General features: G+C 39.7%; 48 protein-coding genes and 1 tRNA gene (1 of these 49 running past the window's edge). 27 read left to right on the forward strand and 22 right to left on the reverse strand.

All coding sequences use genetic code 11. The features are described from left to right. Both pilB and yacG read left to right on the forward strand, forming a co-directional pair. Positions 1 to 882, forward strand: the 3' portion of a protein-coding gene (gene pilB, locus I6F48_RS14105; protein WP_197119689.1) for a type IV-A pilus assembly ATPase PilB. It extends 795 nt beyond the left edge of the window; 882 of the gene's 1677 nt are visible here — the last part of the coding sequence; its start codon lies off the left edge, out of view; its stop codon occupies positions 880 to 882. A 114-nt stretch (positions 883 to 996) separates the two neighbouring features. Further along, entirely contained in the window at positions 997 to 1227 is a 231-nt protein-coding gene (gene yacG, locus I6F48_RS14110; protein WP_007586146.1) for a DNA gyrase inhibitor YacG, read from the forward strand. A 234-nt stretch (positions 1228 to 1461) separates the two neighbouring features. Here yacG and I6F48_RS14115 read toward each other — a convergent pair whose 3' ends face one another. Beyond that, a complete protein-coding gene (locus I6F48_RS14115) occupies positions 1462 to 1950 on the reverse strand; it encodes a periplasmic heavy metal sensor (RefSeq protein WP_165727139.1) in 489 nt (162 codons plus the stop codon). A gap of 165 nt (positions 1951 to 2115) precedes the next feature. Here I6F48_RS14115 and I6F48_RS14120 point away from each other — a divergent pair, with 165 nt between their 5' ends. The 3 genes from I6F48_RS14120 to I6F48_RS14130 are packed head-to-tail and all read left to right on the forward strand — an operon-like array spanning position 2116 to position 5149. Further along, entirely contained in the window at positions 2116 to 2805 is a 690-nt protein-coding gene (locus tag I6F48_RS14120) for a response regulator (protein WP_007586150.1), read from the forward strand. Beyond that, complete coding sequence (locus I6F48_RS14125; protein ID WP_024590618.1) at positions 2783 to 4198, forward strand: ATP-binding protein; 1416 nt, start codon at positions 2783 to 2785, stop codon at positions 4196 to 4198. The genes I6F48_RS14120 and I6F48_RS14125 overlap by 23 nt, the downstream gene beginning before the upstream one ends. Positions 4199 to 4201: 3 nt before the next feature. After that, positions 4202 to 5149: an alpha/beta fold hydrolase gene (locus I6F48_RS14130; protein WP_007586153.1), complete on the forward strand. Its 948-nt coding sequence runs from the start codon at positions 4202 to 4204 to the stop codon at positions 5147 to 5149. Here the strand turns inward: I6F48_RS14130 and I6F48_RS14135 are convergent. Next, entirely contained in the window at positions 5109 to 5975 is an 867-nt protein-coding gene (locus I6F48_RS14135) for a cation diffusion facilitator family transporter (RefSeq protein WP_165727315.1), read from the reverse strand. The two genes, I6F48_RS14130 and I6F48_RS14135, sit on opposite strands and share 41 nt — an antisense overlap. Positions 5976 to 6136: 161 nt before the next feature. On the opposite strand from I6F48_RS14135, the gene trmL reads away from it, so the two are divergent. Beyond that, complete coding sequence (gene trmL, locus I6F48_RS14140; RefSeq protein ID WP_007582820.1) at positions 6137 to 6601, forward strand: tRNA (uridine(34)/cytosine(34)/5-carboxymethylaminomethyluridine(34)-2'-O)-methyltransferase TrmL; 465 nt, start codon at positions 6137 to 6139, stop codon at positions 6599 to 6601. Positions 6602 to 6670: 69 nt separating this feature from the next. Here trmL and gpsA read toward each other — a convergent pair whose 3' ends face one another. From gpsA to I6F48_RS14160, 4 genes are read right to left on the reverse strand one after another with little or no spacing between them, the layout of a single operon-like run. Beyond that, positions 6671 to 7678 carry an NAD(P)H-dependent glycerol-3-phosphate dehydrogenase gene (gene gpsA, locus I6F48_RS14145; RefSeq protein WP_165727138.1) on the reverse strand — a complete coding sequence of 336 codons (1008 nt, stop codon included), beginning with the start codon at positions 7676 to 7678 and terminating at the stop codon, positions 6671 to 6673. A gap of 3 nt (positions 7679 to 7681) precedes the next feature. After that, a complete protein-coding gene (gene secB / locus I6F48_RS14150) occupies positions 7682 to 8167 on the reverse strand; it encodes a protein-export chaperone SecB (protein ID WP_010553360.1) in 486 nt (161 codons plus the stop codon). Between the two features lie 34 nt (positions 8168 to 8201). After that, on the reverse strand, positions 8202 to 8459 hold the full coding sequence (gene grxC, locus I6F48_RS14155; protein WP_002957783.1) for a glutaredoxin 3: 258 nt from the start codon (positions 8457 to 8459) through the stop codon (positions 8202 to 8204). 31 nt (positions 8460 to 8490) lie between these two features. After that, on the reverse strand, positions 8491 to 8922 hold the full coding sequence (locus I6F48_RS14160) for a rhodanese-like domain-containing protein (RefSeq protein WP_002957784.1): 432 nt from the start codon (positions 8920 to 8922) through the stop codon (positions 8491 to 8493). Positions 8923 to 9260: 338 nt separating this feature from the next. Here I6F48_RS14160 and gpmM point away from each other — a divergent pair, with 338 nt between their 5' ends. From gpmM to I6F48_RS14180, 4 genes are read left to right on the forward strand one after another with little or no spacing between them, the layout of a single operon-like run. Further along, positions 9261 to 10805: a 2,3-bisphosphoglycerate-independent phosphoglycerate mutase gene (gene gpmM / locus I6F48_RS14165; protein WP_197119690.1), complete on the forward strand. Its 1545-nt coding sequence runs from the start codon at positions 9261 to 9263 to the stop codon at positions 10803 to 10805. A gap of 3 nt (positions 10806 to 10808) precedes the next feature. Then, a complete protein-coding gene (locus I6F48_RS14170; RefSeq protein WP_165727136.1) occupies positions 10809 to 11948 on the forward strand; it encodes a murein hydrolase activator EnvC family protein in 1140 nt (379 codons plus the stop codon). Between the two features lie 34 nt (positions 11949 to 11982). Further along, positions 11983 to 13248: a S41 family peptidase gene (locus I6F48_RS14175; protein ID WP_166376413.1), complete on the forward strand. Its 1266-nt coding sequence runs from the start codon at positions 11983 to 11985 to the stop codon at positions 13246 to 13248. A gap of 49 nt (positions 13249 to 13297) precedes the next feature. Next, entirely contained in the window at positions 13298 to 14059 is a 762-nt protein-coding gene (locus I6F48_RS14180; RefSeq protein WP_197119691.1) for a divergent polysaccharide deacetylase family protein, read from the forward strand. 605 nt (positions 14060 to 14664) lie between these two features. Here the strand turns inward: I6F48_RS14180 and rpoH are convergent. From rpoH to ftsY, 4 genes are all read right to left on the reverse strand, one after another. After that, positions 14665 to 15528: an RNA polymerase sigma factor RpoH gene (rpoH, locus tag I6F48_RS14185; protein WP_007582838.1), complete on the reverse strand. Its 864-nt coding sequence runs from the start codon at positions 15526 to 15528 to the stop codon at positions 14665 to 14667. 314 nt (positions 15529 to 15842) lie between these two features. Then, positions 15843 to 16829, reverse strand: coding sequence for a permease-like cell division protein FtsX (ftsX, locus tag I6F48_RS14190; protein ID WP_165727133.1), 987 nt, complete (start codon positions 16827 to 16829; stop codon positions 15843 to 15845). After that, the gene (ftsE, locus tag I6F48_RS14195) at positions 16826 to 17503 is read right to left on the reverse strand and encodes a cell division ATP-binding protein FtsE (protein WP_007582842.1); all 678 of its coding nucleotides are present in this window, start codon (positions 17501 to 17503) and stop codon (positions 16826 to 16828) included. Before ftsE ends, ftsX begins: the two co-directional genes overlap by 4 nt. An 87-nt stretch (positions 17504 to 17590) precedes the next feature. Continuing rightward, positions 17591 to 19747 carry a signal recognition particle-docking protein FtsY gene (gene ftsY, locus I6F48_RS14200; RefSeq protein WP_442960990.1) on the reverse strand — a complete coding sequence of 719 codons (2157 nt, stop codon included), beginning with the start codon at positions 19745 to 19747 and terminating at the stop codon, positions 17591 to 17593. Positions 19748 to 19975: 228 nt separating this feature from the next. Here ftsY and rsmD point away from each other — a divergent pair, with 228 nt between their 5' ends. The 14 genes from rsmD (at position 19976) to I6F48_RS14270 (ending at position 35944) form a co-directional block, all read left to right on the forward strand. Further along, positions 19976 to 20581, forward strand: coding sequence for a 16S rRNA (guanine(966)-N(2))-methyltransferase RsmD (rsmD, locus tag I6F48_RS14205; RefSeq protein ID WP_166376409.1), 606 nt, complete (start codon positions 19976 to 19978; stop codon positions 20579 to 20581). A gap of 145 nt (positions 20582 to 20726) precedes the next feature. Further along, positions 20727 to 20942, forward strand: a complete 216-nt coding sequence (gene rpsU / locus I6F48_RS14210; protein WP_002957797.1) for a 30S ribosomal protein S21 — start codon at positions 20727 to 20729, stop codon at positions 20940 to 20942. A 19-nt stretch (positions 20943 to 20961) separates the two neighbouring features. Then, entirely contained in the window at positions 20962 to 21408 is a 447-nt protein-coding gene (locus tag I6F48_RS14215; RefSeq protein WP_024590610.1) for a GatB/YqeY domain-containing protein, read from the forward strand. 244 nt (positions 21409 to 21652) lie between these two features. Next, positions 21653 to 23404 (forward strand): DNA primase, encoded by a 1752-nt coding sequence (dnaG, locus tag I6F48_RS14220; RefSeq protein ID WP_197119693.1) that lies wholly within the window; start codon positions 21653 to 21655, stop codon positions 23402 to 23404. A gap of 390 nt (positions 23405 to 23794) precedes the next feature. Next, entirely contained in the window at positions 23795 to 25642 is a 1848-nt protein-coding gene (gene rpoD, locus I6F48_RS14225) for an RNA polymerase sigma factor RpoD (RefSeq protein ID WP_007586533.1), read from the forward strand. A gap of 67 nt (positions 25643 to 25709) precedes the next feature. Next, on the forward strand, positions 25710 to 26591 hold the full coding sequence (gene prmA, locus I6F48_RS14230) for a 50S ribosomal protein L11 methyltransferase (RefSeq protein ID WP_024590609.1): 882 nt from the start codon (positions 25710 to 25712) through the stop codon (positions 26589 to 26591). Positions 26592 to 26872: 281 nt separating this feature from the next. Next, on the forward strand, positions 26873 to 27844 hold the full coding sequence (gene dusB, locus I6F48_RS14235; RefSeq protein WP_010553368.1) for a tRNA dihydrouridine synthase DusB: 972 nt from the start codon (positions 26873 to 26875) through the stop codon (positions 27842 to 27844). A 19-nt stretch (positions 27845 to 27863) separates the two neighbouring features. After that, the gene (fis, locus tag I6F48_RS14240; protein ID WP_002957804.1) at positions 27864 to 28154 is read left to right on the forward strand and encodes a DNA-binding transcriptional regulator Fis; all 291 of its coding nucleotides are present in this window, start codon (positions 27864 to 27866) and stop codon (positions 28152 to 28154) included. Positions 28155 to 28345: 191 nt separating this feature from the next. Next, on the forward strand, positions 28346 to 29932 hold the full coding sequence (gene purH / locus I6F48_RS14245) for a bifunctional phosphoribosylaminoimidazolecarboxamide formyltransferase/IMP cyclohydrolase (protein ID WP_197119694.1): 1587 nt from the start codon (positions 28346 to 28348) through the stop codon (positions 29930 to 29932). Between the two features lie 106 nt (positions 29933 to 30038). Continuing rightward, the gene (locus I6F48_RS14250) at positions 30039 to 30860 is read left to right on the forward strand and encodes a class I SAM-dependent methyltransferase (RefSeq protein WP_165727128.1); all 822 of its coding nucleotides are present in this window, start codon (positions 30039 to 30041) and stop codon (positions 30858 to 30860) included. Positions 30861 to 30875: 15 nt separating this feature from the next. After that, positions 30876 to 32159 carry a phosphoribosylamine--glycine ligase gene (purD, locus tag I6F48_RS14255; protein ID WP_197119695.1) on the forward strand — a complete coding sequence of 428 codons (1284 nt, stop codon included), beginning with the start codon at positions 30876 to 30878 and terminating at the stop codon, positions 32157 to 32159. 112 nt (positions 32160 to 32271) lie between these two features. Then, positions 32272 to 34812, forward strand: coding sequence for an EAL domain-containing protein (locus I6F48_RS14260; protein WP_010553371.1), 2541 nt, complete (start codon positions 32272 to 32274; stop codon positions 34810 to 34812). Between the two features lie 22 nt (positions 34813 to 34834). Continuing rightward, on the forward strand, positions 34835 to 35644 hold the full coding sequence (locus I6F48_RS14265) for a DUF2797 domain-containing protein (protein WP_197119696.1): 810 nt from the start codon (positions 34835 to 34837) through the stop codon (positions 35642 to 35644). 6 nt (positions 35645 to 35650) lie between these two features. Then, complete coding sequence (locus tag I6F48_RS14270) at positions 35651 to 35944, forward strand: hypothetical protein (RefSeq protein ID WP_197119697.1); 294 nt, start codon at positions 35651 to 35653, stop codon at positions 35942 to 35944. Positions 35945 to 35952: 8 nt separating this feature from the next. Here I6F48_RS14270 and I6F48_RS14275 read toward each other — a convergent pair whose 3' ends face one another. The 6 genes from I6F48_RS14275 to I6F48_RS14300 form a co-directional block, all read right to left on the reverse strand. Beyond that, the gene (locus I6F48_RS14275) at positions 35953 to 36870 is read right to left on the reverse strand and encodes a histone deacetylase family protein (RefSeq protein WP_197119698.1); all 918 of its coding nucleotides are present in this window, start codon (positions 36868 to 36870) and stop codon (positions 35953 to 35955) included. 122 nt (positions 36871 to 36992) lie between these two features. Beyond that, positions 36993 to 38534: a serine hydrolase gene (locus tag I6F48_RS14280; protein WP_197119699.1), complete on the reverse strand. Its 1542-nt coding sequence runs from the start codon at positions 38532 to 38534 to the stop codon at positions 36993 to 36995. Between the two features lie 15 nt (positions 38535 to 38549). Next, positions 38550 to 39044 carry a gamma-glutamylcyclotransferase family protein gene (locus tag I6F48_RS14285; protein WP_007586500.1) on the reverse strand — a complete coding sequence of 165 codons (495 nt, stop codon included), beginning with the start codon at positions 39042 to 39044 and terminating at the stop codon, positions 38550 to 38552. A 26-nt stretch (positions 39045 to 39070) separates the two neighbouring features. After that, on the reverse strand, positions 39071 to 39709 hold the full coding sequence (locus I6F48_RS14290; protein WP_197119700.1) for a LysE family translocator: 639 nt from the start codon (positions 39707 to 39709) through the stop codon (positions 39071 to 39073). A gap of 11 nt (positions 39710 to 39720) precedes the next feature. Then, positions 39721 to 40494 carry a hypothetical protein gene (locus I6F48_RS14295; RefSeq protein WP_007586497.1) on the reverse strand — a complete coding sequence of 258 codons (774 nt, stop codon included), beginning with the start codon at positions 40492 to 40494 and terminating at the stop codon, positions 39721 to 39723. 29 nt (positions 40495 to 40523) lie between these two features. Then, the gene (locus tag I6F48_RS14300) at positions 40524 to 41009 is read right to left on the reverse strand and encodes a CreA family protein (RefSeq protein WP_165740633.1); all 486 of its coding nucleotides are present in this window, start codon (positions 41007 to 41009) and stop codon (positions 40524 to 40526) included. 207 nt (positions 41010 to 41216) lie between these two features. Here I6F48_RS14300 and I6F48_RS14305 point away from each other — a divergent pair, with 207 nt between their 5' ends. Then, positions 41217 to 41546, forward strand: a complete 330-nt coding sequence (locus tag I6F48_RS14305) for a 5-carboxymethyl-2-hydroxymuconate Delta-isomerase (RefSeq protein ID WP_002957818.1) — start codon at positions 41217 to 41219, stop codon at positions 41544 to 41546. A 309-nt stretch (positions 41547 to 41855) separates the two neighbouring features. On the opposite strand, the gene I6F48_RS14310 is transcribed toward I6F48_RS14305, so the two are convergent. The 4 genes from I6F48_RS14310 to I6F48_RS14325 all read right to left on the reverse strand — a co-directional run bounded on the left by I6F48_RS14310 (position 41856) and on the right by I6F48_RS14325 (position 43860). Further along, positions 41856 to 41932 (reverse strand) — tRNA-Ile (locus I6F48_RS14310). 254 nt (positions 41933 to 42186) lie between these two features. Beyond that, positions 42187 to 42684, reverse strand: a complete 498-nt coding sequence (locus tag I6F48_RS14315; RefSeq protein ID WP_197119701.1) for a hypothetical protein — start codon at positions 42682 to 42684, stop codon at positions 42187 to 42189. Between the two features lie 378 nt (positions 42685 to 43062). Next, on the reverse strand, positions 43063 to 43221 hold the full coding sequence (locus I6F48_RS14320) for a YqaE/Pmp3 family membrane protein (protein WP_002957822.1): 159 nt from the start codon (positions 43219 to 43221) through the stop codon (positions 43063 to 43065). Between the two features lie 72 nt (positions 43222 to 43293). Then, positions 43294 to 43860 carry a BON domain-containing protein gene (locus I6F48_RS14325; protein ID WP_007586486.1) on the reverse strand — a complete coding sequence of 189 codons (567 nt, stop codon included), beginning with the start codon at positions 43858 to 43860 and terminating at the stop codon, positions 43294 to 43296. A 328-nt stretch (positions 43861 to 44188) separates the two neighbouring features. Between I6F48_RS14325 and I6F48_RS14330 the strand changes: the two genes are divergently transcribed. Beyond that, entirely contained in the window at positions 44189 to 44857 is a 669-nt protein-coding gene (locus I6F48_RS14330) for a LiaF domain-containing protein (RefSeq protein ID WP_007586484.1), read from the forward strand. A gap of 38 nt (positions 44858 to 44895) precedes the next feature. Here the strand turns inward: I6F48_RS14330 and I6F48_RS14335 are convergent, their stop codons facing one another. Continuing rightward, on the reverse strand, positions 44896 to 45312 hold the full coding sequence (locus I6F48_RS14335) for a VOC family protein (protein ID WP_197119702.1): 417 nt from the start codon (positions 45310 to 45312) through the stop codon (positions 44896 to 44898). A 276-nt stretch (positions 45313 to 45588) separates the two neighbouring features. Here I6F48_RS14335 and suhB point away from each other — a divergent pair, with 276 nt between their 5' ends. After that, positions 45589 to 46392, forward strand: a complete 804-nt coding sequence (gene suhB / locus I6F48_RS14340; RefSeq protein WP_002957826.1) for an inositol-1-monophosphatase — start codon at positions 45589 to 45591, stop codon at positions 46390 to 46392. 52 nt (positions 46393 to 46444) lie between these two features. Here suhB and I6F48_RS14345 read toward each other — a convergent pair whose 3' ends face one another. Next, positions 46445 to 47254 carry a substrate-binding periplasmic protein gene (locus I6F48_RS14345; RefSeq protein ID WP_166376400.1) on the reverse strand — a complete coding sequence of 270 codons (810 nt, stop codon included), beginning with the start codon at positions 47252 to 47254 and terminating at the stop codon, positions 46445 to 46447. Between the last annotated feature and the right edge of the window lie 420 nt (positions 47255 to 47674).

Consider the following 47674-nt stretch of genomic DNA (forward strand, 5'->3'; position numbering starts at 1 on the left):
AGTACCATGCCTACCTTGTGGGGCGAAAAAATAGTAATGCGTATCCTTGATTCATCAAGCGCTATGTTAGGCATTGATGTATTAGGCTATGAGCCTGAGCAGAAAAAGCTCTATATGGATGCACTTGCCCAGCCTCAAGGGATGATACTAGTAACAGGGCCAACGGGTTCTGGTAAAACAGTATCGCTATACACAGGTTTAAATATATTAAACCAGCCAGAGCGCAATATTAGTACTGCGGAAGATCCGGTTGAGATTAACCTTGAAGGTGTAAACCAAGTACAAATTAACATTAAAGCCGATATGACTTTTGCCAATGCACTGCGTGCATTTTTACGTCAAGATCCTGATGTAGTTATGGTAGGTGAAATACGTGACCTAGAAACCGCAGAAATATCAATAAAAGCGGCGCAAACAGGTCACTTGGTTTTATCAACATTGCATACAAACTCAGCACCAGAAACAATCACCCGTTTATTAAATATGGGTGTGCCCGCTTATAACGTAGCAAGTTCGATCAGCTTAATTATAGCCCAGCGTTTAGCACGTCGTTTATGCCCTAAATGTAAAACGCCAGAACAACTTCCGAGTGAAGAACTGGCTCGCCAAGGATTTAGCGCCAAGCAAGTTGAAGAAATGACGTTATATACGCCTAAAGGGTGTGATAGCTGTACCGATGGTTATAAAGGCCGAGTGGGTATTTACGAAGTAATGCAAATTACCCCTGAAATTGCCCAAATTATTATGCGCGGTGGTAACTCGCTTGAAATAGCTGACGTTTCACTTAAAGCCGGATTTAATAATTTACGTTTATCGGGTTTACGCAAAGCAGCCGATGGCCTTACATCCCTTGGTGAAATTAATCGCGTGACTAATTTTTAAAGGTCCATAGTAAAAGCTACAAGGTTCTGAACACTAGATTCAGAGCCTTACTTATACCTAGAGACTCATATCTAAGTAATGTAAAATGCAGAAAAAGATTGTAAAGAGTAAATTATGCCTACTATTGTAAACTGCCCAACCTGTAAAACTAAAGTTGAATGGTCAGAGCAAAGCCCATTTCGTCCTTTTTGCTCAAAACGCTGTCAGCTAATTGATTTAGGTGAATGGTCGTTTGAAAATAACAGGATTTCTGCACCAATCACGTCCGCAGAAGAGTTTAGCCAAGACATGATTGAAGATATTGAAGCTATGCTGGCTAAAAATGAAGATGACTTTTTTAAGTAATTTATCTTCATTATGCCCTAATACCAATCCGCAATAATACTTAATCAATTTGAGGGGTTAAATCTGACGTTAACTGCGTTAAAAATTTCTGATATAGAACAACTAAATAACGAAATTTTTGCCTTGTTATCGACACGACTTTCTTCCCTCAAAATAGATCACTTAATTAAGCGAATTGGTATAAAAGCAAAAACCAGCATTAAGCTGGTTTTTTAGTATTTACAAAAAGTATAATTAACTTTTTTGTTTACGGTGCTTTTTATTCATACGCTTTTGCATTTTAGCAAATTTCTCTTTTTGCTCAGCGTTAAGTACCTGCATTACTTGGTGTTGCGTTTTTAGTTTAATTAAACCAAATTGCTCACCTTTTTCGCGGCGTTCATTTAATAGCTCTTTTGCTGCATTTTCGTCAAATGTTGCAGCCGAAAGTAACGCATCCATTTTAGCTTTGTGCGCTTCACGCATCGCTTTACGGGCTTCTTTATCGTCGCCACGCAACGCTTTCATTTGTGTTTTTTGCGCTTCAAAAATAGCCTTTAGCTTAGTTTGCTGCTCATCTGTTAAGCTTAATTTTTCAACGCCGCGATCAGAAAGTAAAAAACGAGCTTGAGAATGGCCTTGTTTATGTCCGTCGCCTTTAGCTAATACGCTACCAGCACCAAGCGTTGCTGTTGCTAAGCCACAGATAAGTACTAATTTTGAAAGTGTGTTTAATTTAGTCATAATCATTACCTTAATATTGGGTTGGTTGTGGCTGCTAAGCCAGTGAGTTAACTATACCTAACTCAATGCAAAGTAACGCAAAGCAGTGTAAAGGTTGTGTAAAGATTCACCTTTGCACTATTTAGCGGGTAAAATAACGCCATAAACAACTCTAAGGGTTTGTAAATGAAACTATTAATGATTGATGACGATACTGGTCTTTGCGAGCTATTAAGTGAGTATTTAACTGCCCAAGGGTTTGAAATACAAAGCGTACACGACGGTGAGCAGGGCCTTAAACTAGCACAAGCAAATGACTACGCCCTTATATTGCTAGATGTAATGTTACCAACGCTTGATGGTTTTGAAGTACTTAAACAACTTAGGCAAACAAAACTCACACCGGTCATAATGCTTACTGCAAAAGGTGAAGACTTTGACCGTATTTTTGGCCTAGAGCTAGGCGCTGATGATTATATTCCAAAGCCTTTTAATCATCGTGAATTACTAGCCCGCGTAAAAGCGATAACACGCCGTATAGAGCACATTAATAGCTTAAATGCAGCTACAACGAGTAAGTTACTCGTTAATGGTATTACTGTTAACCTTGCAGCGCGAGAGGCCTCAATCGACGGCTCTACACTAACCCTTACCGGTACAGAGTACGAAATACTCACGCTATTGTGTAAAAATGCAGGCGAAGTTGTTAGTAAAGAGCAAATTAGCGAAGAAGTGCTAGGCAGGCGCTTAGCTTCTTTTGATCGCTCTATCGATATGCATGTAAGTAATATCCGTAAAAAAATAGCTGAGCATATTCCAGGTGAGCGAATTAAAACAATGCGAGGTACGGGTTATGTCTTTATCCAAGGCGAATAAAAGCACTTACTTTGCTTGGTTAAAACATCCTGGGCACTACCTGTTTTTTAAAGTATTTATTTGGTTTTGGTTAACTATAATCGGCACCGTAGCAGCGCTTATATTTTTAAGTAATATAACCGCTATTAATGCGGTATCTAACGAGCCACTTTATGGCCCAATGAAAAAAAACCTAATATATACCGCCAAAAGTATTGAGCGCACTGCTATTAAACATAAGCGCAGCCTAAGCGAAGTATTAGTACACCCTCGCCTATCAAAGCGTAAACTTTTATACTTAAGCGCAGCTCAAAGCGAGGACTCTCTTAGTAGTAAAGAGGTGCCAGAGAGCATCGACTTAAGTTTATTAAACTTCACTCAAAATATGTCACCGCAAATTATTTTCACTGAGAAATATCAAGCCTTCGGCCCTGTTAATATAAACGTGCCTGAAGGGAGTTTTTATCTTTATGAAATAGATATTAATCATCAACCACCGCTAATAATGCGCTTTAAGCTTATGCCTAATTGGATGAAAATAGTCATCGCAATTGTTGCCTCTCTTATTTTAAGCTTTGTATTTAGCCGTAACTTAATAGCCCCTATAAATAGCCTTAAAAAAGCGGCAATTAAACTATCAGCGGGTAACCTAAGCGCAAGAGCCGACATTTCTGTAAACCGAAAAGATGAGCTAGGAATACTAGGGCGAGATTTTAACAGCATGGCTAATCAGTTAGAGCTTTTAATTAGTTCACAAAAACGCTTATTAGCCGACATATCACATGAATTACGATCGCCTCTTACACGTTTAAAAATGGCTACCGGACTTGCACAAATGCAAGCTAACGACGCTAGCCAATCGTATTTATTACGCATAGAAAAAGAAGCTAATCAACTCGATAAAATGATTGCCGACGTGCTGCAAGTTTCTCGCTTAGAAGCAAAAAGCCAAGCGCTTTCACTGCAAAAACAATCATTACAAATAATTGTAGATCACGTTATTAACGATGCGCAGTTTGAAGCAAAACAAAATAATAAGCAGCTAAATATAGTGGGCGCTGTAGACGTAAACATTAATTGCGACGAAGGCCTTATTGCCAGTGCGCTTGAAAACCTATTACGCAACGCCATTAAATACGCAAATAATACGATTAGTATTACTCTAAAGCATGCTGATGCCATTTATATAGAAATATGTGACGATGGCTCTGGTGTGCCAGATGATCAACTGAGCAAGCTTTGCGAGCCCTTTTTTAGACAGTCAGATGCGCGGGATCGCGTAAGTGGTGGCACGGGTTTAGGTCTGGCGATTGCTAAAAATGCTATTACTGCGCATGGCGGCAGTTTAGTATTATCAAATAAAGAACTAGGTGGCTTGTGTGCTAATATAACCTTGCCATTAATAAAAGAGTAAAGCATGTTTTATAGTAGTGAGCGTGAGCTTAAGAGTAATCAAATAACAATTAATAACTTTTATAAAAACACGCTAATTAAAGCTTATTTAGATACACCTAACGGGCAATTATTTTATGCTTATGCCATACCAGATAAAGCCAAAAATGCCATTGTAATAAGCTCTGGGCGCCTTGAAGGGTTAGATAAATATAAAGAGTTGTTATGGGAGCTGTATAACAATAATTTTGCCATATTCATAGCCGATCACCAAGGACAAGGCCGCTCTTATCGCCACCTACTAAATAAGCACAAAGGCCATGTTAATCAATTTAAAGATTACAGCGCAGACCTAAACTTATTTAATACACAAATAGTGGATACTCATTGGCAAGGTAAAAAGGTGTTAGTGAGTCATTCAATGGGCGGCGCCATAGCATTTGATTACCTTGCGCATTTTGAACACAATTTTAGTGGCGCGTTTTTATCAGCGCCTATGCTTGATATTTATACAAAAAACACACCAAAACCTTTAGCTAAATTAATAGCAAGTACTGCAACCCTTTTGGGTCAAAAAGACAATTACGCACTAGGACAAACCGATTACATACCCGATGAGTTTGCTACAAATGTATTAACCAGCAGCCCAGTGCGTTACGAGCTATTTAGGCAAACATATCAAGAAGAGCCATTACTACAGCTCGGCGGTGTTACTTACGGCTGGCTAAATGCGACGTTTGCATTTATAACTTCTGTGGATAACTTAAGCGTGACTATTCCACTTTATATTGCCAGTGCGCAAAACGACGAAGTGGTTGATAACAATGCCCAATATAAATTAGCAAACAGGCACGTAAACACGGTACTTAAAAGCTTTGAAGGCGCTAAACACGAGCTGTTTTTTGAACGTGATGAAATACGCCAGCCATTGCTTAAAAGTTTGTATCAGTTTTGTGAGTCGGTGACGGCTTAGCAAGTACCGACAAAGGGTCGAGGTGGATCAATATATCTACCTCAGACTCAAAACGTTCTTTAAGCATTGCCTCTACTTCATCAGCTACGTTATGTGCGCGAATCAAACTTAAATGATCATCAAGCTCTAAGTGCATTTGGATAAACTTAACTTTTCCGCCTTGGCGCGTACGAATATCATGTACACCATGTACGTCAGCATGGGCTCTGGCTATATCAAATATGCTTTGCTTTTCATCATCTGGCAGTTCTTTATCCATTAAATGATCGGCACTATCGCGAGCAATATCCCAACTGTTATAAAGTAAGTAACCCGCTACACCTATCGCAAAAACAGGATCGGCATACAACACACCATAATAAGCTAACAAAATAGCTAATAGCACAGCGGCATTTAATATTAAATCACCTTTGTAATGTACTGAGTCGGCTTTTATAGCAATTGAATCGGTATACTTAACCACCTTGTTTTGTACAAATACAATGACCAGCGTACACGCAATAGCAAAAATACTTACCCACACACCTAATAAAGAATGGCTTAACTGTATAGGGTTAAATAATCGCTCAATACCATGAAAAGCAAGTAGGCAACCTGAGCCTGCAATAAACGCAGCTTGTCCAAGCCCTGCAAGTGCTTCGGCTTTACCGTGTCCAAATCTATGGTCATCATCCGCTGGGCGCAGTGCGTAACCTAACACTAAAAAACTCATGGCGGTGGCAGTAATATCCATTAACGAATCAGTTAACGAGCCAAGCATTGAAGCCGAGCCAGAAGCCAGCCATGCCCATGTTTTTGCGCCAATCATTAAACTAACCATTACCATGGTAACAATGCTTGAAGTTTTAACCCAAAATTCGTAGCTACGGTTATGCACGTTTTAATCCGATAATTAGGAGTACTCAATAGTGTGAGTATATCATTTTTTTAAAAGGTTTCGTGTATACTGCCCTTCGTCAAACTACAGATTATTTTATAAGGCTCATTATGCTGGATATTGTTTTATACCAACCTGAAATACCGCCTAACACTGGTAATATTATTCGCCTATGTGCCAATACCGGCTATGCATTACATTTAATTGAGCCGTTAGGTTTTGAGTGGGACGATAAGCGCGTGAAACGTGCAGGACTTGATTATCATGAATTTAGTCATGTTCAACGCCATGCCTCATTTGAAGATTACCTTGAAAAATGTAAACCAAAAAAAATATATGCATGTACAACCAAAGGTAGTCAGTTTCACCATGAAGCAAGTTACGAAGCGGGTGACTGCTTGGTATTTGGCCCAGAGACTCGCGGCTTGCCTGACGATATGATCCAAGCACTGCCAAAAGAGCAGCGTGTGCGTATTCCTATGCAAGCCAATAGCCGCAGCATGAACTTGTCAAACGCAGTAGCTGTGTTTGTCTACGAGTCTTGGCGCCAGTTGGGTTTTCCTAACGCGCAGTAAATAGCTTTGAGCTAAACAACAAAAAACCGACATAACGTCGGTTTTTTAGTTTTATAAACGCTTATAAAATTATTCAGAACGTTGCTCTCGGCCTAATAGCGCCATTGCAGCTTCTTTCATATCTTTATTTTCATAAAGCACTTTATAAATTTGCTCGGTAATCGGCATTTCTACACCGCTACGCTGCGCTAATAAATACACTTCTTTAGTATTTCTAAAGCCTTCCACTACTTGACCAATTGACTCAATAGCAGCATCGACGCTTTCGCCTTTACCTAACGCTAAACCAAATCGACGATTACGTGATTGGTTATCTGTACACGTTAGTATTAAATCGCCAAGGCCTGCCATTCCCATAAAGGTTTCTGGCTTAGCACCAAGAGCGCAACCTAAACGAGTAAGCTCTGCAAGGCCTCGGGTGATAAGTGCGGTACGCGCATTAGCGCCAAAACCAACACCGTCCGAAATACCGGCACCAATGGCAATTACATTCTTAACCGCACCACCGAGCTGTATACCAATAAAATCATCATTGTTATACACACGGAATGAGCGAGCACAATGAAGTAAATCAGCAAGCTGCTGAGCAAATTCAGGTGACGTAGAAGACACTGAAATAGCTGTAGGTGAACCCATCGCCATTTCTTTTGCAAACGTAGGACCCGACAGTACCGCAAGTGGAATATCATCACCCAATTCTTGCAAAGCCACTTCTTGTAACAAACGTCCAGTATTAGGCTCAAGCCCTTTAGTTGCCCACGCTACTTTAGCACCGTCTTGCAATGCAGGTTTGATCTGCGCAAGTGTGTCGCCAAAAGCATGGCTTGGCACAACAACAAGTACAATAGCGCTGCTAGCAACGGCATGTTGTAAGTTAGCTTCAAGAGTAAGAGTATCTGGAAAAGGAGCATCAGGTAAGTAACGTTGATTTTTCCGCTCAGCTGCAAGCGTGGCAACGTCGTCGCTATTTCTTCCCCAAAGTGTCACGTGGTGACCATTTCGGGCTAAACAAATAGCAAGGGCGGTGCCGTAAGACCCCGCCCCTAATACAGTAACAGCTGTAGTTGCTGTACTCATAAGTTATGCGTCTGCTGAAGCCTGGTCAGCTTGCGCAGTACGTTGTTGCATGTATTGTGCAAATAACGCATCAAAATTAACTGGCGCAAGGTTAAGCTGTGGGAAAGTACCACGGTTAACAAGGTTTGAAACAGCTTCACGTGCATATGGGAACAACACGTTAGGACAAAATGCACCTAGCATGTGCGCAAGTTGCACTTCTTCAACTTCAGCAATAGTAAAAATACCTGCTTGTTGAATTTCACATAAGAACGCAGTTTCTTCACCAAGAGAAGCGGTTACAGTTAGCGCTAAAACAACTTCAAATACACCTTCGTCTAGTTTATTAGAGCGTGTATCTAGGTCTAGCTTAACTTCTGGCGTCCATTCTTTTTGAAAAATGGCCGGAGAGTTTGGCGTTTCAAACGATACATCTTTAGTGTAAATACGTTGAATAGTAAATTGTGCGCCGGCTTCTGCAGCTGCTACGTTTTGATTTTCTTCGTTCATTGTTATTCCTAACTTGTTCGTTATTATAATTAAATTAAGCGTTTAGCTTAGCGTCAAGTTTACCTTGCGCTTCAATAGCCATCATGTCGTCGCAGCCACCGATATGTTCATCATTAATAAAAATTTGCGGTACTGTGCTTGCACCACCTGCTTTGGCAATCATTTCATCGCGTAGCTCTGGCTGTACACCAATATCATAATTTGTGTATTCAACGCCTTTGCTGTTTAAAAGCGAAAGAGCACGCTGACAAAATGGACAATACGCCTTGGTGTATAAAACAACATTACTCATAATAAATCCTCTATCGGCCTAGCTAAACTGATTAGCGACCTGTTGTAGTTGGTAAGCTGGCAGATTGCCACGCACCCATGCCACCTGCTAATAAGTAAACTCGTTCAAAACCAGCTTTACTCATAGCGGCTGCAGTACCTTGGGCAGTCATACCTGTAGTACATACAACTATAATGGGTTTAGTCTTGTACTTTTCAAGGCTTGAAAAGTCAGATTTTTTCGCATTCTCTGGGCTTAAGTGCTCAGCACCAGAAATACGCCCTGCGTTAAACTCTTTTTGCGCACGTATATCGATTACTTGACCGTCATCACGGTTAATAAGTAACGTAAGCTGCTGAGGATTTATTTGACGAACAGCTGAAAGCTTACTCTTTATCCAGCCACTAACAATAAGGAAAACAATACCAACCCAAGCAAGGCTTAAAATGGGATGATTTGTAATAAATTCAATATATTGATCCATTCTACTTCCACTATGAAATTATGTTTTAAAACGTGATGTTTTAAGGATTTTGTACTTTAGCCACGCAAGTATACCCAAACCAACCTAAAATGCGAGTTTAGGAGCACTTAGAGACGTTTAAAAAACGATAAAGCCCCCCATATATAGTTAACAAGAACTCTGGATAATAAATCTATCTCAAGCAGAGTTCAGGTTAGTCAATGAGGTATAAGTGAAAAAATTTAATATCTTGTTTTCAATGCTGATCCTAGCTTAAAAACACGGTATGCTAAAACCACGCTAATAAACCTTTTAGGTGCACAGTATCCATCAACAGATACTAATTTTCAGGAGCTATTATGACAGAGCATAAAAAACCACTGGTATTAATGATTTTAGACGGTTGGGGATACCGCGAAGATACGCAAAGTAATGCTATTCTTGCAGCTAACACACCGGTATTAGACAATTTATGGGCCACACGGCCACACACATTAATATCAGCTTCGGGTTTAGATGTTGGTCTTCCTGATGGTCAAATGGGTAACTCAGAAGTTGGCCATGTGAACTTAGGTGCTGGTCGCATTGTTTATCAAGATTTTACCCGTATCACTAAAGCAATTAACGATGGCGAATTTGATTCAACCCCAGCCTTAGTTGAAAACATAGATAAAGCGGTAAGTGCAGGAAAAGCAGTTCACATAATGGGTCTTTTAAGCCCAGGTGGCGTACATAGTCACGAAGATCACATTGTTGCTAGCATAAAACTTGCTGCAAAACGTGGTGCTAAAGAAGTTTACTTTCATGGCTTTTTAGATGGCCGCGATACACCTCCACGTAGTGCTAAAGCGTCAATCGAACGTATTGAAGCGTTATTTAGCGAACTTAAATGCGGTCGTTTGGCGTCACTTATTGGCCGCTACTACGCAATGGACAGAGACAACCGTTGGAACCGCGTAGAAAAAGCGTACAACGTAATTGCATTAGCTGAAGGTGACTTTAATTTTGATAACGGCGTAGAGGCACTTAATGCAGCGTACGAGCGCGACGAAAACGACGAATTTGTGGCCGCTACAACCATTACACCAACAGGCGCCGCTCCTGCTTCAATAAACGATGGCGACACTCTAATTTTTGCCAACTTTAGAGCAGATAGAGCCCGCGAAATTACTCGCGCTTTTGTTGAGCCTGATTTTGATGGATTCGCAAGAAAAAGAACGCCAGCGCTTAGTGCATTTGTAATGATGACAGAGTATGCAGCCGATATAGATGCACCTATTGCCTTTGGTTCAACACCGTTAGTAAACGTACTTGGTGAGTGGTTTGAAAAAAATAACAAAACACAGCTTCGTATTTCAGAAACCGAAAAGTACGCACACGTTACATTTTTCTTTAGTGGCGGGCGCGAAAGCGAATTTGAAGGCGAAACACGCGAACTAATTCCTTCGCCGCAAGTAGCAACTTACGACTTACAACCTGAAATGAACTCAGAAATGTTAACCGACAAGTTAGTAGCAGCAATTAAAAGTGGAAAATACGATGCTATTATTTGTAACTATCCTAATGGCGACATGGTAGGTCACTCTGGCGTGTTTGACGCTGCAGTTAAGGCCTGTGAAGCGGTAGATAGCTGTATTGGACGTGTTGTTGATGCACTTGAAGAGTTTGGTGGTGAAGCACTAATAACAGCTGATCATGGTAATGCAGAGCAAATGGCAGACCTTAAAACAGGCCAAGCCCATACAGCTCACACTAGCGAACCGGTACATTTTATTTATGTGGGTCGCGATGCAGAGCCTATGCAAGGTAAAGCATTAAGCGATGTAGCCCCTACCATGCTTCACTTAATGGGCATGGAGCAGCCAAACGAAATGACTGGTACGCCTATCATGATGTTGAAATAACGCATGAATAGACGTATTAACCGGTTAATTAAGTGCGGTTTAATACTCACTTCATTAGTGACTGCATCTGCAGTTGCTAATGAAGATCGTACTAAAAAAGACTTATCAGAAGTTCAAAATGCACTTGAGCAAAGCCAAGCTGAGTATAACGCCCAAAGAAAAAAAATAGCGTCACTACAAAAAAACCTCAAAAGCCATGAACTCGATATAGCTAAAAATGCTAAAGCACTTAACATGGCAGAACAATCAGTAAAAGAAACTAAAACACAGCAAAAAGAGCTACAAAATAAAGCCGATGAGCTCGATAAAAAGCATACTCAGTTTCAAAAAGTCTTAGCCGCGCAGCTCAAAAGTGCCTACATGGCGGGTGGCGACGACTATTCTAAAATGCTGTTAAACCAAGAAGACACCGCAAAATTTGAGCGCACACTAAGTTATTACAACTACTTAAATAAAGCCCGTATTGAACAAATTGAAGATCTAAAAAACCTTCAACAACAAATAGCACAAAACCAAGAAGAGCTTGTTAAAACACAAGAAAAACTAGCGCTTTTATTTGATGAGCAAAAAAGACGTCAAACTGCATTGCTTAATGCACAAAGTGAACGCCAAGCTAATCTTAAAAATTTACAAGCTCAGCTCAACAGCACCAAAAGTTCAATAAACTATTTAAAAGAAAACCAACAAACTTTAGTAGCAACAATTGAAGAACTCGAAAAAGAAAAAACACAGAAAATTGAATTACTGGGCCTAAATAAAAACAAAGGCAAATTAGACTGGCCCAGCAAAGGCAAGTTAGAGCACACATTCGGCCAACGTAAACATGGTGGTATTGATTGGAAAGGCGTATTAATTGGTGCAAAAGAAGGCACTAATATTAATAGCGTACATAACGGCCAAGTTGTATTTGCCGATTGGCTAAAGGGCTATGGTTGGGTAATTGTTGTAGACCATGGTGAAGGTTTTATGAGCCTATATGGTCATGCCCAAACACTGCTAAGAGATGTAGGCGACATGGTACGCGAAGGCGAAACCCTTGCTTTAGTTGGCCAAAGCGGCGGACAAGCTAGTTCTGGTCTATACTTTGAAATACGCCACAAAGGACGCGCAGTAAATCCTGTAAAATGGTGCAAACGCATTTAATTAAATAAATCGCTGCACCGCTCTGGAGCAGCTGATGACAACTAAAAAAACTGTAGTAACTACCATTGATCAAAAAAATACAGGCTTTTATATAAGTCTGTATTTGCTTGTATTACTAACCTTAATCGCTTTTTCTAGTAACGCACTAGCAAGCTCGATTAAAGATCTTAAAAGACAACAAATAGACGAAATACTCTTTAACATTCATGCCTACTATGTTGAAGATCTCACCTTACAAAATAGCCACCACATTAAATATAATAGCCAACAGTTTGAGCGTTTATATTCAAAGCTCGACTCTTACTCTAAGTACTTAAATGAGCACGAACTAACCTCATTATTTGATAACACAAATGGACGTTACACCGGTATCGGTATTGAGGTTAAAAATATCGACGAGAATATGACTATTGTTAATGTGGTTAATAACTCCCCCGCAAAAGCAGCGGGTATTTTGCCAGGCGATATTATTGTAAGTGTAAACAACCAAGCAGCCCAAAACCTTACAATCGATGAAGTAGCAACACTAATAAGAGACAGTAAATTTTCAAATATAGACCTAATTATAAGTCGTGATAACAATAAAAACCCACTCACGTTTCATGTAGCACGCCGCCAAATAAACCTCGAAAGCGTAACAAGCGAACTTCTAGATTTTGGTACTGGTTATATAGCTATCAATAACTTCTCTAACCACACATTACATGAGGTTGCTCTGCAAGTTGCTGCCCTGCAAAGCCACTTTGGTTACCCACTTAAAGGCTTAGTAATTGATTTACGTGATAACCCAGGGGGTACATTACAAAGCGCAGTAGCGGTATCAGACCTATTTTTACAAAGTGGCACTATAGTGACTACTAAAGGACGTTTTTACGATGCCAACCAAGCATTTTATGCAAAGCGTGGAGACATTCTAAAAAATGCCCCCATTGTTGTACTTATAAATGAAAACTCAGCCTCTGCAGCCGAAATACTTGCAGCAGCGCTAAAAGATAATAAACGAGCAACCGTTGTTGGCAGTCAATCTTTTGGGAAGGGTTCTGTACAATCGCTCATTCCGCTAGGTGATGGCAATACCGCATTAAAGCTCACCACAGCGAAATACTTCACACCGTTAGGTAAATCGATTGATGGTATAGGAATAACCCCAGATGTGGCGGTTAATCAAACAAACCTTTCACAAAGTAATAAAGCCGTTATAATAAAAAATGAACATACTAACAGTAACGCGCAATTACTTACTGGTAACTTAGCAGATTTACAATTAGTTAAAGCCAAACAATTACTCAGCATGCAGTAGCTTGTATAAGCTGTTAAACAAAGCTAAAAAGATAATAAAAACTATAAACGTGAAAATAACAAAATGGCTAATATTAGCTATTTGTTTTAGCTCAGCAACAATTAGCGCTAAACAAATAGCAATAGTGATAGACGATATAGGCTATCATCAACGGGACTTAGAGTTCCTTTCCTTACCAGGGCAATTGTCGTATTCAATTTTGCCCCATACTCCTTATTCGCAAATTTTTGCAACGCTTGCTAGTCAATCAAATAAAGAGTTATTACTTCATGTACCTATGCAGGCACTTAACGGTAAAGAACTCGGACCTGGCGCGCTTACTTTAAATATGAATAAAGAGCAGCTTCAGCAAACTCTAGGAACCGCTCTCGCTAGTTTACCGCAAGTTAAAGGCGTTAATAACCACATGGGCTCAGCGCTTACGCAGCAAAGCCAAGCTATGAAGTGGACAATGGAAGTGCTTAAAAAGCGCCATTTATATTTTTTAGATAGCCGCACAACCGATTTAAGCCAAGCACAAAATGCTGCTAACTTTTTAGGTGTTGCCAATATTAGTCGCCAAGTGTTCTTAGACAATATAACTACACCAGAACAACTGCAGCTAAGGCTTGAAGAATTAAAACAACTAGCCATCACTCATAATTCCGCTATTGCAATTGCTCATCCCTATCCAGAAACAATCGAATTTTTACGTCATGCCTTACCCGAGCTAACTAAGCAAGGTTTTGAGCTCGTGCCGGTTTCGCAGCTGTTTGAGCGTAAATACATTCAGTTAGCGCAAGCTGAGGGAAAAGAGATTAGTGCTCGGTGATATAAGCTTTAAATAAAGCTATATCCAAATGATAAACTAACCATTCGATAATGCAGAGTATTAGGGCGTGTTGATCTTTGATGGTTGAATTTGCAGCAGTATGTTTGGTTTTTAGGCAAGGCAGAGCCTATGAAGTGTGGTTATTCCCCATAAATAGGCGATAACGCAGCATAAATGCCAAACATGCGCTGCCCTTCGGGTTCAGCCTAGGGACGATAAACTCTTTGTTACTCGGTTTTTACTTAGCCCACTAGGTTACAAACCTCGCGCCGCGATTTAATCGCCCCTAGATTGAACAAATTTCAATCCGCAAAGATCAACACGCCCTAGTATTATACCAATTCGCTTAATTAAGTGATCTATTTTGAGGGCGGAAAAACGAGTTGATAGCCAGGCAAAAAAATCGCTATTTTGTTCTAATTGAGAATTTTTTAACGCAGGTAGCGACACGTTTAGCCCCGCAAAATGATTAAGTATTATTGCGGATTGGTACTACTTAATTAGATATTTTATCGTTGGGTTTCGCTTCTCTCAAACCAATCTACGCGAAAGCAAAAAGCCCCGCATTTTCATGCAGGGCTTTTAAATTTGCTGCTTGAGCAATATTAGCTCATAGCGCTTTGTAACTTTTTCATCGCTGTTTTTTCAAGCTGGCGAACACGTTCAGCAGATACACTGTACTTTTGTGCAAGCTCTTGAAGAGTCGCTTTATCATCCGACAACCAACGTGCGCTAACAATATCTTGTGAACGTTCGTCTAGTGTTTTAAGTGCGCTAAATAAACGAGTATGCGCTTGCTCTTTCCACTGTTCTTGTTCAACGTCGTCAGCTAAATCAGCTGCGCCATCTGTTAAATATTGTACTGGAGAGTACGTGCTTGTTGGTGCGTCGTCGTTATCGTCGCCCGTTAGGTCAAAGCCCATGTCTTGGCCGCTCATGCGCGATTCCATTTCACGTACTTCTTTTTCACTCACACCTAGCTCGCTAGCAACGGTACTAACCTCAGCTTGATTAAACCAACCTAAACGCTTTTTGTTTTTACGAAGATTAAAAAACAATTTACGTTGCGCTTTAGTGGTTGCAACTTTAACTATGCGCCAATTTTTAAGCACAAACTCGTGAATTTCGGCTTTAATCCAATGCACTGCAAACGATACTAAACGTACACCCACTGTAGGGTCAAAACGTTTAACCGCTTTCATCAGGCCTATATTACCTTCTTGAATAAGGTCAGCTTGTGGTAAGCCGTATCCCGAGTAGCCTTTAGCAATATGTGCTACAAAGCGTAAATGCGACATAATGAGTTGCTTGGCAGCACTAAGATCACCTTCTTCCTGAAGCTTTTTAGCAAGTTCTTGCTCTTGTTCAACTTTAAGCATAGGAATAGTGCTTACCGCTTGAAGGTAACCGTCCATGCTTGCGCTTTGTTGTCCGACTGTAAGTGCCATTGCGTATAAATCTTTACTCATTTTTCACCTCGGTGATAAACATTTGAAACTATCTTAGCACTCTTTCTTTAAGAGTGCTAACCCCAATTTAAAACTTTTTTAAAGTATAAATCAAGCAGTTTTTAGTATGTGTTTAGCCTACTACAAGCGACTGAATAAGTGATGAATTGAGGGGCTGCAGCAGGTTAACCTCGCTGCATCACCTTATTTACAACTCATTACTTCATGGGAGGATAGTACATAAATATGACAGTTTTAATAACAGGAGGTACAACCCAGTTCGGTACGATACGCATATCAAGCTGGGTTGGTTCACTTATAGTTTGCAGGATTGTTTATACTTTATCGGGTTCTATTTCTTTAATATATCGATTTACAGAAAGGTACGAGCCTACAAATCCTAAGCTTGTTGCTAGTAACACTAAAAAGCCGAGCTCATTAAGCGATAATCCAATTAACGAGAAGCTTGTTTGATACACCCCCGCTACACTACTCACAGCGCTTGAAAGCCACCACATCATTAATCCTACGCATATAAAGGCGAATAAACCACCTATTACACCATACCAAATACCGGTCCACAAAAATGGGGCATGTATAAAGGTGTTAGTTGCGCCGACTAGCTTCATTACTTGTATTTCTTCTTTTTTATCCATGATCGACAAACGGATGGTATTACCAATAATAAGCGTCACTGAGGTAAGCAGTAATAATGCGATGGTTATTACACTTTCTTTCAGTAAATCTAGTAATGCATTTAAACGCTCTAGCCACGCTATATCGAGCTTACCAAAATCAACTTCACGTTCACTTTCTAATTTAGTTAGCAGTACTTTAGCGGCATTTGGGTGTCTGTGACGTTTTGTAGGAGTAACAAGTACCACATCAGGTAATGGGTTTTTATCTAAGTACTCTAAAGCTTGCCCAAAGCCAGATACGTCTTTAAATTCTGTTAGTGCTTTTTGCTTTGATATAAATTCAACGCTTTCCACTTCTGGATAAAGTGCTAAACGCTTTACTAATGTTTGCGTTTCTTGCTCGTTCATACTTTCTTTTACAAACAACGATATTTCACTCGCTTCTTCAAAACCACTACTTACTTGCTGTACGTTTTTAACAACGAGATAAAGTGTTGCAGGTAACGTTAGGCTCAAACCAAGTACAGCAATAGTCATCATAGATGCAAGCGGCGTACGCCACATTTCACCTAAGCTATGAACACCTTGGCGAAAAATATTAATAATGAAAAAATAGCTGCCAGCTAATACTGATTTTTTTTGCTTGTCGTTACTATTTTGACGACTTTTAAAAAGTAAACTCATAGTGCTCCCTCAGCGAGCGGATCTTGAAGCATGCGGCCATCTTTTAAGGTTAGACTGCGGTACTTCATACGTGCAACCAAACCTAAGTCATGCGTCGCTATAAGAACAGTGGTGCCGTGTTTATTAAAGTCCTCAAACAGCTTTAGGATTTCCATTGAAAGCTCAGGGTCTAGGTTACCTGTAGGCTCATCGGCTAACAGAATTGGCGGGGAATTTACGATTGCTCTGGCAATACCAACACGTTGCTGCTCGCCTCCAGAGAGCATAGACGGATGACATTTTATTTTGTCTATCAGGCCTACTTTATCAAGCGCACCATGAACACGTTTAGCTATTTGCTTATGGTGAGTACCCTCAATAATAAGAGGCAGTGCCACGTTATCAAAAATAGTATAGCGCTCTAGTAAACGGTGGTTTTGAAAAATAATACCTATATCACGGCGAGCATAAGGAATTTGACGCGAGTTTACTTTATTTAAATCAACACCGTTGATAAATACACTGCCTGCCGATGGACGTTCCATTAAGCTAATTAACTTAAGCAACGTACTTTTACCCGCACCACTGTGGCCGGTTAAAAAGGCAAGTTCACCCGGTTTAACATGAAAATTAACTTTTTCGAGGGCGCGGTGCCCTCCAGGATAAGTCTTACTTACTTGCTGAAAATTTATCATTTTTTTATTATGCCAATTCAATTAGTTTACTAATAAAATTGGTATTCCTCGCAATTAAAAAGGGAGCAAGCTCCCTCTTTTGGTAAATTAAACGTCGTCCTCATCTTGGCTAAATAACGCATCAATAAAGTCATCGCTTTTAAAAGCGCGTAAATCATCAATACCTTCACCAACACCAATGTAACGAATTGGAATATTAAACTTATCTGCAACCGCAAAAATAACACCACCCTTTGCAGTTCCATCAAGTTTTGAAAGCGTAATACCAGTTAAGCCAACGCATTGATTAAATAAGTTCACTTGGCTAATTGCATTTTGACCTGTGCCAGCATCAATGGTTAGCATCACTTCGTGCGGCGCATCAGGATCAATTTTTTTCATAACACGAGCTATTTTTTCAAGCTCCTGCATTAAGTTATCTTTATTTTGCAAGCGACCCGCTGTATCTGCAATTAACACATCTATATTACGTGCTTTTGCAGCTTGGAATGCATCAAAAACAACCGATGCACTATCTGCACCCGTATGCTGTGCAATAACAGGAATGCTGTTACGTTCACCCCAAACCTGAAGTTGCTCAACAGCAGCCGCTCTAAACGTATCGCCAGCAGCCAGCATAACCGACTTACCTTCGCTTTGAAATTGCTTAGCCATCTTACCAATAGTCGTTGTTTTACCAACGCCATTTACGCCCACCATTAAAATAACAAATGGCTTTTTATCTTTGGTAATTACTAAAGGCTGTTCAGCCGTTTTTAGCATCGCCGCCATTTCTTGTTTCATTAACTCATAAAGCGCATCACCATCTTTTAACTGCTTACGGTTTGCAGCATCAGTTAAGCTATCAATCAACTTCATGGTGGTATCAACGCCTAAATCGGCGGTGAGCAGCTGTGTTTCAAGATCTTCAAATAATTCGTCATCTATTTTTTTACCACTAAAAATAGATGCAAAACCAGAACCTATATTAACGCGAGTTTTTAACAAGCCCTTTTTAAGACGAGAGAAAAACCCTTCTTTTTTCGGCTTTTCTGCTTTTTTAGCTTCTTCTATTGCAAGTTCTTCTGCAATGCGTTCTTGCTCTAAACGCTCATTTTCTACTTTTTCAGCAGTAATGCGCTCTTGCTCTAAACGCTCGTTTTCTGCTTTTTCCGCTGCAATGCGCTCTTGCTCTAAACGTTCGTTTTCTACTTTTTCAGCCGCAATGCGCTCTTGCTCTAAACGTTCATTTTCTACTTTTTCAGCTGCAATGCGTTCTTGCTCTAAGCGCTCGTTCTGAGCTTTTTCAGCAGCAATACGTTCTTGCTCTAAACGCTCATTTTCTACTTTTTCAGCAGTAATGCGTTCTTGTTCTAAACGCTCGTTCTGAGCTTTCTCAGCAGTAATACGTTCTTGTTCTAAGCGCTCGCTTTCTGCTTTATCAGCAGCAATGCGTTCTTGCTCTAAACGCATTTGCGCTTCTTGTTCTGCTAAACGTTTTGCTTGATCTTGTCTTTGTGCTTCAGCATCTGCTTGTTCTTTTGCTAATAACTCAGCATTCGCTTGCTCTATTGCAAGCTTTTCAGCCTTTACAGCTTCATCCTTTTTTTCAAGGCGTATTTGCTCTAGTCGCTCAGCCTCTATTTTTTCTGCAGCCAATCGCTCTTGCTCTAACAGCATCTGCGTTTCTTGATCGGCTAAACGTTGTGCGTGTTCTTGTCTTTGCGCTTCTGCATCAGCTTGTTGTTTTGCAAGTAATTCAGCATTGGCCTGCTCAATGGCAATCTTTTCTGCGTTTTCAGCACGCTCTCGCTCTAAACGTTTTGCTTCAATTTGTTCAGAAGCAATACGCTCCAGCTCTAAGCGCTCTGTTTCGGCTTCTGCTTTTAAACGTTCAGCTTCAGCTTGCTCCTGTGCTAGCTTTTCTTGCTCTGAACGTTTAGCTTCAATTTTTTCAGCAGCAATACGCTCCTGCTCTAAGCGCTCTGTTTCGGCCTCTGCTTTTAAACGTTCAGCTTCAGCTTGCTCCTGTGCTAGCTTTTCTTGCTCTAAACGTTTAGCTTCAATTTGTTCAGCAGCAATACGCTCCGGCTCTAAGCGCTCTGCTTCGGCTTCTGCTTGTAAGCGTTCAGTTTCAGCCTGCTGCGCAAGCTTTTCTTGCTCTAGCTTCTGCGCTTCTTCTTGCGCTAATGCTTGTTGTTTATCAGCGGCTGCTTTTTGCTCTGCTTCTTTTTTATCTGACTTGCCAAAACCGAGCCACGACATGAATTTACTTTTTTTTGTCATACTTGCTAATAACCACTTATAAAAATCTGATAAACTAAAATTTGAAATAGCTTGGCAATGCCCAGCAATAGTTGCTAATAAATACAACCATTCAAAACGTAAGTGTTCAATAGTAACACTTTTAATACGGTTGAAAAATGAAGCTACACGTAATCACCCATAATATTATCTGAGCTAGATACCATATACCATTTTTTAGTGAGCTAAATGAGAAAAAAAACAACGCAAAATAAAGCTACTAACAAGCCCAGTGATGGCTTTATTAGAGTGATTAGTGGCCAATTTCGAGGCCGAAAACTCCCTGTTAAAAATGTAGAAGGCTTAAGACCTACTACCGATCGAATTAAAGAAACTGTATTTAATTGGCTAATGCAAGATACGCGTGACACAAATGTACTTGATTGTTTTGCAGGTTCTGGTGGGTTAGGATTTGAAGCGCTATCTCGATTTGCTAAAAACGCCACATTTATCGAGCTCGACTCGTCAGCTGCCAAGCAATTAGAACAAAACATTAGCACTTTAAAGCTCGACAACGCATACGTTAAACATACTAATTCACTCTCCTTTTTAGAGCAAAAAAACACAAACGAAGCGTTTAATCTTGTATTTGTTGACCCACCATTTCGTAAAGATTTAGCGCAAACAACCTGCGATTTATTAGAAAAAAACCAATGGTTAAGCGATGATGCATTAATTTATGTTGAAGTAGAAACAGAGTTAACCACCTTCAAGAACCCGAGCAACTGGTTGTTAATTAAAGAAAAAAAGGCAGGCCAAGTGTTTTGCAAACTCTACCAGCGCCAATCAAATTAATACTGTTTTACATGATGCGTTTCTGTTAATATTGTCCTTTACATGTGGTGTTGCTTCGGATTACAATACCGCACCATTTTTGAACCACTTGATCAATGTTTGATCAACTTGAGCAACGCTCATAATTTAGGTAGGTGAATTTTTAATGCCAGTAATTAAAGTAAGAGAGAACGAACCGTTTGACGTAGCACTTCGTCGCTTCAAGCGTTCATGTGAAAAAGCAGGAATCCTTTCAGAAGTTCGTCGTCGCGAGCACTATGAAAAACCAACAGCTGAGCGTAAGCGTAAAAAAGCTGCTGCAGTAAAACGTCACATGAAAAAACTTTCTCGTGATAACGCACGTCGCGTTAAATTATACTAATATATTAGGTCTTGTATAAATGAGCCTTTTAATAACGCTAAAAGATGCGCAAAAAGATGCGATGAGAGCTAAAGACAAATTACGTCTTAACCCTATTCGTATGGTACTTGCTGCAATCAAGCAACGTGAAATTGACGAGCGTATAGAACTAGACGACGCAGGTATTACCTCCGTTATAGTGAAGCTTGTTAAACAACGTCGTGACTCTTACACTCAGTACAAAGATGCTGGGCGTGATGATTTAGCTGATATTGAAGCCAATGAAATAGTAGCACTTGAAACTTTCTTACCTCAAAAATTGAGTGAAGAAGAAATCATTGCTCTCATTGATGCGGCTATTGCTGATACTAACGCAGCAGGTATGCAAGACATGGGTAAAGTAATGGGTATAATCAAAAGCAAAGCCGAAGGTCGTGCCGATATGGGCAAAATCTCTGGTTTAATTAAGCAACGATTAACTGCCTAATACTCCCACATACATTAAAGTATGATTGAAGTGAACCGAGCCTTGCGCTCGGTTTCTTTGTTTTTAACTTTAATAAAAAGTACACCTACTAGGTTACTTTAAAATGAAATTTTTTATAGCTTCCCTATTTATTTTGTTATCATTTTGGTAAGTTAAAGCACGCTATACGTTGCATCAAGCTAGTATAAAAAAGTAAATTTCATATTCGTTATTCTTCTTATTATTTCAGGACTGTATTTTACTAATGGCTGGAAAGATCCCACGTAACTTTATAGACGATTTACTTGCCAGAACCGATATTGTCGACCTGATAGACTCAAAAGTAGGTCTAAAAAAAGCAGGTAAGGATTATCAAGCTTGTTGCCCATTCCATAACGAAAAATCGCCCTCATTTACCGTATCGCAAGACAAACAGTTCTATCATTGCTTTGGTTGTGGCGCTAATGGTAATGCTATTTCGTTTGTAATGGAGTATGAAAAGCTTGAGTTTGTAGATGCTATTGAAGAAATAGCAAGCATGCTTAACTTAGAAGTACCTCGAGAACAAGGCACAAACTCAGCACCAGAACGTACTGCTGCGCAAAAGCGCTCTGATTACGATTTAATGCTTCATACTGCGCGCTTTTATCAGCACCAATTAAAACACCACAGTAATTCTGCCGCCGTTATTGAATATGTAAAAGGCCGTGGTTTAAGTGGTGAAACAGTTAAAAAGTTTATGATTGGCTACGCTCCCAGCGAATGGGATGGATTATGTCTTCAGCTTGGCCGTAATAAAGAACAAAAAGAGCAATTAGTTGAATTAAAGCTAGCTTCAGAAAAAACACCAGGCAGACAATTTGATTTTTTCCGCGACCGATTAATGTTCCCTATTCGCGATAAACGCGGACGCGTTATTGCATTTGGTGGGCGTGTAATGCAAGCCGACCAAGGGCCAAAATATTTAAACTCGCCAGAGACCCGAATTTTTCATAAAGGCTTTGAGCTTTACGGACTTTATGAAGCAAAGCAAGCCCATAAAAAACTTGAGCATGTAATGGTTGTGGAAGGTTACATGGATGTTGTTGCCTTAGCCGAGCAAGGGATTGAATATGCCGTTGCATCACTAGGTACCGCAACAACAAGCGAGCACATGCATACGCTGTTTAGAACAACAGATAAAGTAATCTGTTGTTACGATGGCGACAGAGCTGGCCGTGATGCAGCTTGGAGGGCGCTTGAAAACGCACTTCCTTATTTAAATGACGGTAAAGCACTGCAATTTACTTTTTTACCCGATGGCGAAGACCCTGACTCTATTGTACAAAAAGAAGGTAAGGAGCAATTCGAATTGCGCCTAAGCCAAGCAGATGACTTTACCAAAGTATTGTTTAATAAATTAAGCCAAGAAGTTGATTTAACACTCGACTCAGGAAAAGCTAAATTACTCAGTGCAGCACTTCCACTCATTGAAAAAATCCCAAGTGAATTTTATCAAGAAAACATTCTTGAACAATTAGGGCGTTTAATCGGAAGAACACGTGAGCAATTAAATAACCGTTTAAAAACCCCAAAGCAACAGCATTCGATTGAACGTAAGTTTAAAATAACACCAATGCGTCAAGCGATTGGTATTTTAATTCAACATCCTAACTTAGCTAAAAATGTGCCATATTTACCTGAACTCGCACAAATGAATATTGCTGGTATAGGGCTATTATTACGCTTACAAGAGCAAGCTTTAGAAAAAGAAAGTGTTACCACAGCACAACTGCTTGAATTTTTCAGAGGAACTGAAGATTATGAGCCATTAATAAAGCTTGCAACGTGGCAACACGAAATAAATGAAGAACGTTTAGAGACGGTTTTTAAAAATACTTTCAAGTTTATTGAAGATCAGTGTTTAAATTATCGACTCGAGACCCTATTAATAAAGGACAAGACTCAAGGCCTTAGTAGCGACGAAAGACTTGAGTGTCATTTGTTAATGACAGCGTTAAAAGCAACTAACAGTTAGGGTCTGTTTATCTTTCGAGGTTAAGTTTACAGCAGTGTGTTTGGTATTTAGACAAGGCAGAGCCTATGTAGTGTGGTTATTCCACATAAATAGGCGATAACGCAGCATAAATGCCGAACACGCGCTGCCCTTTGGGTTCGTCCCAAGGGAGGTTTACTCTTTGTTGCCCGGTTTTGACTTAGCCCACTAGGTTACAAACCTGGCGCCGCGATTAAACCACCCTTGGATAGAACAAACTTTAATCCTGAAAGGCCAACAGACCCTAGTCAAAATTGATTTAAACTGTTATACTGTGCTATTCACTGCGTCACATTATTCTAGTTGGCTTTAATGCAAACTACATGATGGCGCCTGTTGTATCAACTTATCAGAGTGGAAGAAACAATCTCTATGGATCCAACTCCTCAGTCACAATTAAAACTTCTGATTCAAAAAGGTAAAGAGCAAGGCTACTTAACTTTTGCAGAAGTAAATGATCACCTTCCACAAGACATTATAGACTCAGATCAAGTAGAAGATATCATAAGCATGATTAATGATATGGGTATCAAGGTTAGCGAAAACGCGCCTGATGCTGATGAATTAATGATGCAAGAAACAACGACAGACGAAGACGCAGCTGAAGCTGCCGCTGCAGCCCTTGCGACTGTAGAAAAAGAAATCGGCCGTACAACGGATCCGGTTCGCATGTACATGCGTGAAATGGGTACTGTTGAACTTCTTACACGTGAAGGCGAAATTGTAATCGCTAAACGTATCGAAGAAGGCATTAACCAAGTACAGATTTCTGTTGCAGAGTACCCTGAAGCAATCACTTACCTGCTAGAGCAGTGGGATAAGTTTGAAGCTGAAGAAATGCGTTTAAGCGATATCATCGTTGGATTTATCGATCCTAATGAAGATACAGCGCCAATTTCAGCAACTAATATCGGTTCAGAATTAAGTGCTAAGCAACTTGATGACGATAAAGATGACAAAGATGATGCTGATAGCGATGACGAAGATGAAGAAGAAGTAGACACAGGGCCAGATCCTGAAGAAGCGCGCATTCATTTTGAAAATTTACGTGATTTATATAATAAAGCACGTGATACGTTTGAAGCTAAAGGTCGTTCGCATCCTGAATCACAAGCAGCCATTTTTGAAATTGGTGAGCTTTTCAGAACCTTTAAATTAATACCTAAACAGTTTGACCGCATGGTAAATAACATGCGTGAAATGATGGATCGTGTTCGCGTTCAAGAACGTCTAATCATGAAACAAGCTGTACAAATTGCTAAATTACCGAAGAAAACGTTCGTTAAGCATTTTGCTAATAACGAAACTGACGCTTCATGGGTAGATTTAGAAATTTCAGGTAACGAAAAGTATTCAGCTAAACTTGAAGAAGTTAAGCCAGAAATCATTCGTAGCATTAATAAATTATCTGTTATTGAACAAACAACAGGTTTAAGCATTGAGCGTATTAAAGACATTAACCGTCGAATGAGCATTGGTGAAGCGAAAGCACGCCGTGCGAAAAAAGAAATGGTTGAAGCTAACTTACGTCTTGTAATCTCAATTGCTAAAAAATATACAAACCGTGGCTTACAATTCTTGGATTTAATTCAAGAAGGTAACATTGGTCTGATGAAAGCAGTTGATAAGTTTGAATATCGCCGTGGTTATAAGTTCTCTACTTATGCTACGTGGTGGATACGTCAAGCAATCACTCGCTCTATTGCTGACCAAGCAAGAACAATCCGTATTCCAGTACATATGATTGAAACGATTAATAAACTTAACCGTATTTCTCGTCAAATGCTACAAGAAATGGGTCGTGAGCCAAATCCAGAAGAATTAGCAGAACGCATGATGATGCCTGAGGATAAAATCCGTAAGGTACTTAAGATTGCTAAAGAGCCAATTTCAATGGAAACACCAATCGGTGATGATGAAGATTCTCACTTAGGTGACTTTATCGAAGATACAACTATTGATTCGCCAATCGATTCGGCAACAATGGAGTCTCTTCGTGGCGCAACTAACGATGTACTTGCAGGCCTAACAGCCCGTGAAGCTAAAGTACTACGTATGCGTTTTGGTATTGATATGAATACCGACCACACCTTAGAAGAAGTAGGTAAACAGTTTGACGTAACACGTGAACGTATTCGTCAAATAGAAGCGAAAGCGCTGCGTAAATTACGCCACCCTTCTCGCTCAGATTTACTGAAAAGCTTTTTAGACGCTAAATAATTTAGCGCTACTATATAAACTAAAAAGGCCGCTATAGCGGCCTTTTTTCTATTTGAAGGAAATAATCATGGCTTGGATCCAAATTCGTATTAACGCCAATGCTGCAACAGCAGATGCAGTAAGTGACCTATTAATGGAAGCGGGTAGTGCTTCAGTAACCTTTATTGACGCAAAAGACACCCCTATTTACGAACCTAAAATTGGCACCGTTGTATTTTGGGCTGATACAACAGTAATTGGCTTGTTTGAAGCTAATCACGATATGAATGCAGTCGTTGCGTTATTGAAACGCCATGATGAACTAAAAGACAATTTAGTATACAAAATAGAGCAGCTTGAGGATAAAGACTGGGAACGTGAATGGATGGATAACTTCCACCCTATTCAATTTGGTGAAAGGCTATGGATTTGTCCAAGCTGGCGCGACATTCCAGATCCTGATGCAGTAAATGTACTGCTTGACCCTGGCCTTGCTTTTGGCACGGGCACACATGCAACAACGGCCTTATGCCTTAAGTGGTTAGAAAGCCAAGATCTAACAGGTAAAACGGTTGTTGATTTTGGTTGTGGCTCAGGCATTTTAGGTATTGCAGCTATAAAACTAGGCGCAGAGCGCATGATTGGGATTGATATTGATCCTCAAGCGCTTGAGGCAAGCTTAGATAATGCTAACCGTAATGGCGTTGCAGACAAACTTGAAGTATACCTTCCAGAAAACCAACCTGAGTTTACCGCCGACATAGTAGTGGCAAATATATTAGCCCAGCCACTTCGCGAATTGCACAGTGTAATTTTAGGTTTATTAAAGCCTGGTGGCAAGATTGCAATGTCGGGTATTTTAGAAGAACAAGCACAATCAGTTGCTGATATTTATGCACCGTTTATTGAACTAGATGACATTGCCGTTGAAGGTGATTGGACTCGAGTAAGTGGCACTAAAAAAGCGTAATAAACTGCATAACCGAATTTAGAGCATTAACTCAAAACCTGCATGTAAAGCCTGTATTTAACAGGCTTTACTATTTTTTTACATATTAAAAGTTTTCTGATTATTGTGTAAAAAATAAAACTTGTATAAATTTCAAACAAATCAACCTACTTGTCATGTGGTTATCAAATGTCAATACGAAAAGGGCAAAAAAAAGTTACTTTTGTTCAATTTATAGCCTTTGATTTTTGTGAAAAAAACCGTAAACTTAGCGCCCCTTGAAAAGAGGCCTATTGAATATAGTGCGTATCGGTAAATACCAACTTGAGAATAATGTAATTGTCGCGCCAATGGCTGGCATTACAGACAGACCATTTAGACAACTTTGCCGTCGTTTAGGCGCAGGGCTAGCTGTTTCTGAAATGCTATCGTCTAATCCTAAGGTTTGGAAAACGGAAAAGTCGATGAACCGTATGGATCACAGCGGTGAGTCGGGTATACGCGCTGTGCAAATTGCAGGAGCAGATCCTGAGCTTATGGCGCAGGCCGCACAATTCAATGTTGCTAACGGTGCACAGATCATAGATATCAATATGGGGTGCCCAGCAAAAAAAGTGAACAAGAAACTCGCAGGCTCTGCCTTATTACAGTTTCCTGAACTTGTGGAAGAGATTATTGATGCAGTCGTTAATGCTGTTGATATACCTGTGACACTTAAAATCCGTACAGGATGGGATCCGGATAACCGTAATGGTGTAGAGATTGCGAGAATAGCTGAACGTTATGGCATTGCATCACTTGCTGTACATGGGCGTACGCGCGCATGTATGTACAAAGGTGATGCTGAGTACGCCACGATTAGGGATATAAAACGTTCAGTGTCGATTCCTGTTGTTGCCAATGGTGATATTACATCACCAGAAAAAGCAAAACAGGTTTTAGACTATACGGGTGCAGATGCCATTATGATTGGCCGAGCCGCCCAAGGTCGCCCTTGGATATTTAGGGAGATAGACCACTATTTGCGAACTGGGGAACACTTACAGCCGCCTGCTATTGCAGAGGTGCGCAGTATTTTAATGGAGCATTTAACAAACCTCCATCTGTTTTACGGTGAGCCAATGGGAGCGCGAATTGCTCGCAAACATGTATCTTGGTATTTGCAAACCCATGACAGTGATGGTCAGTTTAGGCGAGTATTTAATGCGCTCGACAACCCACAAGCACAGGTCGTCGCATTAGAGCAATACTTTAAAACACTAGCAGCTAACTAAGAAAGAAAGAGACTTAATAATGTTCGAACAAAACGTGACTTCTCCATTTATCACTAACCCTCATGTTCAGTCACACGAGAAACCGCAGCCATTGCGTGATGCAGTAAAAAAAGCTGTTCACCACTATTTAAAGCAGCTTAACGGTCAAGATGTGCAAGACGTTTACGACCTTGTTCTTTCAGAGCTAGAAGCGCCATTACTTGAAGAAGTAATGACATATACACGTGGTAACCAAACTCGTGCAGCAATTTTACTAGGTATCAACCGTGGTACTTTACGTAAAAAGCTTAAAAAATACGGCATGAACTAATATGCTGGCTGTGATTTATCACAGCTAATTATTAAAAAAGCACCCTAGGGTGCTTTTTTTATGCCCGTAGTTTAATAGCCGAGTTGCAAAATGCTCACCCTCATCGGCGCTTTATAAGTCGTTTTTTGAGTTGTAATCAGTTAAAATGCCCGCTTCTAAGCTAGCTCATTAACTGAGGAAATCAAACTACAATGGATACTCATCGTCCCATTCGTCGCGCACTATTAAGTGTGTCTGATAAAACCGGTATTGTTGAATTTGCCCGCGCACTAGAAGCGCAAGGCGTTGATATATTATCAACTGGCGGTACATGTAAACTACTTGCTGATAACGGCATAAAAGTGACTGAAGTATCAGATCACACAGGCCACCCTGAAATCATGGATGGTCGCGTAAAAACTCTTCACCCAAAAATTCACGGCGGCATATTAGCCCGTCGCGGACAAGATGAAAGCGTAATGGCAGATAACAACATTTCTGCTATCGACATAGTTGTAGTTAACTTATACCCCTTTGCGAATACAGTCGCTCAAGAAAACTGCAGCCTTGAAGATGCTATTGAAAATATTGATATTGGCGGCCCTACAATGGTTCGTGCAGCCGCTAAAAACCACAAAGACGTAACAATCGTGGTAAACGCGAGTGACTACGACCGTGTTATCAGTGAAATGCAAAACAATAATGGCTCTACTACATATAAAACACGTTTTGACTTAGCGATTGCAGCTTACGAGCACACTGCACAATACGATGGCATGATTGCTAACTACTTCGGTAAAATGGTTCCTGATTACACCGAGGAAGCTGCTGTAGAGACTAAATTCCCTCGTACTATTAATATGCAGTTCACTAAAAAGCAAGATATGCGTTACGGTGAAAACTCACATCAAGATGCTGCTTTTTATGTTGAAAGTGACATTGCTGAAGCATCAGTTGCAACAGCAACTCAATTGCAAGGTAAGGCCCTTTCGTTTAACAACATTGCAGATACCGATGCAGCACTTGAATGTGTTAAAGAATTTGACGTACCTGCGTGCGTAATTGTAAAACATGCTAACCCGTGTGGTGTTTCAATTGGGGACAATATTCTACAAGCATACGAGCGCGCTTTTAAAACAGACCCTACATCAGCATTTGGTGGCATTATTGCCTTTAACCGAGAGCTAGATGCCGCAACTGCACAAGCAATTGTTGATCGTCAGTTTGTTGAAGTAATTATCGCACCTAGTATTTCGAGCGACGCTGCAAAAATTGTTGAAGCTAAAAAGAACGTTCGTTTATTAGAATGTGGACAGTGGACAGGTAAAGCAGCTGGCCAAGATATTAAACGCGTTAACGGCGGTATTTTAGTTCAAGACCGCGATTTAGGCATGGTAACGCAAGGCGACTTAAAAGTTGTTTCTAAGCGCCAACCTACAGAGCAAGAACTTAAAGATTTACTATTTTGTTGGAAAGTAGCTAAGTTTGTTAAATCAAACGCAATTGTTTATGCCCGTGACGGTATGACCATTGGTGTAGGCGCAGGCCAAATGAGCCGCGTATACTCAGCTAAAATTGCAGGCATAAAAGCTGCCGACGAAAACCTTGAAGTTAAAGGTTCAGTTATGGCGTCTGATGCATTCTTCCCATTCCGTGATGGAATTGACGCAGCAGCAGCCGCTGGTATTACTGCGGTAATTCAGCCAGGTGGCTCAATGCGCGACGAGGAAGTGATTGCAGCTGCTGATGAAGCTGGCATGGCAATGGTACTTACTGGTATGCGCCATTTCCGCCACTAATCACACAAAGGGTTAAACGTTGGTTTAACCCTTTTTGTTTGCTATAAATTCACGTATTCTGATTATTCAATAACCTATTTAAAATTATAATGTGAAGGAACAAACAATGAAATTTGCGCTAAAATCGCTACTTGTAGCCACACTAACGATGACATCGACTATGGCGCTTAGCCATAACCACGAATCGAGCCTTGAGCATGCACTTCAATCAAGCGAACGTAGCGCTAAAAACAGCGTTCGTGACGAATATCGTCACCCGGCTCAAACATTGGCATTTTTTGGCTTTAAACCAACTATGACAGTTGTTGAAATTGCGCCAGGCGGTGGTTGGTATAGTGAAATTTTAGCGCCAGCACTAAAAGAGCAAGGCACTTACTATGCCGCGCACTTTCCTGCTGATTCATCAGTTGGCTACTACCAACGCTCTCTTGCGGGCTTTAAACAAAAAGTAGCTGAAGATGAGCGCTTTAGTAGCGTTAAAATTACTGAGTTTGCACCTGTAACACATTTAGATATTGCGCCAGCTGGCAGTGCCGATATGGTTTTAACGTTCCGTAATGTGCATAACTGGTATATGGGCAAAGATAAAAGCGGTGCATTAAGTGCATTCCAAGCTTTTTATAAAGCCCTTAAACCAGGTGGTACATTAGGTTTAGTTGAACACCGTTTAGCTGAAGAACGTGCTGACGAAGATCAAAAAACTACAGGTTATATGAAGCAGAGCTACGTAGTCGACCTAGCTAAACAAGCTGGGTTTGAATTAGTAGCAAGCAGTGAAATAAATGCAAATCCAAAAGATACAGCCGATCACCCTAAAGGTGTATGGACGCTACCACCAAGCTTAAGACTCGGCGAACAAGATGCTGACAAATATAAAGCCATTGGTGAAAGCGACCGCATGACGCTGAAATTTAAGAAACCGCTTTAAATAGGAATTTTCGCCATGAATGTTTTAGTCATTGGCAGCGGCGGCCGCGAACACGCACTTGCGTTTAAAGCCGCTCAAAACACCAAAGTAAATACTGTATTTGTAGCCCCTGGTAATGCAGGTACTGCACTTGAACCAAAACTTGAAAACGTAGCAATAAACGTTGACGACTTAGAGGGTTTACTTAGTTTTGCACAGCAAAATAAGGTAGAGCTTACTATTGTAGGTCCAGAAATACCGTTAGTACTGGGTGTTGTTGATAAGTTTCGTGAACATAACATGGCTATTTTTGGCCCAACGGCAGGCGCAGCCCAGCTTGAAGGCTCTAAATCGTTTACTAAAGATTTTTTAGCACGCCACAATATTCCATCAGGCGATTATCAAACGTTTGAACAAATTGACCCAGCCCTAGCTTATTTAAAAGAAAAAGGCGCGCCAATTGTTGTAAAAGCAGATGGTTTAGCTGCAGGTAAAGGCGTAATTGTAGCAATGACGGAAGCCGATGCCGAAGATGCTATTCGCGATATGCTTGCGGGTAATGCTTTTGGCGATGCGGGAAGCCGTGTTGTTATTGAAGAATTTTTAGAGGGTGAAGAAGCGTCTTTCATTGTAATGGTTGATGGCAAAAACGTATTACCATTTGCTACCAGTCAAGACCATAAACGCGCTTACAATGGCGATGCCGGTCCTAACACGGGTGGCATGGGTGCATACTCACCTGCGCCAGTTGTTACGGATGAAATCCACCAGCGTATTATGAACGAAGTGATCTACCCTACGGTAGAAGGCATGGCAAGCGAAGGCCATCCGTACACCGGCTTTTTATACGCAGGTTTGATGATTGACGAAACAGGTACCCCTAAAGTAATTGAGTACAACTGTCGCTTTGGCGACCCTGAAACTCAACCAATGATGCTACGTTTACAATCAGACTTAGTTGAATTGATTGAAGCTGCTAACCGTGTAGAACTTGATAAAACAACGATTAAGTTTGACCCACGCGCAGCCGTTGGTGTTGTACTTGCAGCTAAAGGTTACCCTGGTGATTACCCTAAAGGTGATGCAATTTCGGGGCTAAAAGTTGATTACCCTGCGGGTGAAAAAGTGTTTCATGCGGGTACTAAGCAAAGTGGCAATGACGTTGTAACCGCAGGCGGTCGCGTATTATGCGCAACAGCACTTGGTAACACCGTTACGCAAGCGCAGCAGCGCGCCTATGAGCTTGTTAAACAAATTAGCTGGGATGGTATGGAATATCGTACTGATATAGCTTACCGTGCTATTGCACGCGAGCAATAGCCTGTAATACCTATTCATTGGTATAACCAGTTAATTTAACTACAAAAGCGCAGTTTATCTGCGCTTTTTTAGTGCTACACTAATTAAAAGGTTTTTTAAAAGTAAATTAACGTTGGAACTAAGAACTTTACGTTACCATGCAATTGCTGTTGCCATACTGATATTTATATTTTTTATAATCAGTACATTGGCATCAAACCTTGTCGTGCCTACACGATATACAATTGATAAAACGGCTCCAATGTACCTCGATTACGCCTACTATATTGACGAAACCAAAACTAAAACATTCGATACCATCATTAACCAACCTGAATTACTTACTCATCAACCATTTTCAGATGTTCCATGGAGTTTTAGCCAGCAAAACTATTGGTTGTTTCTTGATTTAGAAAATAAAAGCCTTAACAAGCAAAATGTTGTGGCACATTTTGACAACCCTATGGTCGATCACCTTACGGTTTATCGCCTCGATAAAAACAACAAACTAATTGAAACATATAAACTCGGCGATAAAGAAGAAGCCCTCTCTTTGTTTGAATACAGCGTACCGCATATTCGTTTTTTAGTAGAAAGAAAATCGTCACAGCGCCTAGTAATGAAAATAGACACAGTCGGCATAAGTAAAACACCTGTAAACTTATATCGTGATAAAGAGTTTATTGACTTAGTGCGCTCTCAAACTGGGATCTGGGGTATTTTTGTAGGCGTGCTATTGATGGCTGCGCTTTATAACTTGGTGCTTTATTTTGGCATAAAAGACCGTGTTTATTTAATTTATATTGGCTATATCATTAGTGCGTTAACCTTATTGGGTGCAGTGCTTGGTTTTGGATTTTATTTATGGCCAGTGCAATGGCAGTTATATATTCACGAAAAAGTCATATTTTTTAACTACGCAATATCATTTTTCACTCTCGCCTTTTGTACTATGTTTTTACGCTATCACAAGGACAATTGCTGGCGATACAAAATGAGCGTAAAACTGCTTTTGTTTATGTCAGTAATGGCTATAGCTAGTCTATTTATTCCTGAGTACATTGCAGCCCCGTTGTTTTTTTGTGTAATGGCACTTTTATACGTTGTTTGTATTATTTTAATTTATAACAAGCTACGTAGCGGCTTTAGGTGGGCTAAGTTTTATGTACTTTCGTGGATACCGCTGATATTTGGTGCGGTAATACAGCCTATGGAGCTCACCGGCTTTTTGGCTTATAGCTTTACCTCCCGCCATGCCTTTTTAATGGCTATTTTGTGCGAAGTTATTTTAATGGCAATGGCGTTAGCTGACCGAGTAAGGTATCAGCGCGAACGTGCGCTTTACCATGCCACGCACACACAACAAACAAAGTTACTTAATAGCTCCAAGCTAAAACAAGCATTTATGGCGCTACAAAGCCAAAACCGCTCAACAACTTTATGTTTAATAAAAATACGTCACTTTAATTCGCTCAATACAATTATTACCTCTTCTCAGGGCTACACACTTATAAAGCATGTAGCCAAAGAGCTTGAATTAGAACTCAGCCATGAACGCGAATTTACAAACCTCGAAACAGATTTAAACACCAGCCCACGCTTAGCCGATTTAAGCAGTGGCGTATTTGCCTGTATTTCTACTAAAACACAAAACCAAGAAATGCTAGAAGCACTACTGACTAAAATAATTAGCAGCCTACCAAAACAATATGAAATTAAAGGGCTAAACCTGCAGCTTAGTTACAGTATAGGTATTAGTAGTGCAGGTAAGAGTAACGACTTTGAATATTGGTTAAAGCGTGGTTATTTAGCGCTTAAAAAAGCAAAAGGTAGCGTTAATCAAGTTGGGTCATCGTCAAACGGTAATAATCTAATGATGGACGTTGCTCTAGCCGCTAAGCTGCAACAAGCCATCAAAACAAATCAACTGGCACTTTATTACCAACCTCAAATAAACTTATTAAGTAACCACGTAAGTGGTGCTGAAGCTTTATTACGTTGGCCCGACCCAACTTACAGCAACTTATCAATTGAAGAACTAATAATACTTGCTGAGCACACAGGCATTATTAACGAGCTAACACTGTGGGTAATAGAGCAAGCCTGTAAAGACATAGTCAAGCTTACAAAAAATGGCTATAACGAGCACACAATTAGCGTAAATTTAAGCGCTAAAAACTTAACTATAAATAACTTAGCCGAAAAAGTAGAAAATATTTTAATTAAATACCAAGTGCCGGCACAGTTACTTAAATTTGAACTAACCGAATCGGCCTTCGTAGATAGCCAAGATGCACTTATAAAGTTAGTTGATGAGCTAACCGCATTAGGTATTAAAGTAGTACTGGATGACTTTGGGACAGGCTATGCGTCACTTAGCTACTTAGTCAATTATCACTTTAGTGAACTTAAAATAGATAAGTCATTTGTTTTTGATTTACCTAATAACCCTACTCACCAGGTTATTGTACAAACAGCCATTGATATGGCGCATAACCTCAATTTATCAATAACAATTGAGGGGGTAGAAACCCAGGAAATCCATCACTTACTCAAAGATATGAACGCTGACTACGCCCAAGGTTATTTATACGCAAAAGCACTGCCTTACACCGACTATTTACACTTCTTAAAAAGCCAATATAGCTTAAAAATGTTAGACTCCTCTTTTTAACATCTTTAGGGGCCAAGTAAAGATGCAAGGCACACTGCGTAAATTAAAATCGAGCTTAACCGAACCAGTACAATATCACTTACCTGTAGGTGAACACCTAGTAGACTTAAATGCATTTATAGGTAAGGAGCTTACGCTTACCTTTAGTGGCACTATTTTATGTTCTAACTGCGGTAAAAAAACCAAAAAAAGCTATTCTCAAGGTCACTGTTTTGTATGCATGCGCAAGCTCGCTAGTTGCGATATGTGTATTATGAAACCAGAAACCTGCCACTACGATCAAGGCACTTGCCGAGAGCCACAGTGGGGCGAAGAAAACTGCATGATCCCACACTATGTATATCTCGCTAACACCTCTGGGTTAAAAGTAGGTATTACCCGCCACACACAAATACCGACTCGTTGGGTTGATCAAGGCGCGACTCAGGCATTACCTATTTTTAAAGTGCAAACTCGCCTGCAATCAGGTTTAGTGGAAGTTGCATTGGCTGAATTTATTGCCGATAAAACGAATTGGCGCAATATGCTAAAAGGTCAAAACGAAGCAATTGACTTAAAAGCAGCTGCAGCCGAGCTGACCCCACAAATTAGTGAAAAGCTAAACGAGCTCAGTGAATTATTTGGCGCAACAGCAATAGAACAACTTGATGAAGATGTAGTTGATTTAAACTTTCCAGTAACCGAATACCCAACAAAAATCAGCTCATTTAACTTTGATAAAGACCCTGTTGTAAGTGGTGTTTTACAAGGTATTAAAGGCCAGTACTTAATTTTTGAAAAAGGCGTTATTAATATTCGTAAATTTACGTCTTATGAAGTAACCGTAGGCTAACGGGCTATGTTAAACAGCTATCCACAGTTATTGGTTATTTATAATGAGCTTGAGATAGCCCATAACCAACAAGAGCAACAAGAGTGCTTACACAGCGTTATGCAAAGTGAACTAAGCGATGTGCGAGTACTTAATAAGCAAGGTGACTTCCTTAATTTACAAGGCACTGTTTGCCCTGAATTGAATGGCGAGCAGCTAGCACAGCTTGTTACAGCTTACTTATTAAATGAAGGACAATGTTGCCTTGGTAAAATTAAAACCCTAAGCACAACCCAGGCGTTTGATTTACTAGGGTTATAAAACCCTCTTTAAACCTCAGTAAGCACTTTTATATGCGCTACAGCACTGCGACCTAAAGCTGATAGCGCATAGCCACCTTCTAAGTACGAAATAACACCTTTGCAGCCGCCCTCTTTAGCAACACCACATAGTTGCTCGGTAAGCCAAATGTAGTCATCCTCTACAAACTTTAAGCTCGCCATATCATCTTCTAGGTGTGCATCAAACCCTGCGCTTATAAAAAATAATTCAGGCTTAAACGCTTTTAATTTTGGTAACCATTGCCCAGTAAACACCTCTTTTAGGTCGTCGCCATTACTAGCAATTGGCAGAGGTGAATTAACTATATGACTATTATTTTTAACCGCTGTATTTGGGTAAAACGGATACTGAAATAACGAACAAAGCAGTACATTTTCGTCATCAATAAAAATGTCTTGTGTGCCATTCCCATGGTGTACATCAAAGTCAGCAATCGCAATGCGCTTAACCCCTTTGCTTTGAGCGTACTTAACGGCAATAGCTAAGTTATTAAACACACAAAACCCAGATGATGAATCTTTATTAGCGTGATGCCCTGGCGGGCGTACTGAGCAAAAAGCAGCATCGAGTTTGTCGGCAAGTATTTCATCAACCGCTAATAACCCAGCACCTACTGCACGCTCAATCGCTTTAAACGAGTCGGGGCACAACCACGTATCGCCGTCTAAATTAGCGAGTCCTTCGGTTGGTAGCGTGTTTTCTACGTGTTTAATGAGCGCTTCATCATGGGCTAATAAATAGTGTTCACGTTCAGCCTTAGGCGCTTGTAGGTGTGTTAAGCCAACATCTACACCGCTGGCTAATAACCTGTCGGTAATTGCATCTAAGCGCTCTGGGCACTCAGGATGGTCGTCTATCATTTTATGTTTACGGCAATGAGGGTGTGAAATAACTGCAGTACGCATAAAATGCTCCTAGCCAAAGTAAATTGAATGCTTAATATAACAAAGCCACCGACGGGTGGCTTTGCGACTTTGGTTTATATTGATACTTTAAATATCGATACCTTGAATATCAATATTATTAGCTATTTTGCTTTTAAATGTAGGTTTCTAAAATCAAAGCTAAAGTCGGTAACTTGTGTTGATACTGCACGCATTTTAGCGCTGTTTACACGATTTTGTGAGCTCATTTCAAAACGAATAAACGCATCCGCCTCAAGTAGTTTTTCATCCCACTTAACTATAAATGTATTTCCAGTGTAATGCTCAAGTGTGCCCTTTAAGCGCTTAGTATGCGTAAAATCAATATGCAATTTACTATCAAGTTGTTCAATAATTACATCGCCATACCAATCATCGTGTAATGTACCGGTGTAATTAATGTTTGGTAATTGTGGTTGGTAGTCAGCGGGGGCTTCTGGTTTTGCATTAGCGTACGCCTGTTGTTTACCTTCAAAATGACTTTTAGCTAAATCCTCTACCCAGTCTTTATCTTCAAGCTCAAGTGCATCTTCAAGTACTTCATGGGTTACTGCCGAAAGTGCACCAAAAGCTTGTTGATTAGATAAAATAACAATACCAAGTTTTTTCTCAGGCAATAAAGTAACTTGCGATACCATTCCTAAAATACCACCACCGTGACCTAACTTTTTAAAGCCGTGGTAGTCTTCAATACTCCAACCTAATCCATAACCTCTAAACTGCTGATGATACGACTCAAACGCACTTTTAGACGCCATAGACGTAATATGTGGGTGCCACATTTGCGCTTGTTGCTTTTCGCTAAAGAGTTGCTCACCACTTGGCATTTTTCCGCCCGCTAACTGCGTACGAAGCCATTGGCTCATATCACTTACACTTGAAGCAATTGCACCTGCGCCTCTAAAATCTTCTAAGTAATTCACAAAAAATGGATGAAGCGTGCCATCCATAGGAATATGACCTGTCGCCCAGTTTTTATTACTTTTTGGAATACGTGAAAATCCCGCGCGTGAGTTATCCATGTGCAGCGGCTGTAATATATTTTTTTCGATGTAATCGTTCCAGCTGATACCCGACACACGTGCAACCACCTCACCAGCGGTAACAAACATCAAGTTGTTATAAGCGTATTTACTACGAAAACTGCTCGCTGGTTTTAAATACTGTAATCCCGCTAAAATTTCATCAACTGACTTATCGGTACTTGGCCAAATCATTAAATCGCCCTGCCCTAGCCCCAGCCCACTGCGGTGACTTAATAAATCACGAATACGCATTTCGCGTGTTACGTATGAGTCGTATAATCTAAACTCTGGTAAATGATCAATTACGCGGTCATCCCAGCTTAACTTCCCCTCATCAACCAACTTGGCAAGCGCTGCTGTTGTAAACGCTTTCGTGTTTGAAGCAATACCAAACAAGGTGTCTTTGTTTACTTTTTTGTTGGTATCGAGATTAGTTACACCAAAGCCTTTAGCAAATATTACTTTATCGTTTTCAACAATGGCGACTGCCATACCGGGTACGTCAAAACGCGCCATTGACGCTTTAATAACGTCGTCAATTTTGTTGGTATCAACTTGTGCCCAGCTACTAAACGAAGTGCCTGCTAGTAGTGCAATTGCGGCAAGTTTGGTTAATTTCATATCAATCCTATTTTATTATTTTTGATGAACTGCAAATTCAATTGCTGCGCGCTCTTGATTGGTATCGCTTTTTTGTGCGCGATTTAATATCGCATCACTGTATTCTTTTGGTACGCCCGCTTCAAGTGATCCGCGATGAACGTGTTTTATGTACCAATCGTATGGGAGTACATCGCTGTCATGGGTATTAGCTATATAACAATGTGCAGTTACAGTCTCACCCGTTAGAAGCGTTGGGGCTATATCTACGCAGTCGTAACCTACGCCCTCAATACCATCTAAAATAACTTTTTCATCTTCATTAAGCTCATAAATAACGCCGTAAACCAGCGCGCCTTCTTTATCGCTTGGGCAAATACTGCATTTGCCAGAGCCATCTTTAAATAGCATATCAAAAGTTAGCTCGTAACCTTTAAGTACCGCTGTTCCTACACGCTTTACATTAGGTAAGCGCGCTAACAAACGATTAGATGACATATTGGAGCCAAACGAAAAATTATATAACGGCATTTTATCTCCTGTACTTTTTAAATAAGTTAAATAACAACACGTACTGCAAGAGCAATTAAAATAACGCCAATTCCACGGTCAAACCAATAACCGCGTTGTTGGAAAAAACCCCTTACATTATTTCTAGAAAGTATTATTGAAAGCATTGAAAACCACGCCCAAGTAGCCAATGCCATGTACACACCGTAACCGATCTGTACGCTAGTCGGTGTTGTTGGGCTAATCACGAGTGTAAATAATGACATAAAAAATAACGTGGCTTTTGGGTTTAATGCATTTGTGAAAAAGCCGCGCCTAAAAGCAAGCCAAACAGGTTCCTCTTGAACGGTTTTGTTTTCAACATCTTTTGCAGCCTCGCCTTCATTACTTGCTGGAGGTTTTGCAGCTCTGAGTGCTTGTACGCCTAAATAAGCTAAATATGCACCGGCAAGATACTTAAGCGCCATAAATAAACTAGGCGATTGCGTTAAAATAAGCGCAACACCTAAAACGCAATAGGCAACGTGCAGTAAAATAGCAGCGCCAACACCGGCGCTTGTCCACAATGCATTGCGCCTTCCTTGTTGCACACTTTGCTTAAGTACTACGGCAAAGTCAGGCCCTGGGCTTGCTACTGCAAAAAAATGAGCAATAACAATCAGTAAAAATTCATCTAAGTATTCCACGCAGATCCTTGCTAGTTTGGCGAATAAGCTAATAACAGCGGGTTAGCCGAGTTATTTACCAATGCTTTAATTTCTTTTTGTGCTTTTTTAAACTGACCACGTAAATGCGGCTTTAAATGTTTTTTAGACACTTTATCGTTTTTAAAGTAACTAATCAGGGCATGCATAAATACCGTATGTGTTTCACTTAACTTAGCTTCACGGTTAGCGTATGGATTATAACAAGAGCCACAACCGCCTTTAAACTGATACACCGTGTTGCTCATCATCACACCAAATCCTAAAAAACAGGCAAGTGCATCGGCAGCTTGTGGTAAATACTCCCTACCGCCTGGCGGTAGCACCCCAACGTGATGAATAAGTATGGTGGCCAGAGTACCCGCATAACTTGCCACTAAATCTTGTGGCTGATTAATCTGATTAGGATTAAAAGAGATACTGACCTTATGGCTTGGCGGCACAATTAAATGGCTGCCTTCGCCACGTATTTCATCACTAAATTCAAAGTGCGGAAAAACTTGCGGTTGTAACTGCTGAGGTGCGACTAATTGAATAGGCCATGCATTCATACCCGCGTAATTAGTAACGCGGGTAAAAACATTACTCGCCATTTCCTCAATGCTCGATACCGAATCAGGGAAAAAAGTGGCCGTTGGCAGTATTATTTGAGTGTGCTTTGTAAAGAACTCAGCATCAAAATTTTCTACAGCCCAAATAAATGTATCAATAAGCCATTGCTGCTCTTGATCTTCCAATAAAGGTGCCGATTTAAATAAAGCTAACATAAGGTGCTCTTATAAGTTTTAGTGCTAGTTTAGTTTTTTTGTGTAAGCGCCCAATCCCACGCTTGAGTATTGTATAGCGGCACTGTTGATAGTGCATGGTGGTGGCTACCACTGGATTCTTTAGTTGAATACGATAAGTACAATAAAGTACGATTCTCAGCATCGTAAATACGGCGCACTTTTAGTGATTTAAATAATATACTTTTAGATGATTTGAATATCACCTCGCCCGACTTGCTGCGGTCTATTTTTTGTAGCTGTTGCGCTGTAATAGGACCCGTTTGACGACATGCTATAGACATATCAGACGGATCAGAAAAGTCCAAATTAGCCTCTATATGACTAATATGACAAGTAACGCCTTCAAGGATTGGATCTTGCTGCGAATTAACCACAACATCTTTAGTTGTAAATAACCCCAAACTTACCGATGCAACATCGTCAGAGCAAGCACTTAATGTAATAACTGCACCTGTAAGTAAAGCTAAACGTTTAAATTTTTGTGGTAATTTCATACTTATCCTTAATTAATATATAAGTAACTTGGCACCTACGTTACTAAGCGAAGGTTCACCTGTTTGTTTTTATACTAACATCAAAAATAAATACGACTAAATTAGTTTAAAGTAAAGATTTTAGATAGCTCAGGGTTTAGCGAACCCTGTTGTATTTGATACAATTAACTCTCGCTCATGCAGTAACTCATAATAGGAAACGCCTAAATGCCGCACATTATTATTGAACACTCAGAAGACCTCCCTGTTTTACCACAAGTACTGGTAGAAAAAATTCACACTACCGCTTTCGAAAGTAACTTATTTGAATTAGAAACCATCAAAACACGCGCTATTGCTTATCAGCAATATCAACTTGGCGCAGGAAAATCAGGGTTTATACATATCGCGGTACATATTTTAGCGGGACGCTCAATTGAGCAAAAACAAATGTTAAGCGAACTATTACTTTCATGCTTAAAAACATACTGCAGAGCATCAGACAGTTTAAGCGTAAATATTTACGATATTGAGCATGAGATATACCGTAAAAATTAGTTAACTCTTGTAGTTTTGAGCAATAGAAGTAAACACTAGCAAGTAAAAAGCCCCAATAGGGGCTTTTTTGTATTCTAAAATCAGGTGCAGCTCATTATTATTTACAAGACAGAGCATGAATAGCGTCCGATCTAACGCTGGAATTTAATAGTGCATTCGCACTCTTTCAAATTTAAGAAAGCTTAGCTTAATCTATGGATTAACTTTATTTAAATTATACTTATTATTAGGGGTAGATAAAGAATAATAAATTACACGATATTAAATTCATATAGCATTAAATAATTTGAATAGGTATTTTTTGGAAAGTGGTGGCCCCTCCCAGACTCGAACTGGGGACCTAACGATTATGAGTCGTGTGCTCTAACCAACTGAGCTAAGGGGCCAACTTTTATATAACTGCTAGGCAGTTAATTTTTGAAGCGTTCAGTCACAGAGCGACTAAAGCGGGTTGCAGTATAAAAACTTTTTAGGTGCTTGTCACTACCAAACACCTTTATTTTAACAATCAGTAAGCTAACTGCTTAAATAGTAATCTTTTAGGTGGGTATAAGCATAAAATACAAGATATTTCCCATGATATTCTCTGCATTAAATTATAACCCCCCCCTCCCACATGTAGTCTTTTATATTTAACGCTCTACTTTTTAAGTAAAGCTAACATATATGTGTAGGCATACAAGGCTGTAAAAAATATGCTTGGGGCTACTGTAAGTGCCAAATTAGGTGTCTGATTAATTACATTCACCATAATCACTAAGCTCGATTGAACACTAATCGGAATAATAGGCGCAAAAAGTACACCTGCTATTTTTTTGTTACCTAAATACGATGCGCTAGAGTTAATTGCATTATTGAAGCTTTGTCGTATTGCTACGTTTTGTGGTGTTTTAGAATGAAACATACAAATAATTGGAGTTACAAACGCAAGCGTTACATAACTAGACTTATACTTGTTGACGACCTTTTCTAAAATAAAAGTAAAAAACAGCGTTACAAATCCACTATACAAACCTTGTACTAATGCAGCTTGAAGCGTGACCGATTTAGCAATATCTGCCGAACTGTTTGCCCAGTAGGCCCAGCTAAAATAAAAAACGAATGACACAACGCCTGACAGTATAAGTCGAATATTCAATTAGCTACCTCAATATGCGTAAAAGCTTGGTGTAATGATAACACTAGAAGTGATGGTAATATTGTCACTAAATAATAGAGTAATTAATCGCGTATTGTAGATATATAAACAAACTAATATTAAAGATTTCCTAAATGGCATCAATACAGAATCAGAACACTACTGTTAGTTAGAAAGCTTAATTGAAGTAAACAATGGTTTGGCTGAGGGAATGTTGGGAGTGAGTTACAAGAAATAAATCACTTAGTTTGAGTAAATTAAAAATTAGATTTTGATAAAAAATATTTACTTTAAAAATTAATATTGTGAGCCGAACAGTACTGGGGCACTTTTATCATTAGGCCTCAGTAGTCGGCTTACACAATATATAATCTGTCATTATTTTTTCGCAATAATGTAGATTGCATGTATTAACCCTGGGAAATAACCTAGCAGTGTTAATAAAATATTTAACCAAAAGTGCATACCTAAGCCAACTTGCAAAAATACACCTAATGGCGGTAATAAAACTGAAAGTATTATACGAATAATATCCATGACTAAACTCCATTTAAATTAAGCATTAAAAAGGCGTAAAGCCCAGTGTTAGTGGGCCTTAACTATACTGTACTATTCAGCAACAATAGCTAGTTTATCAACTACGTCACGAACATCTTCAGCATTTTTAGCAATTTTAACTGCTAGTTGTTTTTCAGCTTCAGACTCTACTGAACCGTTCAGAGTTACAATACCGTTGTCGGTATCAACATCAATGTCTGTACCACCTACTTCTGAGTCAAACAGGAAGCGAGTTGTGATTACAGTGGTGATTTTAGCGTCCGTTAGGTCGTTATCATCATCGTCCATCATGTCATTGCTTTTATCTTTGGTATCCATGCTTTTAACAACAGTAAGGCTGTTATCAACATCAGATACACCATCTAGGCTAAGTACAAGTTCTTCTGCTAGCTCTTTATCAAGCTCGCTATTAACTTTACCTGTAAGTACTACTTTGCCATTTTTTACATCAGTGTTAATGTCAAAGTTGTTTAGATTAGTGTTCATAAGTAGAACTGTTTCTGCCTTACCATCAATCCAAGCATCTTTACTTTCGTTTTCCCAGCTGTTTGCTTGGGCACCCATAGCCGTAGTACCAAGAACTAGAGCTGCGATAATAGACTTGTTAAATGTTTTCATAATCTTTCTCCTTTTGATTAAAGACACTTTAACTAATGCGAGCTTTGGGCCAACTTTATTTATACTTAAATTTCAATAGGTTGAGCTTACTTTGGAGTGAGGCATTATCTATAGTTGTGTAACTATTTACAGGCTACTCGGTAAAAATTTCTCAAATAGTGAAAATAGCTAGATAATTGCATTTTTGGTTAATCTATCGTTAATATAACAAAATAAAAAACATCATTATAAATTAACCTACTGATAATTAGGGTGATTATATTTGGTGCGTGCTTTGCATACAAACATCAAGAGCAGTATCAATAGTAAATACAATAAGGAATGCCCCATGTCTGTAAAAGTTGAAGACCGCCCAATAGAGCAAGTACGCGAACAAGTAATTGACCAATTAATTTATAATTACAGTCATGGGGTTATTTCTGTTGATGCATTTGAGAGACGACTCGATAGCGCGATGGATGCACCTAATAACGACGCTCTTTTAGCCTTAGTAGAAGACTTAACACTTAATACCGATCAGCAATATAAAGCAGAAAAACAATCGCAATTTAAACCACATTATAGTGCACAGCAAAACAGTGATGATGATTTTACATTACGCAGTATTTTAGGCTCTAACGAACGAAGCGGTCAGTGGGTTGTCCCAAAAAATATATATTTAAGTAACTTTATGGGATCGGTGGTACTTGATTTTACTGATGCCATTTTTGCGCATCAAAATGTAACTATTCACGTTAACTGTATTTTTGGTAGCGATGAGATTTACGTACCAGAGCATGTAAATGTAGTGTCTAAAATGTTTTGTATTTTAAGTAGCCTTGAAAATAAATCGGTATCACTTAACAAACGCCAAGGTCCTACTATTCATATTGAAGGAAAGGCAGTTATGGGATCGGTTGAAGTAAAAATAAAGCGCACAATTAAAGAAAAATTTATGAGCTTTGCAAATGAGCTAAAAACCCAGTTTGGCACGGGTAATAATAACCGCTCACTATAATTGAGTAGCAGCACTTTAGCGTGCTGCTTAGTATTTTATTATAAATCGTTATTTCGCTCGCTTGGTATATCACTTAAATACTCTACAAACTCAACTTCAAACCCTGCAGGATCAATAAAGTAGACATTCTTTCTGAAAGGATTCTCGCTACCTTGCTTGCTTACTGTAAAACCCACTTTATTTAAGCGCATTACTACTGCGCTTAAATTATTAGTTACATAAGCAAAGTGTGCAAAACCAATTTGATGGCCCGATAAGTTTCTGTTTTCACCCTCACCATGGTCGCTTATCGCAATGTAATGCGTGTCATCTCCAAAGTGTACCCAGCGTCTTGGTTTTCCATGCCAATCGCCTCTGCCCTCACTTCTGACTGACCAATGCGGAAATACAGCTTGGTAAAATTTAAGCATACTATTTATATCACTCGCGACTAAGTTTACGTGCTCTAAATACATAATGTTGTCCTATCAATTAAGTTAGGGGCACGATAAAACCTCAAGCTAACTTTAGGTAAAGCGTTATTTAAAATTAATTCAATTTAATTAACACACAAAGGAACATAGTGACTTATTAATTGCTCATTATTATTTTTTAAAAATATAGACACTTTTCAATCTTGTATAAAAAACAAACATAAGTATTTGGGGTTTATTGTTTACTTTATGTCAAAAGTCGCTAAAATACGCCGGCTGAAATATATAAACGTTCTTTTACAACCCAAAGGTAATACCATGCATCCAATGTTAAACATTGCGGTTCGCGCTGCGCGCAACGCAGGCAAAATTTTACTTCGCGCAAGTGAAGATTTATCAAAAGTTGAAGTGCAACAAAAAGGCGCTAACGACTTAGTAACTAACATTGATAAAGAAGCCGAAGCCGTAATTCGTGACACTATTTTACAGTCTTACCCTACTCACTCTATTGTTGGTGAAGAATTAGGTGAGCATAAAGGCAAGGATGATGATTACCAATGGATTGTAGATCCTATCGATGGAACAACTAACTTCATCAAAGGTATCCCTCATTACGCGGTTTCTATCGCACTTAAAGTTAAAGGTCGTTTAGACCAAGCTGTTATTTATGATCCAATTCGTGGTGAGCTTTTCACTGCATCTCGCGGTCAAGGCACTCAGTTAAACAGCAAACGTCTACGTGTTAGCAAAACTACGGTTCTTGCAGGCACTGTACTTGCTACTGGTTTCCCTTTCAAAAACAAAAACCACATGGATGCATACACTGAAGCGTTTAAAGCATTGTTTGTACACACTGCAGACATTCGCCGTGCAGGTTGTTCTGCTTTAGATATGGCATACGTTGCAGCTGGTCGTGTTGATGGATTTTTTGAAATTGGTTTAAAACCTTGGAACTCTGCTGCAGGCGAACTTATGGTTAAAGAAGCGGGCGGTATGGTTGTAGATTTCGCTGGTGGTAATAACTATAACCACAGCGGCAATATTATCTGTGGTTCACCAAAATTGACTCAAGCAATTATTCGTGAAATTCGTCCAGTATTAACTGAGTCGTTACTTCGCTAATTGCTGCTATTAATAGCATGCTAAAAAGGAGCTCAGGCTCCTTTTTTTGTGCCTAAAAATAAGGGTTATCGAGCTTAATCTCTATCGTTTTGCCTTTTGTATAAGGTAGTGTATTTAAATCCTTTGCGAAGTATTCATTAAATAATGCGTCAAATTCACCGCTTTCCTGCATCACTATTAATCCCTCTTCAACAGCCTTTGCTAATTCAGGTTTACTCTTAGTCACAAAGTAATAAATACCGGTTGGATAACTTATGTATAAATTAGGCACGATTACTAAATTACTTTGTTTGTTTTCAACAAGCTCAGAGTTAACCTCAATAAACGAACGAGGAAAGTAATCTATTCGTCCACGGCTCGTTAAAGTGAACATGGCTTGGTAGTTAGTAAGCGGTCTTACATGTAATCCGTTATAGGACATTATTCTTGTATCTGGCCAGTTGTGCCCTTGTACAGCCGAAAACGTAGCTAGCTGCTCAATATTTTTTACCTTTTTAAAGCGCGCCAAGTTTTGCTTATTAGTTAATAAAGCTCGCTTACCTATATAGCCTTTAAATAGTGGTATTTTTATCGCCAAAGCAAGCGCCTCTCGCTCTGGACTGCTCATACTCCAATACATATCTAATTCGTTATCATCTAGGTTTATTAACTTACGCTTTTGCAGTTCTGATATGGGGGTCATTCGGATAACACCGGAGTAGTTAACACTTTCAAGTGCACGTACTAATAACTCATTGAGGTATTCTTCTCGTGCGTTTTGGGTATCTTGCTTTTGAGCAACATTAATTATTTGCTCTTGCGCCATAAGTGAAAAACTTACAAACAAACTAAATACACTGATAGAAACTTTTATTGGTAACATAATAATTACCTGCTTTGTTTAAATTACCTATTATTGGCTGAAAGGCTAAACACTTCTAAAGCATCCCTTGAGCACATAAATAAATAGATAACTAGAGCGATAACACTTGGCTTATTTTAGCCTCAGTGGCCGGTGACTTAACCTATGGCGATTTATATATTATTGCAAAAAGGTCCTACCGATTCACACTACAAAGTTAGCACTGTTTTCGTAAGCTTGCACTGTTACATCCGCTAATGAAAACTTAGACGCCTGAACAATTAATAAATTGCAGGTATAAAAAAACCGCTCATAGGAGCTAACACCGATCAGTTAAGGTATTTTTGATCGGTTGACCGATCTTTTGGTTGCTTCACAATACCCTTATCATCTTTTGATTATGAGGGTATTTTTATGCTTAGTCATTGGTTACTTGATACG

Origin of the sequence: Pseudoalteromonas sp. SWYJ118 (genome assembly GCF_015864505.1) — a bacterium.
Lineage (GTDB): Bacteria > Pseudomonadota > Gammaproteobacteria > Enterobacterales > Alteromonadaceae > Pseudoalteromonas > Pseudoalteromonas arctica.

Coding starts and splice junctions, on each gene's coding strand:
- suhB (WP_002957826.1), top strand. CDS start 45,589: ATGCATCCAATGTTAAACATTGCGGTTCGCGCTGCGCGCAACGCAGGC.
- ftsE (WP_007582842.1), bottom strand. CDS start 17,503: ATGATAAATTTTCAGCAAGTAAGTAAGACTTATCCTGGAGGGCACCGC.
- I6F48_RS14115 (WP_165727139.1), bottom strand. CDS start 1,950: ATGACTAAATTAAACACACTTTCAAAATTAGTACTTATCTGTGGCTTA.
- ftsY (WP_442960990.1), bottom strand. CDS start 19,747: ATGTCGTGGCTCGGTTTTGGCAAGTCAGATAAAAAAGAAGCAGAGCAA.
- I6F48_RS14275 (WP_197119698.1), bottom strand. CDS start 36,870: ATGCGTACTGCAGTTATTTCACACCCTCATTGCCGTAAACATAAAATG.
- I6F48_RS14295 (WP_007586497.1), bottom strand. CDS start 40,494: ATGTTAGCTTTATTTAAATCGGCACCTTTATTGGAAGATCAAGAGCAG.
- rpoD (WP_007586533.1), top strand. CDS start 23,795: ATGGATCCAACTCCTCAGTCACAATTAAAACTTCTGATTCAAAAAGGT.
- I6F48_RS14325 (WP_007586486.1), bottom strand. CDS start 43,860: ATGAAAACATTTAACAAGTCTATTATCGCAGCTCTAGTTCTTGGTACT.
- rpoH (WP_007582838.1), bottom strand. CDS start 15,528: ATGAGTAAAGATTTATACGCAATGGCACTTACAGTCGGACAACAAAGC.
- fis (WP_002957804.1), top strand. CDS start 27,864: ATGTTCGAACAAAACGTGACTTCTCCATTTATCACTAACCCTCATGTT.
- I6F48_RS14170 (WP_165727136.1), top strand. CDS start 10,809: ATGAATAGACGTATTAACCGGTTAATTAAGTGCGGTTTAATACTCACT.
- ftsX (WP_165727133.1), bottom strand. CDS start 16,829: ATGAGTTTACTTTTTAAAAGTCGTCAAAATAGTAACGACAAGCAAAAA.
- yacG (WP_007586146.1), top strand. CDS start 997: ATGCCTACTATTGTAAACTGCCCAACCTGTAAAACTAAAGTTGAATGG.
- I6F48_RS14345 (WP_166376400.1), bottom strand. CDS start 47,254: ATGTTACCAATAAAAGTTTCTATCAGTGTATTTAGTTTGTTTGTAAGT.
- I6F48_RS14280 (WP_197119699.1), bottom strand. CDS start 38,534: ATGAAATTAACCAAACTTGCCGCAATTGCACTACTAGCAGGCACTTCG.
- I6F48_RS14215 (WP_024590610.1), top strand. CDS start 20,962: ATGAGCCTTTTAATAACGCTAAAAGATGCGCAAAAAGATGCGATGAGA.
- grxC (WP_002957783.1), bottom strand. CDS start 8,459: ATGAGTAATGTTGTTTTATACACCAAGGCGTATTGTCCATTTTGTCAG.
- I6F48_RS14125 (WP_024590618.1), top strand. CDS start 2,783: ATGTCTTTATCCAAGGCGAATAAAAGCACTTACTTTGCTTGGTTAAAA.
- gpmM (WP_197119690.1), top strand. CDS start 9,261: ATGACAGAGCATAAAAAACCACTGGTATTAATGATTTTAGACGGTTGG.
- I6F48_RS14320 (WP_002957822.1), bottom strand. CDS start 43,221: ATGGATATTATTCGTATAATACTTTCAGTTTTATTACCGCCATTAGGT.
- purD (WP_197119695.1), top strand. CDS start 30,876: ATGAATGTTTTAGTCATTGGCAGCGGCGGCCGCGAACACGCACTTGCG.
- I6F48_RS14130 (WP_007586153.1), top strand. CDS start 4,202: ATGTTTTATAGTAGTGAGCGTGAGCTTAAGAGTAATCAAATAACAATT.
- I6F48_RS14270 (WP_197119697.1), top strand. CDS start 35,651: ATGTTAAACAGCTATCCACAGTTATTGGTTATTTATAATGAGCTTGAG.
- purH (WP_197119694.1), top strand. CDS start 28,346: ATGGATACTCATCGTCCCATTCGTCGCGCACTATTAAGTGTGTCTGAT.
- I6F48_RS14285 (WP_007586500.1), bottom strand. CDS start 39,044: ATGCCGTTATATAATTTTTCGTTTGGCTCCAATATGTCATCTAATCGT.
- I6F48_RS14335 (WP_197119702.1), bottom strand. CDS start 45,312: ATGTATTTAGAGCACGTAAACTTAGTCGCGAGTGATATAAATAGTATG.
- I6F48_RS14160 (WP_002957784.1), bottom strand. CDS start 8,922: ATGGATCAATATATTGAATTTATTACAAATCATCCCATTTTAAGCCTT.
- I6F48_RS14300 (WP_165740633.1), bottom strand. CDS start 41,009: ATGAAATTACCACAAAAATTTAAACGTTTAGCTTTACTTACAGGTGCA.
- I6F48_RS14120 (WP_007586150.1), top strand. CDS start 2,116: ATGAAACTATTAATGATTGATGACGATACTGGTCTTTGCGAGCTATTA.
- dnaG (WP_197119693.1), top strand. CDS start 21,653: ATGGCTGGAAAGATCCCACGTAACTTTATAGACGATTTACTTGCCAGA.
- rpsU (WP_002957797.1), top strand. CDS start 20,727: ATGCCAGTAATTAAAGTAAGAGAGAACGAACCGTTTGACGTAGCACTT.
- I6F48_RS14265 (WP_197119696.1), top strand. CDS start 34,835: ATGCAAGGCACACTGCGTAAATTAAAATCGAGCTTAACCGAACCAGTA.
- I6F48_RS14305 (WP_002957818.1), top strand. CDS start 41,217: ATGCCGCACATTATTATTGAACACTCAGAAGACCTCCCTGTTTTACCA.
- I6F48_RS14330 (WP_007586484.1), top strand. CDS start 44,189: ATGTCTGTAAAAGTTGAAGACCGCCCAATAGAGCAAGTACGCGAACAA.
- I6F48_RS14250 (WP_165727128.1), top strand. CDS start 30,039: ATGAAATTTGCGCTAAAATCGCTACTTGTAGCCACACTAACGATGACA.
- trmL (WP_007582820.1), top strand. CDS start 6,137: ATGCTGGATATTGTTTTATACCAACCTGAAATACCGCCTAACACTGGT.
- secB (WP_010553360.1), bottom strand. CDS start 8,167: ATGAACGAAGAAAATCAAAACGTAGCAGCTGCAGAAGCCGGCGCACAA.
- prmA (WP_024590609.1), top strand. CDS start 25,710: ATGGCTTGGATCCAAATTCGTATTAACGCCAATGCTGCAACAGCAGAT.
- rsmD (WP_166376409.1), top strand. CDS start 19,976: ATGAGAAAAAAAACAACGCAAAATAAAGCTACTAACAAGCCCAGTGAT.
- I6F48_RS14175 (WP_166376413.1), top strand. CDS start 11,983: ATGACAACTAAAAAAACTGTAGTAACTACCATTGATCAAAAAAATACA.
- I6F48_RS14135 (WP_165727315.1), bottom strand. CDS start 5,975: ATGGTAATGGTTAGTTTAATGATTGGCGCAAAAACATGGGCATGGCTG.
- gpsA (WP_165727138.1), bottom strand. CDS start 7,678: ATGAGTACAGCAACTACAGCTGTTACTGTATTAGGGGCGGGGTCTTAC.